At 63.8% G+C, this 57,671-nt stretch carries 42 protein-coding genes, 1 pseudogene and 1 CRISPR repeat array; of the genes and pseudogenes, 31 read left to right on the top strand and 12 right to left on the bottom strand.

The window, feature by feature from the left end; translation table 11 throughout:
- Nucleotides 1-87 precede the first annotated feature (87 nt).
- The 4 genes from KMAL_RS07205 to ihfB all read left to right on the top strand — a co-directional run bounded on the left by KMAL_RS07205 (nt 88) and on the right by ihfB (nt 2,717).
- Nucleotides 88-507, top strand: a complete 420-nt coding sequence (locus KMAL_RS07205) for an ArsR/SmtB family transcription factor (RefSeq protein ID WP_110095067.1) — start codon at nt 88-90, stop codon at nt 505-507.
- 387 nt (nt 508-894) lie between these two features.
- A complete protein-coding gene (locus KMAL_RS07200; protein ID WP_110095066.1) occupies nt 895-1,359 on the top strand; it encodes a MucR family transcriptional regulator in 465 nt (154 codons plus the stop codon).
- A 91-nt stretch (nt 1,360-1,450) separates the two neighbouring features.
- Nucleotides 1,451-2,395, top strand: a complete 945-nt coding sequence (gene sppA / locus KMAL_RS07195) for a signal peptide peptidase SppA (protein ID WP_110095065.1) — start codon at nt 1,451-1,453, stop codon at nt 2,393-2,395.
- Nucleotides 2,396-2,420: 25 nt separating this feature from the next.
- Nucleotides 2,421-2,717 (top strand): integration host factor subunit beta, encoded by a 297-nt coding sequence (gene ihfB, locus KMAL_RS07190; RefSeq protein WP_110095064.1) that lies wholly within the window; start codon nt 2,421-2,423, stop codon nt 2,715-2,717.
- A 96-nt stretch (nt 2,718-2,813) separates the two neighbouring features.
- Here the strand turns inward: ihfB and KMAL_RS07185 are convergent, their stop codons facing one another.
- Together KMAL_RS07185 and trxB are read right to left on the bottom strand one after the other, a co-directional pair.
- Complete coding sequence (locus tag KMAL_RS07185) at nt 2,814-3,698, bottom strand: LysR family transcriptional regulator (RefSeq protein WP_040510888.1); 885 nt, start codon at nt 3,696-3,698, stop codon at nt 2,814-2,816.
- A gap of 78 nt (nt 3,699-3,776) precedes the next feature.
- Nucleotides 3,777-4,754 carry a thioredoxin-disulfide reductase gene (gene trxB / locus KMAL_RS07180; RefSeq protein ID WP_110095063.1) on the bottom strand — a complete coding sequence of 326 codons (978 nt, stop codon included), beginning with the start codon at nt 4,752-4,754 and terminating at the stop codon, nt 3,777-3,779.
- A gap of 154 nt (nt 4,755-4,908) precedes the next feature.
- Here trxB and KMAL_RS07175 point away from each other — a divergent pair, with 154 nt between their 5' ends.
- From KMAL_RS07175 to KMAL_RS07165, 3 genes are read left to right on the top strand one after another with little or no spacing between them, the layout of a single operon-like run.
- On the top strand, nt 4,909-5,379 hold the full coding sequence (locus KMAL_RS07175) for an Lrp/AsnC family transcriptional regulator (protein WP_040510887.1): 471 nt from the start codon (nt 4,909-4,911) through the stop codon (nt 5,377-5,379).
- Between the two features lie 57 nt (nt 5,380-5,436).
- Nucleotides 5,437-5,709, top strand: a complete 273-nt coding sequence (locus KMAL_RS07170) for a glycosyltransferase family protein (RefSeq protein ID WP_146044172.1) — start codon at nt 5,437-5,439, stop codon at nt 5,707-5,709.
- Complete coding sequence (locus tag KMAL_RS07165; RefSeq protein WP_338043484.1) at nt 5,706-7,292, top strand: ArnT family glycosyltransferase; 1,587 nt, start codon at nt 5,706-5,708, stop codon at nt 7,290-7,292. Before KMAL_RS07170 ends, KMAL_RS07165 begins: the two co-directional genes overlap by 4 nt.
- A gap of 46 nt (nt 7,293-7,338) precedes the next feature.
- Here KMAL_RS07165 and KMAL_RS17560 read toward each other — a convergent pair.
- From KMAL_RS17560 to KMAL_RS07150, 3 genes and pseudogenes are all read right to left on the bottom strand, one after another.
- Nucleotides 7,339-7,488 (bottom strand): annotated as a pseudogene (locus KMAL_RS17560) (response regulator); the annotation flags it as partial.
- Between the two features lie 38 nt (nt 7,489-7,526).
- A complete protein-coding gene (locus KMAL_RS07155) occupies nt 7,527-8,030 on the bottom strand; it encodes an NUDIX hydrolase (RefSeq protein ID WP_110095060.1) in 504 nt (167 codons plus the stop codon).
- A gap of 87 nt (nt 8,031-8,117) precedes the next feature.
- A complete protein-coding gene (locus KMAL_RS07150) occupies nt 8,118-8,519 on the bottom strand; it encodes a hypothetical protein (protein ID WP_239020008.1) in 402 nt (133 codons plus the stop codon).
- A gap of 199 nt (nt 8,520-8,718) precedes the next feature.
- Between KMAL_RS07150 and guaA the strand changes: the two genes are divergently transcribed.
- From guaA to KMAL_RS07100, 10 genes are all read left to right on the top strand, one after another.
- Nucleotides 8,719-10,329 (top strand): glutamine-hydrolyzing GMP synthase, encoded by a 1,611-nt coding sequence (guaA, locus tag KMAL_RS07145; RefSeq protein ID WP_110095059.1) that lies wholly within the window; start codon nt 8,719-8,721, stop codon nt 10,327-10,329.
- A 372-nt stretch (nt 10,330-10,701) separates the two neighbouring features.
- Entirely contained in the window at nt 10,702-11,046 is a 345-nt protein-coding gene (locus KMAL_RS07140; RefSeq protein WP_110095058.1) for a hypothetical protein, read from the top strand.
- Between the two features lie 275 nt (nt 11,047-11,321).
- Nucleotides 11,322-12,245, top strand: a complete 924-nt coding sequence (locus KMAL_RS07135) for a hypothetical protein (protein WP_146044171.1) — start codon at nt 11,322-11,324, stop codon at nt 12,243-12,245.
- Between the two features lie 356 nt (nt 12,246-12,601).
- Complete coding sequence (gene dpdA / locus KMAL_RS07130) at nt 12,602-13,891, top strand: tRNA-guanine transglycosylase DpdA (RefSeq protein WP_110095056.1); 1,290 nt, start codon at nt 12,602-12,604, stop codon at nt 13,889-13,891.
- Between the two features lie 4 nt (nt 13,892-13,895).
- Nucleotides 13,896-14,981 (top strand): DGQHR domain-containing protein DpdB, encoded by a 1,086-nt coding sequence (dbpB, locus tag KMAL_RS17555; RefSeq protein ID WP_110095055.1) that lies wholly within the window; start codon nt 13,896-13,898, stop codon nt 14,979-14,981.
- A 107-nt stretch (nt 14,982-15,088) separates the two neighbouring features.
- On the top strand, nt 15,089-15,550 hold the full coding sequence (locus tag KMAL_RS17550) for a VUT family protein (protein WP_239020007.1): 462 nt from the start codon (nt 15,089-15,091) through the stop codon (nt 15,548-15,550).
- A 226-nt stretch (nt 15,551-15,776) separates the two neighbouring features.
- Nucleotides 15,777-18,242 carry a helicase-related protein gene (locus KMAL_RS07115; RefSeq protein ID WP_110095054.1) on the top strand — a complete coding sequence of 822 codons (2,466 nt, stop codon included), beginning with the start codon at nt 15,777-15,779 and terminating at the stop codon, nt 18,240-18,242.
- Nucleotides 18,239-19,105, top strand: coding sequence for a hypothetical protein (locus KMAL_RS07110; protein ID WP_110095053.1), 867 nt, complete (start codon nt 18,239-18,241; stop codon nt 19,103-19,105). The genes KMAL_RS07115 and KMAL_RS07110 overlap by 4 nt, the downstream gene beginning before the upstream one ends.
- Complete coding sequence (locus tag KMAL_RS07105) at nt 19,102-22,410, top strand: hypothetical protein (RefSeq protein ID WP_110095052.1); 3,309 nt, start codon at nt 19,102-19,104, stop codon at nt 22,408-22,410. Before KMAL_RS07110 ends, KMAL_RS07105 begins: the two co-directional genes overlap by 4 nt.
- The gene (locus tag KMAL_RS07100; protein ID WP_110095051.1) at nt 22,403-23,104 is read left to right on the top strand and encodes a hypothetical protein; all 702 of its coding nucleotides are present in this window, start codon (nt 22,403-22,405) and stop codon (nt 23,102-23,104) included. Before KMAL_RS07105 ends, KMAL_RS07100 begins: the two co-directional genes overlap by 8 nt.
- On the opposite strand, the gene KMAL_RS07095 is transcribed toward KMAL_RS07100, so the two are convergent.
- Both KMAL_RS07095 and KMAL_RS07090 read right to left on the bottom strand, forming a co-directional pair.
- Nucleotides 23,091-29,459 (bottom strand): AAA domain-containing protein, encoded by a 6,369-nt coding sequence (locus KMAL_RS07095; protein WP_110095050.1) that lies wholly within the window; start codon nt 29,457-29,459, stop codon nt 23,091-23,093. The genes KMAL_RS07100 and KMAL_RS07095 overlap by 14 nt on opposite strands.
- Nucleotides 29,456-31,825, bottom strand: coding sequence for a PD-(D/E)XK nuclease family protein (locus KMAL_RS07090; RefSeq protein ID WP_146044170.1), 2,370 nt, complete (start codon nt 31,823-31,825; stop codon nt 29,456-29,458). Before KMAL_RS07090 ends, KMAL_RS07095 begins: the two co-directional genes overlap by 4 nt.
- A gap of 156 nt (nt 31,826-31,981) precedes the next feature.
- On the opposite strand from KMAL_RS07090, the gene cas3 reads away from it, so the two are divergent.
- A complete protein-coding gene (cas3, locus tag KMAL_RS07085) occupies nt 31,982-34,618 on the top strand; it encodes a CRISPR-associated helicase Cas3' (protein WP_110095084.1) in 2,637 nt (878 codons plus the stop codon).
- A 202-nt stretch (nt 34,619-34,820) separates the two neighbouring features.
- Here the strand turns inward: cas3 and KMAL_RS07080 are convergent, their stop codons facing one another.
- The 5 genes from KMAL_RS07080 to KMAL_RS07065 all read right to left on the bottom strand — a co-directional run bounded on the left by KMAL_RS07080 (nt 34,821) and on the right by KMAL_RS07065 (nt 39,401).
- Entirely contained in the window at nt 34,821-36,083 is a 1,263-nt protein-coding gene (locus tag KMAL_RS07080) for an NAD(P)/FAD-dependent oxidoreductase (protein ID WP_110095048.1), read from the bottom strand.
- Nucleotides 36,084-36,136: 53 nt separating this feature from the next.
- Complete coding sequence (locus tag KMAL_RS07075; RefSeq protein WP_208624752.1) at nt 36,137-37,492, bottom strand: aspartate aminotransferase family protein; 1,356 nt, start codon at nt 37,490-37,492, stop codon at nt 36,137-36,139.
- Nucleotides 37,489-38,397, bottom strand: coding sequence for a phosphotransferase (locus tag KMAL_RS07070; RefSeq protein WP_167400029.1), 909 nt, complete (start codon nt 38,395-38,397; stop codon nt 37,489-37,491). Before KMAL_RS07070 ends, KMAL_RS07075 begins: the two co-directional genes overlap by 4 nt.
- Nucleotides 38,336-38,593: a hypothetical protein gene (locus tag KMAL_RS17225; RefSeq protein WP_167400028.1), complete on the bottom strand. Its 258-nt coding sequence runs from the start codon at nt 38,591-38,593 to the stop codon at nt 38,336-38,338. Before KMAL_RS17225 ends, KMAL_RS07070 begins: the two co-directional genes overlap by 62 nt.
- An 85-nt stretch (nt 38,594-38,678) precedes the next feature.
- Nucleotides 38,679-39,401, bottom strand: coding sequence for a GntR family transcriptional regulator (locus KMAL_RS07065; protein WP_239020006.1), 723 nt, complete (start codon nt 39,399-39,401; stop codon nt 38,679-38,681).
- A 553-nt stretch (nt 39,402-39,954) separates the two neighbouring features.
- Here KMAL_RS07065 and KMAL_RS07060 point away from each other — a divergent pair.
- The 13 genes from KMAL_RS07060 to KMAL_RS16900 all read left to right on the top strand — a co-directional run.
- Nucleotides 39,955-42,330 carry a TonB-dependent receptor gene (locus tag KMAL_RS07060; RefSeq protein WP_110095082.1) on the top strand — a complete coding sequence of 792 codons (2,376 nt, stop codon included), beginning with the start codon at nt 39,955-39,957 and terminating at the stop codon, nt 42,328-42,330.
- A 64-nt stretch (nt 42,331-42,394) separates the two neighbouring features.
- Nucleotides 42,395-43,690, top strand: coding sequence for an MFS transporter (locus tag KMAL_RS07055; RefSeq protein ID WP_110095081.1), 1,296 nt, complete (start codon nt 42,395-42,397; stop codon nt 43,688-43,690).
- Nucleotides 43,687-44,631: a 2-hydroxyacid dehydrogenase gene (locus KMAL_RS07050; RefSeq protein WP_110095045.1), complete on the top strand. Its 945-nt coding sequence runs from the start codon at nt 43,687-43,689 to the stop codon at nt 44,629-44,631. The genes KMAL_RS07055 and KMAL_RS07050 overlap by 4 nt, the downstream gene beginning before the upstream one ends.
- A 22-nt stretch (nt 44,632-44,653) precedes the next feature.
- Nucleotides 44,654-45,961: an LLM class flavin-dependent oxidoreductase gene (locus KMAL_RS07045; RefSeq protein WP_110095044.1), complete on the top strand. Its 1,308-nt coding sequence runs from the start codon at nt 44,654-44,656 to the stop codon at nt 45,959-45,961.
- A gap of 450 nt (nt 45,962-46,411) precedes the next feature.
- On the top strand, nt 46,412-48,049 hold the full coding sequence (gene casA / locus KMAL_RS07040) for a type I-E CRISPR-associated protein Cse1/CasA (RefSeq protein WP_110095043.1): 1,638 nt from the start codon (nt 46,412-46,414) through the stop codon (nt 48,047-48,049).
- Nucleotides 48,049-48,597 carry a type I-E CRISPR-associated protein Cse2/CasB gene (gene casB, locus KMAL_RS07035; RefSeq protein ID WP_239020005.1) on the top strand — a complete coding sequence of 183 codons (549 nt, stop codon included), beginning with the start codon at nt 48,049-48,051 and terminating at the stop codon, nt 48,595-48,597. Before casA ends, casB begins: the two co-directional genes overlap by 1 nt.
- Before the next feature lie 32 nt (nt 48,598-48,629).
- On the top strand, nt 48,630-49,703 hold the full coding sequence (gene cas7e / locus KMAL_RS07030) for a type I-E CRISPR-associated protein Cas7/Cse4/CasC (protein WP_110095041.1): 1,074 nt from the start codon (nt 48,630-48,632) through the stop codon (nt 49,701-49,703).
- 5 nt (nt 49,704-49,708) lie between these two features.
- Nucleotides 49,709-50,488 carry a type I-E CRISPR-associated protein Cas5/CasD gene (gene cas5e / locus KMAL_RS07025; protein ID WP_110095040.1) on the top strand — a complete coding sequence of 260 codons (780 nt, stop codon included), beginning with the start codon at nt 49,709-49,711 and terminating at the stop codon, nt 50,486-50,488.
- On the top strand, nt 50,485-51,177 hold the full coding sequence (gene cas6e / locus KMAL_RS07020; protein ID WP_110095039.1) for a type I-E CRISPR-associated protein Cas6/Cse3/CasE: 693 nt from the start codon (nt 50,485-50,487) through the stop codon (nt 51,175-51,177). The genes cas5e and cas6e overlap by 4 nt, the downstream gene beginning before the upstream one ends.
- 11 nt (nt 51,178-51,188) lie before the next feature.
- Complete coding sequence (gene cas1e / locus KMAL_RS07015; RefSeq protein ID WP_110095038.1) at nt 51,189-52,148, top strand: type I-E CRISPR-associated endonuclease Cas1e; 960 nt, start codon at nt 51,189-51,191, stop codon at nt 52,146-52,148.
- Nucleotides 52,129-52,470: a type I-E CRISPR-associated endoribonuclease Cas2e gene (cas2e, locus tag KMAL_RS07010; protein ID WP_110095037.1), complete on the top strand. Its 342-nt coding sequence runs from the start codon at nt 52,129-52,131 to the stop codon at nt 52,468-52,470. The genes cas1e and cas2e overlap by 20 nt, the downstream gene beginning before the upstream one ends.
- Before the next feature lie 73 nt (nt 52,471-52,543).
- Nucleotides 52,544-54,280: a CRISPR direct-repeat array (repeat unit 29 nt; unit sequence GTGTTCCCCGCATGCGCGGGGATGAACCG).
- A gap of 370 nt (nt 54,281-54,650) precedes the next feature.
- Complete coding sequence (locus KMAL_RS07005; protein ID WP_110095036.1) at nt 54,651-57,068, top strand: recombinase; 2,418 nt, start codon at nt 54,651-54,653, stop codon at nt 57,066-57,068.
- Between the two features lie 403 nt (nt 57,069-57,471).
- Nucleotides 57,472-57,671, top strand: a 200-nt coding sequence (locus KMAL_RS16900) for a hypothetical protein (RefSeq protein WP_180999761.1), incomplete at its 3' end; no start/stop codon positions are given.

Here is a 57,671-nt window from a genome sequence, read left to right as displayed (position 1 = left end):
TCCGTCGTGGGATTAGGAAGTGGCTTCCTTTTTATTTACGGCCGTCGGATTTCGGCAATGTTACGGTAACTGATCATGAATGCGATAATGGACAGGCTTCCCCGCACGCGTGAGGCCGCGGAACTTCTGGCCCAGCGCCTGCGCCTCTTTGCCCAGCCCCAGCGGTTGCTGGTGCTTGCGACCCTGCTGGAAGGGGAGAAGAGCGTCGGCCAGATCGAAAGCGCCACAAGTATAGGCCAGCCAACACTGAGCCAGCAGCTTGCGGAATTGCGGCGGGCGGAAATCGTCGTGACGCGGAAGGAAGCGCGCCAGGTCATCTACCGGATCATTACGGACGAAGAAGCGACACGTATTCGCCTGATGTTTTCAATAATGGACCCGGAGGTCGATATCTCTGACGCGGTTCCCGGCGTACAGGACAGTCCGGCAGTGGGAACGAACACGTCCGCCGCCCGCCCGGCGCAGGTATCGGCCGCACGTTTTGCACGCATTGCGTGCGGGGAATAGTGTCGCTGTTCCTGTCCCCATCATGTTGTGACAGGATGATGCGCACGATTTTTCCCCTGTCGCGGCGGGGTTGAATAATCATTATTTTAAGTTTTAAAAAATGTTACATCAGGTTTCAATCTGAACATGTGTTTTACAATTTTGATGCGGTCAAATCCTGCGTGAAAAGGGCCGTATATCGTGAAAACCATTGTCCAGCGCAGGTCCGGCATGATGGTTTCGTGATGGGGTCTGGGTGTTTATTGTCGGTTCTTTCCGTATTTTAATCTGAACCGTGATGACACGAGTATTGTATTTGGGTGTTTTATTGGGTAGTGCGTATTCAGGACACAGATGGCGGCTGTTTTAAGGCGGCATGCATCATGATTGAAGAAATGGAACAGAATTATGTCTGACGCTGAACAGGATTTCTCTTTTCTTGAACTGACCACGCAGATCGTGTCGGCTCATGTTTCCAATAACGCCGTCGGGGCGGATACTGTTCCTGATCTCATCAAGCAGGTGTATCAGGCCCTCACATCCCTTGATCAGCCGCAGGTCGAACCTGAAAAGCTGCAGCCCGCCGTGCCGATCAAGCGTTCCGTCTTCCCCGACTACATCGTCTGCCTTGAAGACGGCAAGAAGCTCAAGATGCTCAAGCGGCACCTGCAGAGCGCGTATGGCATGACGCCCGAACAGTACCGTGAGCGCTGGGGCCTGCCGAGCGACTATCCCATGGTCGCCCCCAACTATGCCGAACGCCGTTCCACCCTGGCGCGTGAAATCGGCCTGGGACGCAAGATCACCGCAGCGCCGAGCGAAGGCAGCGCCGAAACCCCGGCCAAGCAGCGTCGTGGACGCAAGGCATCCTGAAACAGGACATGATGATGCCCGGCCATGGGATGCCATGGCCGGGTCCTGTTCCGGTTCCCTGTCGTCGCAGTCATGAAGTCGCGTGAACCGCATGGCGTTTGATGCAGATATGACACTGGAACGCCAGTCCCTGCGGCGGCGGCTGGTGCTATGGCGTATTGCGGCGGTCGCCATATTTGCCTGCGGCCTTCTGGCCGTGGCAGGCCGGGCCGTATGGAGCGGGCATGTTCCGGCCCGCGACCATATTGTACGCCTGCGTATAGAGGGCGTGGTCGGCGCCGATACCACCAGGACGCTCGCCCTGATCCGCAAGGCCCGCACCGACCCCGCCGTCAAGGGCATGCTGCTGGATATCAACACCCCCGGTGGCGCCGTCACCGGGGGCGAGACGCTGCACGATGCCGTTGCGGAATTCGCGCGGCACAAGCCCGTCGCGGTATCGATGGGCAGCCTTGCCGCGTCGGCGGGATACATGATCGCCGTTCCCGCGCAGCGCCTGTTCGCCCATCATTCCACCCTGACCGGGTCCATCGGCGTCATCATGCAGGCCCCCGATGTGTCGGGCCTGCTCGACAGGGTGGGGGTGCATGTCGATCAGTTGGTTTCCGGCCCGATGAAGGGGCAGCCGTCCGTCGTGCAGCCCCTCTCCCCGCAGGGGCGGCAGATGCTGCAGGGCGTGGTGTCCGACCTGTATGACATGTTTGTCACCATGGTGGCGCAGGGACGGCACATCCCGCGTGAAAGGGTGCTCGAACTGGCGGACGGACGGCCCTATACTGGCGCGCAGGCCCTGTCGCTTGGCCTGGTGGACCAGATCGGGGGAGAGCAGGAGGCAAAGGAATGGTTGATCAACACCCTCCATCTGCCTGACAATGTTGATGTTGAGGATATGAAACCGCGTTCGTCATTTCGCCTTGACTGGATGCGGCATCTGCTGGGAAGTGTCTTGGGTATTGTTACGGAATCGGATCGTCTGGAGGGGCTGTTCAGGCCCGCCGGCGATCTTGACGGAGCCGTTGCGATCTGGAAACCTTAATTTACATAAGACAGAGGGAAGCAGGATGACCAAATCGGAGTTGATTGCCGAACTTGCCGCAGCCAATCCACATCTTCCCGCTCGTGACATAGAGCAGATTGTACAGACCATATTTCATGAAATCAGTGCGGCGCTGGCGCGGGGCGACCGGGTCGAATTGCGTGGTTTTGGCGCATTCACGGTAAAAAAGCGGGATTCGCGCACGGGCCGTAACCCGCGCACGGGTGAAATCGTCGCGGTGGAGGAAAAGGTCGTCCCGTTTTTCAAGGCAGGCAAGGAACTGCGTGAACGGGTGAACCATCAGGATGGGGCGGACGGCTGACGGGGATCCCGCAACATCCATGGCTGCCACATTACGAAAAAGGCCCTGCCATCATGGCAGGGCCTTTTTTCATTGGTCTGTCATGTGCGGGCGCAATTAGTGGCGGGCGTTGATTTCCGCCAGCAGGAAGTCACGGAACACGGCCACGCGCTTGGAGGTGCGCAGCTCCTCCGGATACACGAAATAGGCATCCACGGTGGGAAGCGGCACTTCGGGCAGGATCTTTACAAGGTTGGGATACTGGTTCGCGGCATAGAGCGGGATCGACCCGATTCCGATGCCGGCGGCAATGGCGCCGGCCATGGCGGCAAGGCTGTTGACCTCCAGCCGCGCCTGGCGGCGTTCGTCCGACGGCACCCCGGTTTCCGCCAGCCAGTTGATGTGCGGCACCGGCGGATGATACCCGCCGAACAGCACCAGCTTGTGGGCGTTAAGCTCCTCCAGCGTGGTGGGGGTGCCGTGTTCGTTGAGGTAGGACTGCGCGGCATAGATCGGCAGGGGGAAATCCGCCAGGTGCCGCTGGATCAGGTCGGGCTGGCGCGGCGGGTGCATGCGCACCGCGACATCCGCCTCACGCATGCCCAGATCGAGGTCGTTGTCCTCAAGGATCAGGGTGATGGAGATATCGGGGTTGGTGTCCATGAACCGGTGCAGGCGCGGCGTCAGCCAGCAGGTGCCGAACCCGGTCGTGGTCGTGACCCGCAGGCGTCCTGCCGCCTTTTCCTTGCTTTCCGTCAGCAGTGACTGCGTCATCGCCAGCTTGGAGAAGACCTCACGCACCGTCTGGTTCAGGGTCTCGCCCTGTTCGGTCAGGATCAGGCCACGTGCGTGCCGATGGAAGAGGGGAACCTGCAGCGCTTCTTCCAGAGCGGAGATCTGTCGGGAGACCGCAGACTGGCTCAGGTTAAGCACGTCGCCGGCGTGGGTGAAGGACCCAGCCTCGGCTACTGCATGAAATATCCGGAGTTTATCCCAGTCCACGCGTTGACTCCGTTCCTAATTCTAAATTTGCCATTTGTTATGACGTTCTGGCTGTGGTGAAGGAAATACCAGTGCAGGTCAAGAACTATGGCCAGTTTGTGACGGATTTTCTGCCAGGAACCGTTCGGCTTCCAGCGCCGCCATGCATCCGGTGCCCGCTGCCGTGATGGCCTGGCGGAAGATCCTGTCCTGCACGTCGCCCGCCGCGAACACGCCCGCGACCGATGTGCGGGTACTGCCGGGCGTGGTGGTGATGTAGCCTTCCGCGTCGATGTCGATCTGCCCCTTGAACAGTTCGGTGTTCGGGCTGTGGCCGATGGCGACGAACACGCCGTCGGTCTCCACCGTGGAGGGGGTGTTCGTCACGGTATCGTGAACTTCGATGCTGGTGACGACCGGCGGCGTCCCCGATGCGATGATGCGATCGACCACCGTGTTCCACATGACCGAAATGCGCGGGTTGGCGAACAGGCGGTCCTGCAGGATCTTTTCCGCGCGCAGCGTGTCGCGCCGGTGGATCAGGGTGACGTGGGTTGCGTGGTGCGTCAGGTAGAGCGCTTCCTCCACCGCCGTGTTGCCGCCACCGATGACGACCACGCGCCTGCCGCGATAGAAGAAGCCGTCGCATGTCGCGCAGGCCGATACGCCATTGCCCTGGTATTCCTTTTCGCCCGGGATCCCCAGCCAGCGCGCCTGCGCGCCGGTGGCGATGACGACGCTGCGGGCAAGGTAGATGTCTTCCGAATCCCCGACCGCACGGAACAGGCCCGTCTGCGCATCGCGCGTCAGGCTGCACGAGACGATGATGTCATCCACCAGCTTCGTGCCGACATGTTCGGCCTGCGCCGCCATCTGCATCATCAGTTCGGGTCCCTGCACGCCCTTGGCGAACCCGGGATAGTTCTCGACATCCGTCGTGATCATCAACTGTCCCCCCGGCTGCAGCCCGGCGACAAGGATGGGGGACAGGCTGGCGCGCGCGGCATAGATGGCGGCCGTGTATCCGGCGGGGCCTGCGCCGATGACAAGCAGGTCGGTGGTATATGTGTTGGGCATGGGATCAGAACCGGTTGAATCAGTGGTCGGAGGGATGATGACGGGAATGGTATGATCGTCCACTGGCGTGAAGGCAAGGGTTGCGGTAGGAGAGGCGTCATCATCGCATATCGGGACATGATGACGATCCCGGGGAATTATGATTGCAACGTGCATGGCGGAACGGATGACGGAACTCGACGCGATTGACCGGCGGATTGTTGCCGAACTTCAGGCCGATGGACGCATGACGAATGTCGAACTGGCGCGCCGGGTGGGCATCTCCGCCCCGCCATGCCTGCGTCGTGTCAGGCGGCTGGAGGAGGAGAAGGTCATCCTCGGCTATCATGCACAGACCGACGCGGCGAGCCTTGGCTGGTCGATCACGCTGTTCGCCCTCATCGGCCTCGACAGCCAGAAGGAGGCGGTCCTTTCCGCGTTCGAGGCGGAGATTTCGGCATGGCCCGAAGTGCGCGAATGCCACATGATCCGCGGCGGGGGGGATTTCCTCGTGCGTCTGGTCGCGCGTGACGCGACGCATGAAAACATGCTGACGCGCCGCCTGACCGAAGCGGCCCATGTGGTCCGGGTCCAGACGCTGCAGACCATCCGCAGCAGCCTTGAACGGCCGGGTGTCCCGGTCTGATTGCATCATGGCGTGGCCATGCACGGGCCACGGCCTGCCGGAAGGATGGGGACGCTGATGTCGGATGCTGGCATGCGGGTGGCGCGCAGGTTCATGCCCGTGGATGTCAGTGACCCGATGAGCGGCTTTTTCGCGATCCGCCGCGCCCTGTTCACCGCGACCGCGCCCCGCCTGTCGGGCACGGGGTTCAAGATCCTGCTCGACATCATCATGTCGGTCCCGATGCCCCTGCGCGTGGCGCAAATCCCGTTCATCTTCCGCAGTCGCGCGGCGATCGCCGCGGTCTGGAATTATGCCGTGTCCTCCACCCTCATATGGAAAATCCGGTGACGTCATTGCGCTCATGGTGCTGGCTGCTGGTGGTGACGCTGTGCCTGCGGCTTGTCCTTGGCTGGTACCTGCCCGTCTCCCCGGACGAGGCCTATTACTGGGTCTGGGCCCATGCGCCCGCGATGGGGTATCTGGACCATCCCCCGATGGTCGCGGTGTGGATCCGTGCCGGATGCGCGCTGTTCGGCGATGGCGGGGCGGGCATCCGCTGGATCGGGACGGTGGCCGCCATGGCCGCGATCCCGTTCCTGGCGCAGGCAGTCCGCGACTTTCATGCGCCCGCTCCCGAAGCCCCCGGCGAGGCGGCGCGTGTGGCGGGCATCCGTGGCGTGGCGCTGCTGCAGGCGACGTTGGCAATGGGGGTCAATGCGGTGGTCATGACGCCCGATACGCCGCTGCTGTTCTTCACCACGCTCATGCTATGGGCGGTCGGGCGGCTGATGGCGACGGGGCGGGCATGCTGGTGGCTGGTCTGCGGGGCGGCGCTGGGGCTGGCGTTCGACAGCAAATATACCGCCGTCCTGCCCGGTGCGGGAATTGTGGCGTGGCTGGTGCTGCACCGCACGGGACGCGCCTGGCTGCGTCGTCCCGCGCCATGGGCGGGCGCTCTGGTGGCGGTGGCCGTCATCTCGCCCGTGATCTGGTGGAACGCGACCCACCACTGGGCCAGCCTGCTGCGGCAGGGGGGGCGTGTGGGGGACTGGCATGCGGGGCGTGCGCTTGGCTTCCTTGGCGAACTGGTTGGCGGGCAGGTGGGGCTGGCGACGCCGGGCATCTTCGTGCTGTTCATGGCGGGGGCGGTGCTGGTGGCGCGCAATGCGCGGCGCGTGCCGGCGCAGGGTGTCCTGCTGTGGATGATGCTGGTGCCCACGGCCGTGTTCGTGACGCATGCGCTGGGCGACCGGGTGCAGGCGAACTGGCCGGTCATCATCTACCCGCTGCTGGCGGTCGCGGCGGCGCAGGTCGCGTGGAAAGGGTGGAAGCCCGCCGTGATGCTGGGAGGGGGCATGTGCGCTCTGGTCTTCATCCAGGCCGCGTTCGAACCCCTGTCACTGTCCGCGCACACGGATGTCATGCTGCGGCAGGTAGGGGGATGGCCCGAACTTGCGCAGGAGGTGGAGGGACGCGCCATGCCGGGCGATTTCGTCACGGCCTGCGATTACGGCACGGCATCCGAACTGGCGCTGTACCTGCCGCGTCGCGTCGTGGTCGCGATGGAGCCGCGATGGGCGCTGTTCAACCTGCCGCATGAGATCCGGGGCGAGGGACTGATGCTGTGCAATCCCCGGCGCACGTTCGACCGGCGGTATTTCGCCTCGGTCGAACCCGTGGGCAGCGTGACCCGCCATGGACGTATCCGCGATGCCGAAAGGCTGGATGTCTATCGCGTACGCATGAACGATCCGGTGCCGCCGGACCTGCGGCCGGAGGTTGCCGTCCTGTCGCGCACTCTTATGGCGGTGACGCGGGCATCCGGGCCGCAAGACAGGACTCAAGCTGCGCCATCAGCGCCTTCATGCGGAACGGCTTGCTCAGCCCCGGAAGGTCCGGATGACGGCCAAGGCGGTCAGGATCCCCACTGATGAGGATGACCGGCACGTCCTTTGCGCGCAGGGCCGCGATCACCCCATCCGGTGCGCCATCAGGCAGCGTCAGGTCCACCAGTGCCGCATCGAACGTGTCGTGTGACAGTGTCTCCATCGCGCAGGCCACGCTGGGGCATGAGGTCACCTGAAGGCCCGACGCCTCGATGACGGTCAGGAGCAGGTTCGCGATCATTTCCTCGTCTTCAATGACAAGGACGCGGCGGCTGTGTGTCATGTGTCTGTCCCTTCGGTCACTGGAACCCGGCCGTCCCCGCGATGCTGCGTCGCGTGGGGCCAGGCGATGACCCCACGTGGCGACAGCGCAAGTTCCCCCAGTTCCAGCAGTCCCTTGCTGAAGAGGGCGGGATTGTCACGCACTTGTGACAGGTCGAACCATCCGACATCGCACGCATCATCCCCCGCCCGCAGGGTATCGGCCCCCGTATCGCGGCATTTCACCGCCACGATCAGGTAATGGAAGCGCAGGACACCCCCTGCGTCACGGTCGATGAGGTCAAAGGCCGTCAGCGGCCCCTGCGCCTCTGTCACGAAGCCCGTTTCCTCGTGCAGTTCGCGCTCGGCGGCGTGCATGAAGCTTTCCCCGGCATTGATGCGGCCGCCGGGAAACCCCCACAGCCCCTGGTCCGGGGGATTGCGCCGTTGCACCAGCAGCAGGCGTTCACCACGCGTCACGACCGCAAGCACCGCACCGGAAATTGTCGAGATCCCAGACATGCCGGCATTATAGCGTCCGGCCCGCGCAAAAGGCCATGCGCGGACAGGGTATGGGTGATGCCTATTGCGTGAGGGTGTCCGCCGCCCTCAGTTCGGGCGGGTCAGCACGATATGCGCGCGGCAGCGTGGCGTGCCATAGGTGCCCACGATCGTGTCGCCCTGGGGGTGCGCCTCGAACACCATCGGGAACGGCTTGCTGCCCGGCGGGGTCAGGAGCGCCTGCAGGTGGTAGTGCAGGTGCTGTGGTTCGGGCTTGCCGCGCAGCGCGACCGACCCGTCGGCGGGGGTGAAGGTCGTGCGCGTCTGGTCCACCTGGAAGGTGGAAGGCGCGCGCGTTTCCTCGCACGTGCCCTGGTCGGCCACCAGCGTGCCGGTCCACAGCCCGAGCGGGTCGTGCTGGGCATCCGCCGCATGCGCCGATGCGGGTGAAAAAAACGCGGCGCCTGTGGCCGCCATCAGGAAAAACAGGCCGGCATGCAAGGTTTTCATGTTGTAACCATGTGATTTCACCCCGAAAAAAATCAAGATGCGAAGATGGCGCAATATCTCCGCCGGGCCACTTATTCAGCCGACATGCACAATGATGTTGTGCTACGTCATCTGGCAACGCATATCCGACATCTGCAACGTCAGGCCCGGCAGGGGCCATGCGCGTTGCATGCGTCATGCCGCGACCGAAAGAGTGAGAATGAGCGAGAGTGTGAAAGCATCCCAGATCGACAGCGCAGGAGAGGTCCTGGAAGAGACCCTGCACGAAGACCGGATCCTGATCCTTGATTTCGGCAGCCAGGTGACCCAGCTGATCGCGCGCCGCGTCCGTGAAAGCGGCGTGTACTGCGAAATCTGGCCCTTTTCCAGTGATGAGGCGAAAATACGCGCCTTTGCCCCGAAGGGGATCATCCTGTCCGGCAGCCCGGCAAGCGTGCTTGACGAGGGCGCGCCACGGATTCCGGATGTCGTCTTTGCCCTGAACGTGCCCGTGCTGGGCATCTGCTATGGCCAGCAGGCCATGTGCCTGCAGCTTGGCGGCAGCGTGGAGCATCACGAGCATCGCGAGTTCGGTCGCGCCCATATCGAGATCATCAAGGACTGCGCCCTGTTCCGTGGTACATGGGCGCGCGGCAGCCGTGAACAGGTCTGGATGAGCCATGGCGACCGCGTGACGAAGCTGCCCCCCGGTTTCCAGGCCGTCGCCGTGAGCGAGGGCGCGCCCTATGCCATCATCGCGGACGAGGGGCGGCGCCTGTATGGCGTGCAGTTCCATCCGGAGGTGGTCCATACCCCCCATGGCGCGGCGCTGCTGCGCAATTTCACCCACGATGTCGTTGGGTGCCGGGGCACGTGGACCATGGCCGGTTTCCGCGACATGGAAATCGCGCGCATCCGCGAACAGGTCGGCAAGGGCCGGGTGATCTGCGGCCTGTCGGGTGGCGTGGATTCCTCGGTCGCGGCGGTGCTGATCCATCAGGCCATCGGGGACCAGTTGACCTGCATCTTCGTCGATCCGGGCATCCTGCGCGCAGGGGAGGCGGATGAGGTCATCAAGACGTTCCGCGACCGCTTCAACATCCGCCTGATCCATCGCGATGCGTCGGACCTGTTCCTTTCCGCGCTGGAGGGGGTGAGCGATCCGGAGATCAAGCGCAAGACCATCGGCCGCCTGTTCATCGAGGTGTTCGAGGAAGAGGCCGCCAAGCTGGGTGGGGCGGAGTTCCTGGCACAGGGGACGCTGTATCCCGACGTCATCGAAAGCGTCAGCTTCACCGGCGGTCCGTCCGTCACCATCAAGTCGCACCATAATGTCGGTGGCCTGCCTGAGCGGATGAAGATGAAGCTGGTCGAACCGCTTCGTGAACTGTTCAAGGACGAGGTCCGTGCCCTTGGCCGCGAACTTGACATCCCCGAGGCGATCGTCGGACGCCACCCGTTCCCCGGACCTGGGCTGGCCATCCGTATCCCCGGTGCGATCACGCGCGAAAAGCTCGCCCTGCTGCGGCGCGTCGATACGGTCTTCCTGGAGGAGATCCGCGCGGCAGGACTGTATGACGCCATCTGGCAGGCCTTTGCCGTGCTGCTGCCGGTGCGGACCGTGGGCGTCATGGGCGATGGGCGCACATATGATTACGCCTGCGCGCTGCGTGCCGTCACCAGCACGGATGGCATGACGGCCGATGTCTATCCGTTCGACATGGGCTTCCTCAACCGTGTTGCAGGCCGCATCGTCAACGAGATCCGTGGCATCAACCGCGTGACCTATGACATCACCTCCAAACCGCCCGGCACGATCGAGTGGGAATGAAAAGTAGTTATCTGTATTGAATAGAGTGTCTATATTATAAATCTGGTTTTTTATTAGCCTTCAGGAGACATGCTTCACAAGTGTGCCTCCTGAAGGATTTTTTTATGCGAATAAATATATTTCCATGAAATAAATTAGATATTTATTTTTAAAATATTGTGAAAAAGTAGAATGATAAAATTATTTATTATAATTATTGTGGGGAATGCAGCAGCATGGTGCGCATGAAAAGCGTAATTGCGACCATGGGTCTTGATGGGGGGTATCGGCGCTGCTGGATACCGTGGAATGTATCGTTGCAGGTCTTGCAGGTCTTGCAGGGCTTTGTGGTGATGGCAATATTTGTCGCAGTGCATTGTCAGGAGAAGAAGATTGGAAAAAACAGCACGCATTCGCAACCGTCACCCGGACTGCATCGTGGGGACGCGCCTCAGGGCAGGCAATTCCTATCGCATGCGGATATGGAACGGTGAAAGTGCTCCCGCGCCAGACGATGATGGTGAGGTTATTGATTTCATCGGATATTTTACAAAAGAGGGCAAGGCCGCAGGACCGTTTAAAATGCGCGACCTGAAAGGCGGCAATATTGTCTGTCGGGTCAATTACCGCGGGCATGTGACCGACATCATCGGGGATGTGGGCGTGTGGTGGACCAATCCCGATATGTCTTCACGACGCAATCGCGTGTCCTTTCTGACAATGCCGGTTTCAGCCTGACCCCACAGCAGGTCGGAACATCGCCTGCAACCGGGTCACAGGCTGTTGATGCTGGCATGGTCGGGCTGGCCTTCTGGGCTGCCCATCATGCGCAGGCCGGATCGTTTTCGGCCCTGTGCCATGCCATGGGCAGGATTTCTTCAGGTTCTTGATCCGGCGGGAATGCCGAATTCATTGCGGGTGGGGAAAGGCGGCAAAAAAATCCATTCCGTATGGCTGGTTTCAGGCGTGAATGATAAGAAAACTGGGAGTTTGACAGAGGAAAGCGCACATTCGTGCCGTTAGTGATCACCACCTGCACAAATCGCAAGCGCAAGCCCGTTGCCGGGCACATGCGTGTATCATCCCTGCCGCCCGCTGCGACCGGTGACCTCGCAGCCGCATGGGCAGGGCGGCTGCGGGCGGAGAAGGACAGGTTTCCCGCCCTGCATATCTATGGCGGGCGACTGTTTCAGGATGCCATCGCAGCGGCCGGGACCCTTGGGGCGCGTATGCTGGTCATTTCCGCCGGGCTCGGGGTTGTCGATGCCGACGATGTCGTGCCGCCTTATGGCTGCACCGTCCTTGCAGGCGTGGCGGACAGCATTTCGGCACGGGCGACGGACGCATTCTCATCGCGGGAATGGTGGGACGCCCTGACGCGGGTTTCCCCATTTTCGCGGATGCTGGGTGATGCAGTCACCGCATCGGACGGACTGGTCTGCGCCGCACTGTCGGATGCCTATATCACGATGGTTGCAGGCGACCTCGAGGCTCTGCCGGAGGATGCCCTTGCCCGCCTTCGCCTGTTCACGCGCACGCCGTCCGAACGGGTGCCCCTGGCCCTGCGCTCCTGCGTCATGCCCTATGACGATCGCCTTGATGGTCCCGACAGCACGATGCGCGGCACACGCAGTGACTTTGCCGGGCGCGCGCTGCGGCATTTTGTCGAACGGATTGCCGTGCCCGATGACCCGCGACCGGTTGCGGCACATGCTGCGGCCGTACGGAATGCCCTGTCCGGCTGGCGCCTGCCACGGCATGTGGCGCGCGTCCGCCATGATGACGCGGAACTGCTGGCGCTGATCCGCAGGCACTGGGCACATAATGGTGGGCATACCGGGCGCCTGCTCCGTTTCTTTCGGGATGAACTGCATGTCTCCTGCGAACAGGGACGCTTCGCCGCCCTTGCCCGTCAGGTGCGGGCCGAACAGGCATGATGGCGTGTCAATTCCCCTCCATTCCTGCCGCAAGGGGCGGGGCGTGCAATGTATGCTATGCTGCCTGTTTACCGGGCGGGCGTTGAGGATACCTTTGCCAGGGCAGGGGGACGGCCGCCAACCGGGAGCAGGATGAGGCACGATGCGGCCATACGCGCAGGGGTCATACACACAGGGGATGTACTGATGGGGCCGATCATGCTAGGTGCCGGGGGCAGTCCGGGCCGGCACGGTCACAGGGCAGGGGGGCGGCCGCCCGGTCCTGCATGGCATGCCATCCGGTCAATATCGCAACATATCTTCAGGCTTGCCGGGCATTTCTTGCATCTTGGACGCGACCTGGCGCAGGGCACCTCATGAAATTCATCTTTGCTGACAGTCTCGACTACGTTGATCCGGCTTTCGACTTCATTGCGGACCGCAGTCCGGCGGAGCGCCAGCCCTACTGGGATGATGCGTATCCGCACGAAATCCTTGGTTATGCGCCCTATGATGGCGTGCTGGTATCGCGCGGGATCGTGGGGGACCATCGCGTAAAGGGCAAGTACACAGCCAGTCAGGCACGGCGCTTCGCGCTTGTGGGCGCGCGCAGGTTCCTGCGCCTCGACAAACCGGAATTCGCCAGCCTCGACATTTTCGGGGACTGCGGGGCGTTTACGTATGTGAACGAGGAGCGTCCGCCCTATTCCCCTGCGGAAATGGTCGAATTCTATGATGAATGCGGGTTCACGCATGGCTGTTCCGTCGATCATATCATCTTTGACTTCGACCCCACCGGCACCGCCATGTCGGGCGGGAGCGAGAGCGCGCGCCAGCGTTTCGAGATCACGCTGGAAAATGCCGACAGCTTCCGCCGCGAGACACTGGCCACGGGGGCCGGGTTCACGCCGCTGGGGGTGGTGCAGGGGTGGTCGCCCGGCAGCATGGCCGAAGCGGCGCGGCGGCTGGTTGCCATGGGGTATGACTACCTTGCCCTTGGTGGCATGGTCCCGCTGAAGTCACCCGACATCAAGCTGTGCCTTGCCGCGATCCGTGAGGCGGTTCCGGCTTCCACGAAGCTGCATATCCTCGGCTTTGCCAAGGCAGGGGACATCGACAGTTTCCACGGCTACGACATCGCCAGTTTCGATACGACATCGCCGCTGATCCGCGCCTTCAAGGATGCAAAACAGAACTACTACCTGCCGGGCAAGGGGCTGGACCTGCGCTATTTCACGTCGATCCGCATCCCACAGGCGATCGAAAACCCCAAATTGCAGCGCAGCGTGAAAAAGGGCATGTTCCGCGCGGAAGACCTGCTGCGCATGGAAGGCGAGGCGCTGGGCCTGCTGCGGGCCTTTGACCGTGGGGAGGCCGAGCTTGAGGAAACCCTGCGCAGCGTCATCGCCTACAGCGCCCCGCTGGTTGAGGAAAAACCATACGAGGACTGTGCCGACAGCCCGAAATTGGCCCAGCTGGCGCAGCGTTACAGCGAGACACTGGCATCACGGCCATGGCGGCAGTGCCAGTGCGCCATCTGCACGGATGCGGGTGTGGACGTCATTGTCTTTCGTGGCAGCAACCGCAATAAACGCCGGGGCATCCATAACCTTGGCGTCTATAAAAACCATATCGAGCGACTGGATCTGAAGCGTGCCGTCAGTTGAAATCATGAAATATCTTTGCGTCAGGGCCCGGCAGAGTGAGGAACATCAGGTGCTCAGCTTCGCGGCGAAGGCTGCGGACATCCTGCGTTTTGCCACCATCGAACGGATCGGTCGCGGTGCGCAGGGGGAACTGAGCGGTTTCCAGCGGCCACAGGTGGCGGGCCATATCCGTGAAATCCGTGATTACCTTGAAAAGCCGGATTCCGTCCTGCCCAATCCGATCGTGATCGCCTTTACCGACCGGGTGACGGTGGAAAACCGCAAGGACGGGCTGGCCCAACTGTCCATCGACATCAGCAAGGGGCCGCCGGGACTGGTGGTGGACGGTCAGCAGCGCCTGTCCGCCCTGGTCGAGGTGGACCGTGATTTCGAGGTCTTTGTCTCCGTCCTCGTCTGCCGGGACGAGGCGGAACTGCGCCGGCAGTTCGTCCTGATCAACAATACGAAGCCACTGCCCAAGTCGCTGGTCTATGAACTGCTGCCGACGGTCACCAACCTGCCGCCGCGCCTTGGCCGGCGCTCCATTGCGGCAGACGTGACGGCAATGCTCAATTTTGACCATGCCTCCTCGCTGCGGGGCCGTATCAAGCAGCATACCTGTCCCGAGGGGATCATTTCCGACACGGTGATGCAGAAGATCATCATGGAATCCCTGAGCAACGGGGTCATGCGCGACCTCAGCCGCGGCCCCCACGGGCAGGACCGTTGCGTGAAACTGATTTCCAACTTCTTCCAGGCCGTGAAAAACGTGTTCCCCGATGCCTGGCACGGGCACAAGCCGTCTTCCTCGCGCCTGCTGCATGGCGCGGGCATACAGGCGATGGGCGATGTGATGGAAGTGCTGGCGGAGCGGGCCAACGCGCGTGAGGTGGCGGATTTCCAGTCCGGGCTGCAATGCCTGCGGGATCGCACCGCATGGACGGCGGGCGAATGGCAGTTCGACGGGGAAGTGCGGCGCTGGAACTCGCTGCAGAACATCAACCGCGATGTCGCGCTGCTCAAGCACTACCTTGTGGGGATTGTGAAGGCGGATATCCGCAGGAACAGGAAGCCTGCGGCGGCCCCTCTGCTCGATGCGGTGGAGCGGTAAGGCATGAAACCGACCGATGCGCGCCGCCGCACGGAGGGCGCAGTTTTTTTTTAGGCTTCGCGGCCTGCGTACCGCTGGCGAACTGGCTGATCAACAATGTCGGCACGGTGTGCGCGCCGCATGCGCCCTGCCTGCTGCCGGTGGCGCCGGGACTGATGGCGCCCAGTGGCGTGCTGATGGTGGGCGTGGCGCTGATCCTGCGTGACCTGGTGCAGCGCCGGCTTGGCCTGTCATGGTCGGTCATCGCCATTGCCGTGGGCGCGGTCTTTTCCGCGCTGTTTGCCGCACCTTCGCTGGTGGTCGCCTCCACGGTGGCGTTCGCGGTGTCCGAAACGGCGGACCTTCTGATCTATACCCCGCTGCAGCGGCGCAATTTCGTGGTGGCCGCGTTCCTCAGCGGGATCGGCAGCGTGTGCGTCGACAGCATGGCGTTCCTGATGCTGGCCTTTGGCAACCTGGACCTGCTGTCCGGGCAGGTCGTCGGCAAGGCATGGATGATCATCCTCGCGCTGCCGCTGTTGCAGTGGCTTCGTAAAAGGGACCGCATGATGGGCATGGAACCGGCCTGACCCCCCCGGTTGTCATGACGATGTCGTTTCAATACCACTAAAAATTGAAATGCTGCTTTGTCATAATGTCGATGCAACCTATTTCGCTGATATGGTACGGTTGTTTCATGAAGTCATCATGCGCGTGCGTTCCATCTGTACTGTCCCGCTCCCCGGTTACCGGTCGTCATGGACCATGTATTGCATGGAAGATGCCAATCTGTGGCTGGCCTGATGGAGACTGTTCATGACTGTGGGGACGGGGGGGCAGGTTCCGGCCTGGTGCACTAACGCCATCCGGCGCTGCGAACAGGCGCTGGGAACCGCGCAGGGCAGTGCCGATCGACTGGCGCTGGTCCGTTCACTCGTGCGCCTGCATGGCGGGCGCCGCGATCTGGCGGCGCTGCCCATTTTCCTCAATGAGGCGGAGCGCTTCCTGCTGGGACGTTTCGGCCTTGCCCTGACCCACGAGGGCAGGGCGCTGCGCATCGTGACGGACGAGGACAGGTTTGGCCTCGATGGGCTGGCGCAGGCCATGATTCTCGACGAACGGCCACGGCAGGTTTTCGAACCCGCGGCGCCTGACGCCGTGCTGCTGCGCCTGACACGGCATGGCAGTTACCGCACCGCCGCGCAGAAGGCGGCCGTGCGCGCGCTGCTGACCCAACCCGGCGGCAGCGGCCTGATGGTCAGCATGCCTACGGGGGCGGGCAAAAGCCTGCTGTTCCAGGTCGCGGCCTGTTTTGAACGCGAACGCACGCCCGGTGCATGCGCCCTTGTGATCATCCCGACCATTGCCCTTGCGCTGGACCATGAACGCACCCTTTCGGCCATGAAGGGACTGGAGGGCAGCAGGGCGCTGACCGGCAGCATGTCCGCAGCGGAGACGCAAGGCATCATCAACGGTTTCCGCCGGGGCGAGGTGCCGGTCCTGCTGACATCGCCCGAAAAGGCGCTTTCCCCCCAACTGCTGCGCCATCTGGAGGAAGTGGCGGCCCCGCATGCCGTCGAATACGGGCTGGAGGGGCGCCTGACGCATGTCTTCGTGGACGAGGCCCATATCATAGAAAGCTGGGGCCGCAACTTCCGCCCGGATTTCCAGCGCCTGCCATCGGTGCTGGCCCGCCTGCGTCAGGTCAACCCGATGCTGCGCGCCGTCCTGCTGTCCGCCACGCTGACGGACGCCGCGCGCAAGGTGCTGCGTGACAGCTGGAAGCAGGAGGGGGACTGGCTGGAGGTGGACGCCCGCACCGCGCGCTATGAACATGACATCGTCGTCGGGAAATATCGTTCATCGCGGGAGCGTGAACCCGCCCTTGACCATGTGATCGACCACGCGCCCCGTCCCGTCATCGTCTATACCACCACCATCCATGCGGCTGATGAGTTGTATGACCGGTTGCGTACGGACCGTGGCTATCGCCGCGTCGCACTGTTTACCGGCAATACCGGGGATGAGGAACGCAGGCGGGTCATCAGCGGCTGGGCGGATGACGCCTATGATATCGTTGTGGCCACATCCGCCTTTGGCATGGGCATTGACAAGGCGGACGTGCGGTCGGTCATCCATGCCTGCCTGCCGGAGGGGCCAGCGCGCTGGTACCAGGAAATCGGCCGTGCCGCGCGTGATGGTGGCCAGGCGCTTGCCGCCTGCCTGTTCACGGACAACCAGCACGTGTCCGACGTGCGGGAAGCCAGGGGGATCGCAACCAAGGGGTGGCTGACACGGGAAGTGGCCCAGAGCCGCTGGCATGGGCTGCGTGAAACGGCGACCATGCTGGACTGGCGCAATGGGGCGCGCGTGATGCTGGTGAACCTGAACGCCTTTCGTAAAGGCCAGCGCCGCAAGAAAGGGGACTGGACCCGCGACTGGAACATGGCGCTGCTGATCCTGATGCAGCGCGCGCGCCTGATTGATGTGCTTTCGAGCGTGCCGGAAGATGCGCCGGATGAATTCCATTGGGAGATCGCGATCCTTGATCCCCGCCTGCTGGAAAATGACGATGATGGGATCTGGGACAGCATCTGCGCCCTGCGCGATGCCGAGCAGTCCGATGCGCGGGAGGCGCTGGACGCCTTTATCAATGCAATGCGCCATCCCCGGCAGACCTGCATCACGCAGGATGCCTTCGAACTGATCGAAACCCGCGCCCATGCCCCGGCCTGCGGGCATTGTCCCGCCTGCTGGGCGCAGGGCATCCAGCCCCCGCGCATGCTGCGGTCCGACGGGCTGGAACAGCGATGGGCATGCCAGCAGGCTCCCCATGCCGTCCTGCCACCGGGCATCGTGCTGCTGTCGCCCGACGATCCGTATTTCGAGGACGGTTTCCCCGACCTTGTCCGTAGCCTGGTACGCGCGGGCGTGGAGCAGATGGTCGTGCCGCCTGCGCTTGCGCAAGGGGCGGCCCGTCTGATGGCGGATGCGGGCGCGCGGATGGGCTTTGTCATGGATGCCGGGCAATGGCGGCACTCAGTCCGGCTGGCCGAAGTCGTCACGGCCATATTCCTGCCCCATGAGGAAGACGAGGCCGCGCGGATACTGGACAGGCTTTCGGAGGAATTCGGCCATTGCAGTCCGGTTCCGGTCCTCCTCGTGGCGCAGCCTGAACGGTTGTGGCGCGGGCGCAGGCTCGACCAGACCGTCTCGACCCATGCCCCTTATGACCAGTCGATGCTGGATATCTTGATGGAAAGTGAGATCACAGGCCGATGAGCGTACTTTCAAGCCCGCAGGGCAGTCCGGAACGTGTGTGGTCACTCCTTGTCGGGCTTCAGGCGCTGGGCGGGACAGCCAGCAGCGAGATATACAAGGCCCTGCTTAGTCCGGTTGTCGATTCTTCGCTGGTCAATGACACGCGCGGCGTGATCTCCAGCCTCGGGCTGGTCAGGACCAGCGGGCATGAGGTCTCGCTCATCGACGGGCTGGACCTTGCGGACATGGCCAGCTTCGCCGATGACGTGTATGACCGGCTCATCGCGCTGGAACTCGACAATATCGATGCCGTCCTCCTGACAACCTATGCCTGGATCTGTGCGAGGTCCGACAGGGAAGGGAATGTCAGCTGGCTGTATGTGCTGACGAGGCAGCAGTTCGCCGACCAGGCGGCGCAGGCCCAGGGCCAGGCTGGCACGGAAAGCCCGCGCATCAATGCCACCAAGCTGAATGCCTGGTACCGCTGGCTTGTCTTCATGGGGATGGGGGAGTCCCTTCCCCTGCCCAAGTCCCAGATCCTTTTTTCGCCCGCGCAGCGGCTGCGGCGCGAACTGCAACGTGCCCGCGCGCGTCTGCCTGACGAGATGACGGCGGACGCCTTTCGCGGTTTCATCGCCAGTCGCCTGCCCTATCTGGATGGGGGCCGCTTCTTTACGGAGGCCTGCGCATGGATCGGCCATGCCCCGCCCGCGCGACAGTTTTCGCCCATGCTGAGCGATGCCCTGCGGGACCTGCATGATGACGGGACGCTCCGGTTGTGCCTCAGCGGTGATGCGATGACGCATATCGGCCTGACGGAAAACCCGGCCCACGCAATCAATGCCTTCACGACGGTCAGGGTAAATGGGGGACAGGAACAATGAGCACGCCGGTTTCCGCCTGCTGGGAGGCGCAGGACGCACGCGACATGTTCAGCACGGAGGCGCTGGAAGGTGACGATGCGATCTTCCTTGCGACCCATACGCCCATCGAGGATTTCGATGTCGCGGGGGCGAACGGTGCGGAGTTCGCAGAGCAGACTGAAAGCGCGGTCCTTGAAACCCTGTCGGCCCCGGAGCGGGAACACGCATTCTGCGTGGTGCAGGGGGAACCGGGGTCAGGCAAGTCCCATCTCATCCGCTGGCTTGCGGTCAACTGGCCGCGGGGGGAGCGCGATGTCATGCTCCTGCTGCGACGTTCGGACGGAAGCCTTGAAGGGGCGCTGCACCAGTTGCGTGAGCGCCTGCCGCAGCAGTTCGGTTCCCTGTTCCAGAACCTGGGGCAGACGCACCGCGCGGGCCAGAGGGGGCGGGCCAATATCTTCCTCGGCACGCTCACCAACACGCTTGAACCCGGCCATTTCGAAGTCCCGCTGGCGGATGAAGGCTGGTGCAGGGAGTATGCGCCGGACAAGCTGCTGCGACTGGATGAGGTCCGCACCAGGTGGCAGGGACCTGCACGCATCCTCGGCCTGATGGAAGGCTCCACCCACCAGCCCCGCAATTCCGAAACCGCATCCTTCAACCTGCATGACATTGCGGAGCTTGCGAAGATATGCGCGCCGCTGGAACGCAGCAGGGTTGCCGCGCCCTGCCGGGAGTTGATCCATCAACTGGTGCGTGAGACCGACAGGATCGACAGGGAGTTTGCCGAAAACTGGTCCGCGGATGCACTGGCGAAGGATTACAAGGACCTCTTCCCCGTCAGCCTCAGGTTCATTGCGGCGCTCAACAGTCGTCGCAACGATGCGATCCAGAACGTGCTGGGCATTTCCGCGCAGGGCCTGAAGACACTGTTCCGCCGCGTGCGCGAGGCCCTGGCGCAGCAGGGGAAGCGCCTTGTGCTGCTGCTGGAGGACATCACCAGTTGGGAAGGGCTGGATGACAGCCTCATCGACGCGCTGGTATTCAATGCGGCGGCCCGTGGGGGGGAGGAGGAGGCGTCGGTCTGTCCCCTGATCTCGGTGGTTGGCATCACGCCGGCCTATTATTACGAACATCTGGCGGCAAACTACCGCCAGCGCATCACCCATGAAATCAGGCTCGGGAAGTCCACCGGCAGCGGGTTGCAGGACGTGGCGACCCTGCGTGACAGGCAGATGCGGCGGCAGTTCGTCACGCGTTATCTTGCGGCCATGCGGGCCGGGCGCGACAGGATCGATGCGTGGCTGCGCACGGTGCGTACGGACGATGCCACCTGTCCGGCCCCCAATCCATGCACGACCTGCACCCGGCGCGAAACGTGCTTCAGCGTGTTTGGCAGCAATGACGGGATCGGTTTCTTTCCCTTTACCGCCCATGCGCTGGACCGTTTTTTCGATGCCCTGAAGGATAATGACCGCGGCCAGACATGGCAGACCCCGCGTGGCATCCTGCAGGCCATCCTCAGCCCCAACCTGACGCAGCCCAACATGCTGGCCGCCGGGACCTATCCCGGTCCCCTGATCGAATCCGGGCAGGCCTTTCGCAGCGACCGCTGTTCCGGCATGGCCCTTGCATCCCGCACGAGGGAGATCGTGCGCAACAGGATAGAGGCCCCCGTGGAGCAGTCACGCATGTGCCGTGTCCTTGCCTACTGGGCGGACCCCGAACGTGCGGATACGACCGTCATGGGCGATGGCCTGGCGTTTGCAGGCATGAGCCGCCACCTGTTCGACGCCTTCGGCCTGCCGTGGATCGGGAGCGAGAGCGCAACTGCCGCGCCAACGTCCGATCCCCTGCCGATCATTGACGTGCCCGCCCCGGACGAACTTCCCGTCACTGCCCCGGCACCGGCACCGGATTCCGCCCCCGCCTCGGGGCCGGCGCCGCAGGCTCCCGCGATGCCAAGGCGTGCGCCGTCGTCCGCCCTTGCCACGGGCGAGAAGCTGCGGCCAAGGCGGACGAGTATCCCCAGGCTCGAGCAGATGCGCAAGCAGATCCGCGCATGGCAGCAGACAGGGGTCATGGAGGATATCAGCCAGTGGAACACCTTGGTATACGGGGAAATATTTTCTAAGCTGAACCTGCGCCAGCTGGGCTATCCGGTGAAGCTCGTGACCAGCATCATCACGCCCGATATGCTCAAGGTGCAAAGCCGCATGGACGGGACGCGGGACTACTTCGTCATCCGGCCCGAAGAATGGGTGGTAAAGGGGCTGGAGGCTTACATCGCCCTGCGGCAGGACAGGGACATGACGTCTGCGGACGTGTCCTACCACCTGCATAACCTTGCCGCCATGATGCGGCATATGGCGCAGGAGGCATCGCAGTACCTCGATCGCCATATCCCGCTGCCGGAAGGGGGAAAGCGCTGGCAGCCGGTTGCCACCTTTGCGCAGGTCCTGCTGCTCCGGGCCTGGCTGCGTGGAACGGTCTCGCCCACCGCGCCGGTCCTGGCCCAGATCCGGGCCGTCCTGGAGGACGAACCGGACCCGCGAACGGATATCGGCACACGTTGCGCCCCATGGCAGGAATTGCTGAACGCAAGTAATACGAGGTCTGGGTATATACGCCAGCTCCTGAACGAAATGCTTGCCCTGCCGGTGTCCGAGGAGGGGGCAAGGGAGGACCAGACACTTGTCGATGCCAGCGTACTGACCGGTGCCGTGGCGCGTTTCATGGAGAACGGCGAATTCGATCCGTTCCCGGATCCGCAGGCCATGACCCGTCGCATGCCCGACCTGTTCAGGCGTGTCTGCGAACTGGCGAAGCTGTCGGATGACAGGCTGATGCGGATCAACCGCACTGAAACGCGGCAGCTGAATGATCGGGTGCAGGCACTGTCGGACATGCTGGAGCGGGACGGGATTGTCCATCACCTTGACCGTATGAAGGCGTGCATTACCGCGATCTCGGACCTGCTTCCCGCCGTCATTCCAGTCCGGGTCGCGGAATGGATGGAGGAGTATGCGCGCCTTGCCCCCCGGATTGAAGAGGGCGCCCCCACGCAGTTGGAGGAACTGATCTGCGATGTCCTTGATGGGGAGATGCCTGCGGATTATCCCAAACCCGTCAAGCTCGGCTGGCTGGCCCGTGTCCCGTCACGCAATCTGGAGGAATTCCTGAAGGTCACGCAATCAGGCACGGATGTGCTCAGGCAGCTTTACACCCCTGCCCATGACTGCGTGGCGGAAGCGCAGGGACTGGGCTCGCTGAGTGCGGTACATGCAATCGGACACGACCTGAAGGAGGTGGCGGGCCATGGATGACGTTGGCGAAATGACCTGGAGCCTGAAGCAGGTCGAGGACCTGCTACCGCAGCTGCCTTCGGCTGTGGAGCGCCGGAAACTTGGTGAACGCCTGCGCGAGGCGGTGCAGGCCCTCCGCGCCGCACCGCAGCAGATCCAGCGGATCAGGACCCTGATGGAACTGGCCGATGTGCTGGAATGCAGCAGCGATCTTCTGGATGAAGTCCGGGACGCGGCGCTGGAGATCGGGGAGGAACTTGAAAATGTGTCGGACCCGGAGGTGCTCCATACGGCGACGGACGAATACCGGCGCACCCTGATACCTGCGGTGGGGCGTCTGGAACATGCGCTGCGCGAACGCTGCCGGGTCTTCACCGCGGAACGCTTCCAGCCCCAGGTCGGCATCGGGAAGCTGCTGACGCAGATGCACGTTCCCGACAATCTGGGGGAGCGCCTGGTCGCCTGCGCGCAGCAGGGGATGCAGCTTGCCACCCAGGGTACCGTGGCGGAGATGCTGTCGGGCCTGCGGACCCGGCTTGCCGAACTCGACGCCCTCCAGCGCGAACGCTCCACCCGCATCCCCGATGGCGAGGTCGGGGGATTCATCGCCGCCCTTGTCGAGGAGAGGGCCACCCTGGCGATGGTGACCCCCGATGTCGTGCAATGGCTGGCGGAGCATGGGGCGCTGGAGGATTTCGTGGTCAGGCCGCGCTGACGCCTGTCGCCATGAAGCGCTGCACCATGCGCCGGCTCATGCTGGCTTCCATCATGGTATCATCCATCAGGTCGCTGGCCTGATGGACGCAGCCGCGACACCCATCCACGCATAGCGGCGCGCCAAGCCGGTAGACCAGTTCCGCCAGCCGCGTTTCGGGGTTCATGGCGTCCTCCGGGTCCACGATATCCGCGGCGAACATGTCCGACGTCCGCTGCAGTGCGGGCAGGTCGGCCGTCCGCGCCCGCATGACGACAGCCGAGGCCAGTTCCCACCCGAAAACCGCGCGCCCGAAATCGGCCGTGGCCTGCTGGCGCACCGTCTCGATTTCCGTTGCGATGTCATAAACGGCCAGCTGTTCGTGGCCGATCGTCTCCTGCCCGAACAGGGTGCGGATCACGCCGGGGGACAGGTGCGTGGCCGTGGCGTCGCCGGTCAGTTCGCGCGCGATCGCAGCAAAGGTGCCGGGATCGTGCGGGTCATGCTGGCGCCAGCGTTCATGATGGGCGCGCATGTCCCAGAAACGCTGCTGCATCGCGTCCTCATCGGCATTGGGACAGGTCGCGAGATAGCCGGAGGCCACCAGTTCCTCCACCATGGCCCAGTTGTCGATCACGCCCCGGATTGTGCCATCGCCGCCCGAACCTGCCTCGGAAACCGTCAGTTCGCAGGACGCTTCCTCCCCGAACTGCAGGGGCAGGCGGGCATGGCCCAGCAACTGGCGTTCATCGCCCTGGCCCACCTGCGCCGCCAGCAGGCGCAGGCGTGCAAGCAGGCCATGCAGGATGGTGCTGCGTAGGTAGGCCTCCATGTCCGCCTTGTTGTCCAGCGCGCGCAGGCTTTCATCAAGCAGGGTGCGGAAACGCTCGTCAGACAGGGCTTCGGCTGCACCGGCAACCCGGTTGGGCGTCAGCAGCGGATGCTGGGCCAGCAGGTCGTCGCGTATGTCATCAAACAGCGATTCCAGCGCGGCGGGATTCCAGAACCGGATCAGGTGGCGCAGGCGACGGCGGAAGCCCGGGATGCTGATGCCGGTGGCAAGGAGGTCGGCCGCGATACGCAGGTGATTGATCCCGAAGCCCAGGGTGCGCCCCTTGCTGTTGATGAGGTAGCGCAGGAACTGCGTCTTGTGCCAGCACCGCTCTCCCGCATTGGTCTCGAACAGGTCCAGCATGGCCGTTGTGCAGGCCTCCAGCCGCCTTTCATCGATGCTGAAGCGCAGTCCCTCCGTCTCCACCTGATAGCCATGCAGCAGGGGGCGGCCATCGGTGGGGGCCACGAATGTCTGGGAAATGTTCACCGCATCCACCCCGCGCTTGTCAAAGCGGATTTCCGCGTCGGCCCCCCAGAACACGCGCGCGACATGCAGGCCCGAACGGGCGTGACGGGCGCTTCCCGTAAAGGCGGTGACCCGGCCCATGCCGGCAAGGGGGGATGCGCCGCCAATTCCGCGCCCCAGTGCGTCATCGGCCCGGACCATGAGGAAGCCGCGCAGGCTGCCCCGACTGTCATGCCGGATTGCCGCATCCGGTTCCTCGACATGGCGGATGGGCGGACGATGCCCAAGGTCGTATTCCAGCGTGCCGTACCACTGCGCATGCTTCATTTCCCCGACGCATTGCAGCGTCGCCACCGTGGGGCGGCACAGGCGCGGATGCACCCCCGCCAGCATGGGGCGGGCATCCACCGGCAGTTGGGCCAGCACGCCAGGCGTGTCCCCGCCAAGGTCCTGCAGTTCGGCGCGGTCGTAATCCTCCGCCGTAAGCCATGGGGCCTGTCCCTGCACGGGCGGGCGCCAGTGAACCCATGACGGGTGGTAGCGCCGTGTCGCGTTGCCCGGCGCGATGGTCAGCAGTGCAAGGCCGATATCCTCCGCCGCCGGGAAGTTGATTTCCGGCCCCTCCACCGTCATGGCCGGCAGGTTGATCGTGTCGAACAGCAGGTTGGGGGCCCAAGCCAGGTGCTGGCGCAGGTGCGACAGGTAACGTGTCAGTCCCTGTTCCTCCTGCGCCTGCATGGCCATGTCCCAGAACGTCACGGCATCGGTGGCGCCGAATGCCTGCCACACATCGGGCCCCATCACCCGTTCGACCAGCAGGCCGGCTTCGCGCAGCATGTCAGGCTGGACGCGGGCGAAATTGATGTGGCACCCGGTCCGGTAGATCCGGCGCGCAAGGCCATCGAACAGCGTGACCAGCGCCTGTCCCCGGCGGACAAAGAAATTGTCGGGGTTGAGCGGGATCTGGAACCCGGTGGGCGAGATCATTTCGCGTGGCCGCTGGAACCACCAGCTGTCGCGTGGGGAATAGAGCGACAGCGTCACGGCGGTGATGGAGCGGTCATCCATGCCACGTCCGCCACGGCCCCGGCGCTGGACGAAGCTGGCCAGGTTCCGGGGGGCGTAATGCTGGTAGACAAGGGTGATGTCGGGATCATCATACCCGACTTCCAGCACCGAGGTGGCAAAGACGATGTCCGCCTTCCTGACAAGCGTTTCCGCATTGCTCCCGACACCGGAATAGATGGGCGAACGCGCGACGGAGAGCGGCGCGCCGGGGCGGGCATGGCCATGGACGGTACACTGGTTGGGGTCGTTGGCGGCGAACCACCAGCATTCGCCATCGGCAAACCTGCGGCATGCGTCGGGGGTGCCGCAGCAGCGTGTCTGCGGGGTGCCGGCATCATCGTCGCCAAACATGGAGATCCGCAGCGCGGCCAGCCTCTTTTCCTCCTCCGCGTCGATATAGGCCCCGTGCAGGCGGCGCATCTTGTCGATGGAATCAAAGAATACGAGGCTGCGGTAACCGCCTTCCTTGCCCGTACGCCTGCGCATGCCATGGCTGAGGCACATCAGGCTCTGGATGGTGGTGGAGGCCCCGGCGATATCCGCGTTGCGGGATTCGATTTCGGGCTGCACGAAGTAGAAATATTCCCGGCTGCGCGGATTGTGCTGCACGCCCTGCGCGTCCGGCCGGATCACATTGACCTCCGCGCGTCCGATCAGGCGGCCCCACGCCTGCGCGGGCTCGGATATGGTGGCGCTCATGCCGATCATGACCATGGGCGCGCCGTCGGGAACCGCGCTCTGGGCGCGTGCCGCAAGCCTGCGCAGCGTCATGCCGACCTGCGCGCCATGGATATGGGTATAGAGGTGGATTTCATCAGCCAGCAGGGCGCGCGGCGGCGCGAAGGACGGGTCATCGCCAAACAGCGCCCCATAGCGGGGATCGTGCATCCACTGGTGCAGGCTGTCGGTTGTGGGCAGGAACAGGGTCGGGGGATGCTGGCCCAGCCCCTGTTTCGAACCGATCCATCCATCAAATCGCCAGTCGCCCTCCGGGCAGACCAGTGCATCCGCCCCGCCATGGCCCGCCTGCGCGTGCAGGTGCAGGGCATGGCCGCAGGACGGGCAGCCGAAAAAGGGAAAACGGTATGTGCCGACCGGCATGTCCGGGTCGTGCCAGGTGTCCTGGTGGCGCAGGTGCATGCCGCCAAAGCTGTTGGGGACATCGCCCACCTGCAGCCCCAGCGTCAGCACCGGCATGCCCGGCACCTGCGCCAGCGCGGCCAGGTAGGTGGCCAGGCGCTGGGCCTGGTTGGCCGCAAGGCGGACCCGTGGATAGGCAAGGATGGCGCGGGTGCCCCGGATGCCCTGCAGATGATCGGCCAGTGCGGCGGCAATGATCGGCAGTACCGCCGCCTCGGTCTTGCCCGATCCCGTATCCGCGGCGATGACATGGCTGGCCGGGCCGTCCCCACGCCATGCGGCCAGCAGGGCATGCAGCCCTTCTTCCTGGAACCGCGCCAGCATGGCGTTCTCGCCCCACATCGCCACAAGGGCCGCACGCAGCCCCTCCAGCGCCATGCGCTGCGCATCGGGCACACCACCCGCCAGCGCGCCAAACACATCCACCAGGGGCCGGTCGCGCAGGGGCCGTTTGCGGTCCTGCAGTTCGACTTTCACATTCCTGACCAGATAGGGGCGGGAGCCGGCATCATCGCTGCGGAACCTCTGCTTGACGTGACGCAGTTCGCGCGCGATTTCGCCCATGCGGCTGCGGACATGCCCGTCGTCCCCGCGCACGATATGGCTGTTGCGCTCCAGGCGGTCCAGCGCGGCGGCCACGCTTTCATCCACCACGCCATCGGCGCCGGCGAAGGCCGCAGGCGGGGTCCAGGCGTCATACACCCCGAAATTGATCCGCCCGGCATCAAGGTCCTCGATCTTGTTGAGGAGTTCGAAGTCACCGGCCTGCAGTTCAGGTTCCGCCACCGCTTCGGGCGCGATGTCCACCGGGGCCTGATCGTCCGCCATTTCCACGGCAAAGCCTGTGGGCGTCTCATGGATCCGGATCAGGCCTTCGGCCTTCAGCTGTTCGATGACAGGCAGCAGCATGTCCGTGCCATCTTCGGACATCCACGCAAACCGGCGCCGCAGCTGTTCATAGTAACAGTATTTGTGGGTGCGTTCATCCTGTATGACGGTCGCGATCCGGGCACGCACGCTTGCGGGGTCCACGTCATAGACCTGCCGGGCGTGCGCGAAGGGACGCGCGACCCAGAACGGCGTTCCCTTTTCCGAACGCGGGGTGATCCGGTCAAGGCAGATCCAGCCCATCAGGTGCAGCATCCGCGCCTGGGCGAAGGGCTCGCTGGACATGGCCAGTTCCCTGCCCACCCGGTAAAGGGGGGTGCTGCCATAACGATCCTGCGCGGCAAGGCGCCGGATGACCCTGAGGATAGCTGCCTGCTCCTCTGTCAGTTCCTGTTGTGGCGGTGTGATTTTGACCATGCTGCGATCCTCGCTTTCTATCGGGGGCGCGTTGGGGAAACGGCATGCACGGACCTGCAGCGCAATGCGCCGCCCGGACATGCCCATCGCCTCGATTTCGTCCACCGGGTCACAGCCCAGGACGAAATTGCGCAGGCGGTCCGCGTTATCCATGACCTCCTGCTCTGGCGGTACCGTCTCGAGCAGCCTGCTGCTGACGATCACGACCAGTTTCGTGCGCGCACGCGTGATCGCCACGTTCAGCCGTTCCGGCGAAAAGATGAAGTCTGCTTCGGCCAGCGCGAATTCCGGGTCTGATACGCAGTATGACAGGATGATCGCATCGCGTTCGCTGCCCTGGATGCGATCGACCGTCTCAACAAACGCATCGCGTTTCCATGTGGGGGGCAGCAGGGAACGGATGGTCGCGTTGTGGGCGCGGTGCGGACTGATGATCGCGGCCAGCCGGGACCAGAACAGGGCAGGCGTGACCGGCACCCCGGCCCCTGCGTCGATCCGTTCGGCCAGTGCCGTCGCCAGCCTTGCCGCCAGCATGCCCTCGAACGGATTGGAGACGGCTGCAGGTGGCCCGTCATGGACAAGGACGACAATCGGGGAATCCGGGTCGAGGGCGAGGCGGGCGATACGGTCAAGCCCCCTTGTCCAGTCGGGGCGCAGGGCCAGTCGCGCGGACGGCACGGCGGATACGTACTGCCCCGGATAGAAATTGCGTTCGGGAAAGCGGGTCAGCGGTTCATTGAGCCGGAACGTCTCCTTCAGCGCGCATTCCACCGTCCGGGCGGACTTGAGGAACGCGTACAGCGATCCCCCCACCTCGTGCTGGTCGACAAGGGTCGATTTCATCATGCGCACGGGCGGGAGTTGGCGGTCATCGCCACAGACCACCACCCGGCAGGCAGGCGCCATACCCGCCAGCGCCATCAGACCATGGCTCAGGACCATCTGGGAGGCTTCGTCGATACAGATCAGGTCGAACAGTTCCGCTGTCGGCCCGTTCGGGTTCATTGCGCGCGGCAGCCGGTCGGGCCTGTTGATCAGTCGGTACAGCGACCAGATCGTCCCGCCAATGACCGTGTCATTGCTGCCGATGGCCTCGATGATCCGCGTGTCCTCATCACGGGGAACCGCGACGACCCCCTCTGCCACGCCGTCATCTGGCGGCGTCCCGTAGAAAAGCGGGGCAGGGGCGCGGCGATCATGGACCTTCCTGATTTTTGCGACGTTTTTCAGGACATTTCCGACGGCATTCCTTGTAAACGCGGTCACGAAAATCCGTGCTGGCAGGCCCGCTTTCCTGCGGCTGGCGGCATAGGCCGTGATCATCCATGCCAGCAGGTGGGTTTTCCCCGTGCCCGGCGGGCCGAGAACCAGTCCCACGCGATTGTCGGCCAGGCGGCGCCATGCGTCTTCCTGCGCGGGGCGCAGGTCACGGTCGTGATGTGCCGCGATGGAAGGCCGCGCGAATTCATCCAGGGCCGCGCGCCAGATTTCGGGATCCTGTACCGAATCCGCGAATTCCTGGGGGAAACGCAGGAATTTCAGGATATCTCTGGCGGTGCTCATGGCGTGTCCTGCGCGTTGAGGAAGTTGAGGAACGCGAGTGATTTGGGGGAATTGACGTCAACGAAAACCTGGTCGAGCCACCATTGACGCGGGTCCGTCCGGTTCAGCATTTCCTGGAAATCCTCGCCGCAGAAAACGGACCGGCGCATGCGGAGCGTCACCTCTCCCGGCGCGGCGAAGCGCAGGTCGCATGCCAGTCCGGGCCAGAGCGCCTGATCCAGCAGGTGCCGTGGCGCGCCGTCACTCAGGACAAGGCCGAACGTACCGGGCGTCAGATCGGTCATGTCCATGTCGGGGACAGCGAATTTCAGCAAGACCATGTCCCTGCCGTTTGTGGCGGACGGATCGCGCTGTGCGATCTGCCGGATGCCATCGGGGTCAATCATGCGCATCGGGCCGATGGCGCGCCGTGCGTCGCGCCGCTGTTGCGCGGGATTGGCAAGGCGTACGAGGGTTTCCAGCAGCCCGCTGCGGTTTTCAAGCAGTTCAAAGGCCTGGAGGGTGTCGATTTCCCCCATGGCAAACGGATTGAAACTTTGCTGGAGGCGGAACGGTTTCTTGTTCAGTTGCAGGAAAGGCATCTGCCCGTGGGCCATGTGCCTGGCGTTTTCCTCAAGCAGCCATTCGGTGATCGCCTGCATGGCATCAAGGCGCGCACGCACGTCCGCTTCGACAGCCTGTTTCATATGCGCCCCGCCCCGGCCTTCGCGCAGGTCACGGGCGATATCGATGGACAGGAGCGACGAAAAGGGCCGTTCAAACCTTTTCTGCGGTGCGTATTCGGTCCTGATCCGGCCCTTGGCGCAAAGGGCATGTGAAACCTGCCGCAGGTCATAGGACACGGTGACCGGCAACGCGAAAAGCTGTTCCATGACGTTGCGCAGCGCGCAGGCCGGCAGGTGCTGGATGCCGCGCAGTTCGGGTTCGGGGATCAGCTCCTCCGGCGGGAACAGCCGGATCATGTTCAGCAGGCCACTGCGCACGGCGGCGTTGTCCAGATGGCGCCTTACGGCATTCTGCAGGGCTGTGGCCTCTGCCATTTCATAAATGAAGATATGGACGTAAAGATTGTCCGGCGCGGCGGGGTCATGGATCGCGGCATTATGGCGGTCGATCGCCGCTAGGTCCGCCTGCAGTTGGCCAAATACCCGGATCAGTGCGGCAGTTTCCATGTCCCGCCGCGAGGTCGACAGGACTTCGATCGTATCGGGCCTGCCTGACCTGTCGACAAGGCGGTAGCCCAGCGTGACCAGCATGTCATCGACCGGGTCGAGATCCGCGACAAGATAGACTGCGACATCCACGCGCGGGGGCATCAGGAACGTGCAGGCATCGGGCTTCTGTATGATCTCGTCGTCACGCAGGGCGCGGGCGCGTTCGATCAGCGTATCTCCACGCCGCGACAGTATCCATCCCGCGTTATCCATGCGGCGTATCACGGTGGCGCAGTCCGCAAGCTGCGCCACCGTACGGATGCCATGGGACACAAGGGTGCGTTTCGATTCCTGGCTCAGCCCTGCAACCGCGGAAATGTCACGCTGGCCGGGCGGCCGTGTGGGGGCGATGGCCGTCATGCAGTAGGAGCGCAGGTAGGCGCACTGCTCACATTTGTAATAAATATGGAAAAAAGTGTCATCCTGCGTCGGCGTCAATGTCCTGGCGGCGATGCGCGGGGCGGTCTTGCGGCAGAATTCCGCAACCGCATGCATGTAGGGGGCAAGGAGGAAAGCCTCATGCCGGGCCTGCGCGCCTTCCGCGCTGCCGTCCTCGGGAATATGCCAGATTTCGCCTTCGGGGTGCACGGACCCCACCTCGTACCCTTCTTCCGCAAGGTCGGCCAGGATCGAGCGCAGCAGCAGCGCATAGAATGCGACCTGCATCTTGTGGAAGGACGTGGCGGCGCGGGTCGCCTTGATATCGACGATCTGGAAGCGGGGAGGGCCGTCAGGGGACGGGATACGCCAGATCAGGTCGGGAATGCTGCCACCGATCAGGAGGGTGCCGTTTCCCCCGATGGCGGCATCGGACTGCTCGAACCCCAGGTTCGGCTGGGCGATCAGGGTCTGTTGTCCATTGTCTTCGGTCAGGAACTGACGCATGGCGGCCGACAGGGTCCTGACGGCCGGATTGTGATCATGGGAGGAAGGAAACTGGATGAAATGTTCCCCCATCTTTTTCTTCAGTTCCGCAATGACCTGCTTTTCATATTCCACGCCGAGCATGGCCCATCTGGCGGGGGAGGTGTTGGGGCCCCTGTGCTTCCTTTCAACGTCCGACCCCATTTCCATTTCATGGCGGGTCTTGCGTTCGCATCGATACTGGAACCAGGACTTGATCGTCGTGCCGCCCAACCGTAGAGCCATCATGTCTCCTTCCTGTGGATGTCCCTGTTCCATAAGGAGTCCACGACCTGCCAACATCAGCACAACCTATCGTATATTGTTGTAACGGGCTACGCTGGTGCCGGATGTCGCCCGGCAGGTGAAGTCATGCCGGGGAAGGCGGGCAGGATGTTTGGGGACATGGCGGGCGAGCACGAAGACGCGTTGGGATTTTTCTGGGGCAAGGCCCGGCCGGATGGCGCGGACGGTGGTGCCGGGCCTGCGTACCACCCGCTTGTCGCGCATATGCTCGATGTGGCTGCGGTCGCCATCATGCTGCCGGGCAGCGAATGTCCGGGACTGGACCGCCGGCAGCTTGGCATGCTGGTGGCGCTGCACGACATTGGCAAACTGACCCCCGCCTTCCAGCACAAGGTGCCTGCGTGCTGGCCCGTGCGCGCACTTGGCCCCTGTCCCGCGGAGGTCGTGGATGCGCGCCATGACGTGGACGGGCTGCTTCTGCTCGACCAGGTCTGCGAAGATGCGCTGGCCCCGCTATTTGGTGCGGCGGATGATGGCTCCGCATGGCTGCCTTCCGAGAAGCGGCACCTCTGGCACGCCATTGCCGCGCATCATGGCAGCCCGGTTTCGGCGGGGCAGGGAAGGGCGCGCCACCTGAAGCGGACGCCCTGTGCGGTGATGGCGCGGCACCTTGTGCGGCTGCTGTTCGACATTTTCCGCCCACCCCCCATTGCATGGATGCCATCCGGGCAACTGGTGCAACTGCAATGGAAACTGGCCGCGCTGACGATCGAGGCGGACTGGATTGGCTCACGCGCGCGCTGGTTCCCCTATGTCACGCCTGACGCGGTGCATGATGCCGCGGGGTATTTCTGGAACCGGGCGCTGCCCCGGGCACAGGCGGCGATCGCGTGTGCGGGGCTTGGGCCGGTGCAGGTCGCTCCCTTTGCGGGGATCGGGCACCTGTTTCCCCATATCGGTGCCCCGTCGCCGGTGCAGGCGATGATGGAGGGCATTTCCCTGCCTGCCGGGCCGTGCCTGCTGGTGATCGAGGACATGACCGGATCGGGCAAGACCGAGGCCGCCATGATTGCCGCGCATCGCCTGATGGCGTCGGGCCATGCGCGGGGACTGTTCGTGGCGCTGCCGACCATGGCGACGGCAAACGCCATGTTCGACCGACTGGCCGTGGCCTATCGTGGCCTATTCCAGCCTTCGTCGCATCCCTCCCTTGCGCTGGCGCACGGGCGCGCGCTGCTGGACGGGCGGTTCGCCGCCGCCGTGGCCCCCGATGACGGGCTGGACGCGCGCGCGGTATCGGCGCAACGCAGCGAGGAGGCCGAAATCTGCTGCACTGCGTGGCTGGGGAGCGAGGCGCGCCGTGCCCTGCTGGCACAGGTGGGGGTGGGCACCATCGACCAGGCGCTGATGGCGGTGCTGCCGGTCCGTTTCGCCACCGTCCGGCTGGCCGGGCTGGCGGGCAAGGTGCTGCTGGTGGATGAATGCCATGCCTATGACCCCTACATGCTGGAGGAGATGGCAGCCCTGCTGCGGTTCCATGCGGCGATGGGCGGTTCGGCCATCCTCCTTTCCGCCACACTGACCATGGCCGTGCGCCAGAAGCTTGTGGACGCGTTCCGGCAGGGGCTGGGGCTGGACGGGAGTGTCCCGCTGTCGAACACCACCTATCCGCTTGTCACCATGGCGGGGGGCGATGGGGTGCGGGAACTGCCCTGCGCGCCGCGTCCCGGCCTTGCACGCAGCATTGCCGTGCGGCGACTGGGGGATGAACGCGCCGCCATGGCGGAGGTCGCGGCGGCGGCGGCCCAGGGGGCGGCCGTGGCGTGGGTGCGCAATACGGTGGATGACGTCATTGCCGCGGCAAAGGCGCTGGCGCGCGAAGGGATCGGCGTCATGGTCTTTCACGCGCGTTTTGCCATGGTGGACCGCCTTGCCATCGAGCGTGACGTGCTGGCGCGTTTCGGAAAGGACGGTCCCGCCGCCGCGCGCGCCGGGGTGCTGGTCGCAAGCCAGGTGATCGAGCAGTCGCTGGACCTTGATTTCGATGTCCTGTGCACGGACCTTGCGCCGATGGACCTGATTATCCAGCGCGCCGGGCGCCTGCGCCGCCATGCCCGCGCCGCGCGTCCGGTGGATCGGGAGGAGGTGTGCATCCTCTCCCCCGACCCGGTCGCGGACCCCGACCCGCAATGGCTGGCACGGGTCCTGCCGGGGACGGCGGGGGTATATCGCGACCCCGCGCTGCTGTGGCGCACGGCACGGGCTTTGCTGCGTGCGGGGCGCATCGACACACCCGGCAGCATCCGCGCGCTGATCGAGGAAGCAGGGGATCCTTCCGATGTGCCGCCCGGACTGATGGCGGCAAGTGACCGGGCGGCGGGAAAGGGGTTTGCCGCAGGGGACGCGGCACGGCGCAACGTGCTGAATTACGAAATGGGCTATGTGCCCGAGGCCGCATTCTGGGACAGTGATGTCCGCACGCCCACACGGCTGGAGGAGCGTCCCCATGTCACCGTGCGCCTGGCCGTCGTGCGAGAGGGACAGGTCTGGCCATGGGCGGCGGTACGGGACGCCAGCCTTGCCGCGCCACAGGCATGGCGGCAGGCGTGGTCGCTGTCGGAAGTCTCCGTAGCGCGGCATACCCTTGCATCCTGCCCGGTCGCACAGGGCCTTGCGGAAGCCGTGGCCCATGCGCGCGCCGGTTGGTCGCGCTGGGAACGCGAGGCGGAGGACAGGTTCCTTCTGCTTGTACTGCATGAAGGTGAGGGTGCGATGAGCGGGCACGGACGCAACTAAAAGGGGGAGGACGTTGTCATCGTCTATGAGGAGCAGTATGGTCTGCAGGTTGTTCCCGCCCCGTCGGGATGAACCGTCTTGCACCATCAGGTGGCAATGTTCCCTGCCTGCGCAGGGATTGTGGAAAATGGTCCGTTTGCGCGGATGAACCCTGCGACCGGGGAAGGGATGTCCGGTTTTTCCCTTCCCCGGTCGTGCGTGCTCAGAAGCGGGAGAGGGAAAAGGCCCTGGCGCGTTCACGCCAGCCCGCGGTATCGGTCACGATGTCCGCCGCAAGCCTGCCGGCCCCCGGCGCCAGCCCGAACCCGTGCGCGGAATACCCGGTCGAGAGATAGAGGCCGGGGCAGCCTGCGACATCCGAAATGATGGGGCGTGAATCCGGCGTGACATCAATGACGCCGGCCCACATGTCCATGATCCGCGCCTGCCGGAAAACCGGCATGTCATCGCGCAGGCGCGCCATGGTGCGCAGCAGGGTTTTGCGGTCGGGCGCGGGGTCGCAGCGGCGGAAGATTTCGAACGGATTGGCTTTTCCCGCGCCAAACTGCCGGTCCAGTTGCAGATGTTCGACAAACGGTGCGCCCAGACGCACCGAAAGAAGCCTGTGCTGCTTGAGGAAAGCCGGGAAAAACAGCTTCAGGAACCTGAACGTATCCGGGGTGATGTAGGAAATCGACGAATTGCGCTGCGCCACGGTATAGCCGCCATCCATGCGCCGGCGCACCGAAAAGCTGGAGGAGGCAACCACAGGTTCCGGCCCGTCGGGCACCGGCGTTGTCCGCATGACCGAGGCGATGACGCGCAGTTGGGGAAGCGCGATGCCGATCCCCTCGCACAGCCAGCGTGACCATATTCCGGTCGCAACGACAACCTGGGGCGCGGCGATGCGCCCCGTTTCCGTAATGACGCCCTGCACCCTGCCACCGGCGACATCAATCGCCTTGACCGCGATATTGGACTCGATCACGATCTGTTCGCGCAGCGCCAGGTCCATCAGGAAGGCCATCGTGCGGTCGGGTTCCGCAACGCCATCGTGGGAACTGTAAAGCGCGCCGACCCATTTCCCCCGCGATTGCGCAAGGTGCTGGCGGATGGCCTGCGGGCCCAGCGTTTCGATGTCATCGGCAAAGGACCCGACGGAGCGTTTCCATTCCAGCAGGCTGTTCATTTCGGCCGTATTGCGCGCAAGCGAGATGAGGCCGCACTGCCGGTAGCCGAAATCCCCCTGCCGTGCCCATTCCTGCCACTGCGCGCGACTGTCGAGCGACAGTTCGATTTCATGCGGGTCCTGGCTTATGCTCCTGACCCAGCCCCAGTTGCGGCTGGACTGCTCATATCCCGGCGCGCCCTTGTCAAGGACGACGACATTCAGGCCACGACGTTTCAATTCCAGCGCGACAGTCAGGCCGGCAATTCCAGCGCCGACCACCACGACGTCACAACTGGTGACTGATGAAGTATTCATGTCAGGTTTATCCAGTCCGTACGTATTTCCGATTTTTCAGAACCCTGTCGATGTCATGTCTGCCCGCCATCCCTGATGATGGCATGGAGCGCATCGCACAGTTGCCGTGCATCCGCGCGTGAGAAGATGAGCGGCGGGCGGATCTTGAGGATGTTCGCGTCATGGCCTGTCGCGGAAATCAGGATGCGCCGCTCCCGCAGGGCATTGACGATCCGGGCGGCCGTCGCAGGGTCGGCCAGCATCGTGCCCGGATGGACGACTTCCACGCCGATATACAGTCCCGCGCCACGCACATCCCCGATACAGGGGGCATCGGCCATGATGTTCCGCAATTCCTGCCGCATGAACGCGCCAACGTCGCGCGCATTCTCCTGCAGTCCTTCGCTGCGGATGACCTCCAGTGTCGCGCCCGCGGCGGCGATGGCCACGCTGTTGCCGCCGAAGGTGTTGAAATAACGCCGGTCGCGACCGAACGCGGCGACGGCGTCATGCGTCACCGCCAGTCCCGCCACCGGGTAGCCATTGCCCATCGGCTTGCCCAGCGTCACGATGTCCGGGTCCAGCCCATGCCTCTGGTATCCCCAGAACCGCTCCCCCGTGCGGGCGAAACCGGACTGGACCTCATCGGCGATCATCAGGCCGCCTGCCGCATGCACGACCCTGGCGACCTGAGGCAGGATATCGACCGGGGTGGTGTAGATCCCGTCAGATGAAAAGACGGAATCCGCAATGAAGGCGGCGATGCCTTCGCCGCGCCGTTGCAGGTCCTCGATCTGGGCCGTGACCTCGCGCACCATGCGCGCGGCGATCTCTGCCGGGGGGATGCGGTAGGAATCCGGCGTGGACACGCGGCGCACCCACGTTCCCAGGGGCGCACCTTCACCAAGCGAGGGGGAAAAGCGCGACGTCAGGTAGGAATTGCCGTGATAGGCCTCCGACGTGATGATGATGCCCCGGTTGCCCGTGCGGTGCATGGCGATCTGCATCGCCAGGTCGTTGGCTTCCGATCCGGTGCAGGTGAACATCATGTGGCCGTCACTGGCGATACGGCCGCCAAAGGAGGGCAGGAGGCTGGCCGCATATTCCACGATCCCATCCTGGAGATAGCGCGTATGCGTGCACAGTCGCCGCGCCTGCGCCATGATGGCGTCGGTGACATGCGCGTTGGCATGCCCTACCGAGGCGACGTTGTTGTAAGCATCCAGGTATTCGTTGTTGTCGCGGTCATACAGGTGGACACCCCTGCCATGGTCCACCTGGACCGGCGTGCGGTAGAACAGGCGGTAGGCAGGGCCAAGCAGTTTCTGGCGTCTGGCGATATCCTCGCGCGTCCGTTCGTCCATGTCCGATGGTGCGGCCGGGTCGAAACCATTCACCATGCGGCCCAGGGTCGGGGGCTTTGCAGTCATGCCGTGCATCCCATGCGGTTTGAGGTAGGTATGTCCGAAACGAAAAGGTCCGGGACCGTGTCGGCGTCACGTGCGGTGAACCATGCAAGCTGCGCCCACGTCGCCTGCGAATGTCGCGTGATATAGGCGCGGTTTTCGGAAAACACCCCGGCACGCCATGTGGTGATGAGCGCGCGCGTCAGCAGGCGCGCCATGAGCAGGTGGCCCAGCATCCTGACCTCCGCATGGTGCAGGTCGGCATGTTCCAGATATCCATGCAGTACATCGCGCGGGGCAGACAGGAAGGTGGCGGCATCCGCAGTCACGTTCTGGGGCAGTTGGTTCACCATCGCCGTGGACACGTCAATGGCGATGGCGGTGCGCAGCGCATCGCCAAAATCTATGATCCCGGCAAGGGTTTCATCATCTTGCGCGCGGGCGAGGATGTTGGAGCGGTTGAAGTCATTATGCAGGATCTGGGTGCGCAGGCCCATGATCTCCGGCAGCAGGCCGATGAAGCGCGTCATCGCCGCCTGCGCGCACGCACGGTGCGCGGGGTCCTCCACAAGGGACAGCAGGGGGCGCAGGTCGGGCAGGCGGCGCACGTCCCAGATGACGGCCCGGTCGCCGCCGGGATGGCTGAAACCGGACAGCGCGTGCCGCAGTCGCGCCAGCTGGGCGCCGATCCTGCGCCGCCCGGCCGCCGATGTCGGGATATGGTCGAGCGGCACCCCTTCCAGGTAGGACAGGAGCCGTATCTGGCGCTCCTGCCCGGCGCGGTCGGTGTGCACAAGGATGGGGGCACCGTGGCGCGTGCGGATCACGCGCGGGACAGGCAGGTCGGGCGCGCGGTCCTGCAGGTCGTCAAGCAGGGCCGTCTGGAATGCCACATCCCCGCGTGGTTCGCACGGGTGTTCCACCTTCATGATGAAGCCGTGCCCGGGGGGGGGTGCGGATATGGAACGTATCGTCCTTTTCCGTTGGCAGGTGGCGGATGTCACCGCTGGCGCCATAATGTTCCTGTGCTATGGCCAGCGCTTCCTTGGGGGGCATCCTTGCGAACGGCCGGGAAAGGTTGCCGTACTGCGCGAATATCGCCGACAGGTCATCATGTGTGTTCATTGCCGCATGTACCTACTGCCGCTGGGGGAATGGCATGCCTGTCCCGCGCGTGGGCGGAAGCCTGCGGCGGGGCGCATGCCATGTCTCATGATGGGGTACCGCCCTTTTTGCCGCGTGGCAGCCGCCGGCGCGACGCGCAGGCACGCTGGCTCAACTCGATCGCGCTGCGCAGGTGGCTGTTCATTTCCGCGCGTGCGACATCCACGTCGCGGCGCTGTATTGCCGACATGATGCGCTGGTGGCTGGAGAGCGTGGCCTCCACGGAATAGTCGGGCAGGGAGACCAGGTTCCCCACGCGCGAGAACCAGATCTGGTCATAACTGATTTCCAGTTGGTGGCGCAGCAGCCTGTTGTGCGAACCATCGGCAATGGCGACATGGAACAATGTGTCCAGTCGCTCGAATTCATAGAAATGCCCCTGTTCCGCCGCGCGGAACTGGGCGTCGAGATGGTGTTCGATCGCGGTGATTTCCGCTGCCGTGGCGCGCTGGCAGCACAGGACGACGGAGGATGCCTCTATCGCCTCGCGGAACTCGTAAATTTCAAGGATCTGTTCGTGCGAAGGGGACGTGATGACATAAAAGCGCCCCTTGCGCCCGATCAGGTTGTCCTGGTGCAGTCGCTGCAGCGCTTCACGCACCGGGGTCCTGCTGACACCGTACTGTTCCGCGATTTTCTGTTCCTGAAGGACAGTGCCCCCCTTGGCCCTGCTGTCGATCATGTCACGCCGCAGGATGGCGTAAAGTTCTTCCCCGGTATGCGGAGTGACAGAGTTCAGCATGAAATTGCCCGTATCGCGCGGTTTCAAGGTAGGTCCAGCATGAGTATCATGGGGCTGATATTGCTGTCGATTGCATTTTCGGCATACGGAAAAGAATTGCCGTATTTTTCGATAGTGATAAAATAATTCATTGTTATGTAATGGTTTTTTAAAAATGTCCGGATTCCTTCCAGGAAGGCACTGATTTCACGGACGCATTTCGAAACGATTCGTTGTATACCGAGCGGAAATCCCGTGGTTGCGGAATGTAGGATGTTTTTCCATTTCTTTATAACGGATTAATTGAATAACGCGTGTAATTACGCCCATATCCGCCATTTTCCGTTGAGAATCTCCTCGACATTAAAGTTTGTTTTGAATTAGCATCCAAATGTCACTTCGGCCCCGACAGGGCTGGGAAACGGATTTCGCGTATACTGAACGAGCTTGCCGGTGCCGCGCTGACTGCTTCCGCAGCGTGGGTGGATGACCGGAAAAACGCCATAACTTCTTGCCGCAGGAGAGTTACGTGCATCGTCTTTCTGTGAATCACAGGCATCTTCTATTTCTCGGTGCGGCTGTCCTGGTGAACGGGCAGGGCATGTGCGCAGCTTTCGCGCAGGGCGCGCCCGCCACGACACGGCAGCAGGCGCGCCCTTCGCGTGTCACGGCATCGGCGCATGAACCGAACGGTACACCGCACCGGACGGAAGGGCAGGCAGGCGTGCAGGCGCATCAGGCCGCGCCGGAAAAAATAAATGTCGTCAGGCGGGTAACGCCAAACGGCGTGACCGGGACGACGCCGGGTGGCGGGTTGATGCCACGGCAGAGCGACCCGTTCTCGAAAAGTGGCGTGACGCGTGACTATATCGCTTCGCAGTCGCCCACGACCAACGCCCTCAACCTTGTGCGCAATACACCCGGCGTCATTGTCGCCACCGCCGACCCGACCGGGGCCACCGACCGGATGAGCGTTTCAATCCGCGGGATGAACCAGAACGAGCTGGGGTATGAACTGGAGGGCATGAATCCCTCCGACGTGCTGTATTACAATCCCACGTCATCTGGATGGGCGGATACGGAAAACCTGGCCTCCATCACGGTCACCCCCGGTTCCCCCGACATCATGGCCCCGACCTACAGCGCGGTGGGGGGACTGATCAGTGCGAAACTGCGCGATCCCGCGCGGCGGATGGGCGGGTATCTCGACCTGACTTATGGCGGCAATGACCTCAAGCGTGAATTCGCCCGTTTCGACACGGGTGAGATCGGGCACAGCGGCGTGCGCTCCTATGTCTCGTTTTCCGATACCACGGCCACCAACTGGCGCGGTCCCGGCGGCCTCAACCGGTGGCACCTGGATTTCAAGGCCGCCAAGGACTGGGGGGAGGGGAACCATATTTCCGCCTTCATGTCCTATAATGATGTGGCCGAAGACCTTTATACCTATCCCACCATGGAACAGTGGAACACCATGAAGTGGGATTACAATTACAGCCGGACATATACCGGGAAAAATACCAATTATTACAAGTTCCACCAGTACGAATGGCGGCATGCGCGTGCTGGCGTGAACATGAAATTCAACCTGGGCCACAACCTGACCCTGACGGCGACGCCCTATATCTTCGACGTGGACGGGGTGCTCAATGGCGGCTCCACGCTGACCCAGACGGGAGAGCACCTGGGAACGGAATCCGCCGGCACGTTGCAGTTTCCCGCCGGCACGCCCGCCAGCACGGTTGCGGAATCCGTCGACCATTTCACGGAATCCACCTTCGGCCTGAATACCGGACTGGACTGGAAGGCCGGGCATAACGACCTGCAGGTCGGGTACTGGTATTCCTACGTCAACTATACCGAAGATCCCTCCTATACAATTCCGGACGCGGCGGGGAACGTGACCAACAAATGGGGCGCGGATCCTGTCCTGACGCAGAACGGGCAGCGGTTGCTGCAATGGAACGCCCATGTGATCCAGCAGACCAATGCGCTGACGATTGCCGATACCTATTCCTTCCTGCATGATCGGCTGAAAGTCTCGGCAGGGTTCAAGGAAGTCATGCTGACACGCACCGCCACCAACCAGATCCCCGGCGCCCAGTACCAGACCGGGTTCAGTGATGCGGAACCGCTGCCCCGTGCGGCGATCAGCTTCCAGATCAACCCGCGCGACCAGGTCTATTTCAATGCAACGACGGCCTTCCGCGAGGCCGCCGCCGTCACCCCGTCGATCGACATGTTCAACACGACCACCGGCAAGATGACGAGCCAGCATACGCTGGGTGCGATCAAGCCGGAATTCTCGATCGCCGAGGAACTCGGCTACCGGCATTACGGGAAATACTTCAATCTCTCGCTTGCCCTGTTCAACTACAACTTCACGAACCGCCAGATTACCAGCAACTCGCTTGTCGGGGGGACGACCATTACGTCCTCCATCAGCGCGGGAGGGCAGACCACGCGGGGGATCAGCGGGGAAATCAGCCTGCCACGGTGGCATCATTTCGCCCCCTACCTGTCGGGGCAGTTCCTGCATGCGACCATCGACAGCAACCTGCCGGTCAGCGGCACCTACCTGCCCACCAAGGGAAAGACGGCTGTCCTCAGCCCCAAATTCTCGGGCTCGATCGGGCTGTCGTATGATGATGGCGCGGTATTTGGCAATTTCTCGTTCAACTACATCGGGTCCGAATATTCGACCTTCATGAATGACCAGAAGATCCCGTCCTATGAAACCGCCAATCTCGGGCTGGGATACCGTTTCCGCGATATCGCTTTTCTCAAGCGTCCCCAGATCCAGCTGAACCTCATCAACATGGGGAACGAAAAATACCTCTCTGGCGCATGGGGGCTGACCTCGAACGCCAAGGCGACGACGGCCATGAATGGCACGACACAGATTGCCGGGGCATCACCCACCTACATCACGGGCGGACGTTTTTCGGGAATGGTCTCCGTCTCGACCGGTTTCTGAGGGATGTGGCCGGCCATGTGACAAGGGGCAGCGCGGGAAGGGGCAGACCAATATGGAGAATGTGATGGAGAACGGTATCTTGCCAACTGTCAGGACGCAGCCGTCATGGCTGGCCATCACGGCGACCGCGCTGGGTTCCGCGCTGGAGTGGTACGACCTGATGCTATATGGCCTGTTTGCCGTCACGTTCTCCCACCTTTTCTTTCCCGTTGCCGATCGCCATTCATCCCTGTCGCTGATCGCCAGTTTCGGCAGCTTCGGGATTGCCATGGTGGCGCGGCCGCTTGGTGCCGCGTGGCTGGGGTCCTATGCGGATCGCAACGGACGCAGGCGTGGCCTCGTGCTTTCGACAATGCTGATGACGCTGGGCACGGCCCTGCTGGCCCTGATGCCATCCTATGCCACGCTGGGGCCGGTGGCGTCCGTGGGGATCGTGCTGTCGCGCCTGACGCAGGGGTTTGCCGCCGGTGGCGAATTCGGCACCGCCGCAGCCATGCTGTCGGAACGCAATCCCGCACGGCGCGGGCTGTATTCAAGCCTGCAATGGTCCGCATCGGGCATTTCCATCACGCTGGCTTCGTTCCTCGCATGGCTCCTGCACCAGGTCTATTCCGATGCGCAGATCCAGGCATGGGCGTGGCGGTTGCCGTTCCTGCTGGGCATGGCGCTTGGACCGGCCATTACATGGCTGCGCCTGCGTGCGGATGAATCCCCGGAATTCGTCAGGCATGAAAGTCATCTTCCGCTGCGTGAGATCATGTTCACGGAAAAGCGCAAAGTCGTGACGGCGGCCGTGCTGATGGGACTGGGGGCGGCCGGGTCCTATATCAATGTCTACATGCCGACGCTGGAGATGACGCTGCTGCATATGAATGCGTCACAGGCGATGGTCGGCACGATCGTCTCCAGTCTCCTGACAATCATTTTCCCGCCCCTGTGCGCCCTGCTCGGGGACCTGGTGGACAGGCGGCGACTGATGATGGCCTGCGCCGCCGCGGGAGGGGGACTTGCCGTGCCCCTGTTCATGCTGCTTGTGCATTACCCGTCGGTCATGACAGGCATCATCGTGCAGTCCGTCCTGTCGATCATCATATATTGCGGGTATTACGCAAATGTTCCGGCGCTGTTTTCCGAAATGTTCCAGTCAAGGAACAGGTCGAGCGGCATCGCGGTCAGTTATGCGCTTGGGCAGCTTGTATTTGGCGGGTTCACGCCGATGATCGTGACAATACTGATTGACAGGTTCCACAGCAACATCATGCCGGGCCTCTACCTGGCGCTCATTGCGGTGCCCAGTATTTTCTGTGTCTACCTGAGCCGGAAGTTCATGGCCCGGCCCGAACCCGAGTGCAAGAAATGACATGTCTGATCATCAAGTCCGGTTCCGCGGACGCCATGCAGGAATGGAAGTCCCTGTTTGCGCAATATGCGCCTGACCTGCGTGTGGCGGGATGGAACGATCCCGATATACATCCGCAGGAGGTGGATTTCGCCCTTGTCTGGGAACCTGATCCGGGCCGCCTTGCGCAGATGACGAACCTCAGGGCGATCATCAGTTCGGGGGCAGGGGTGGACCACATCACCGCTGATCCCTCGTGGCCGCGACATGTGCCGCTGGTGCGCATGGGAACGGATGACGCCACGGTACAGATGGGCGATTACGTGACGTGGGCGGCATTTTCCCTGCTGCGTCCCACGCGGGAATGGTTTTTGCGCCAGCAGCGGCATGAATGGCACAATGATGGCCAGTCCGCGCGCACCAGCACGCAGACATGTGTCGGGGTGATGGGGTTGGGAAACCTGGGCACGCATGTCGCGCGGCGCCTTGCGCAGGCGGGATTTGCCGTGCGGGGATGGTCGCGCGGCCCGAAGGACGTCGCGGGCGTGGAGTGTTTCCATGGCGCGGGGCAGCGGCAGGAATTCCTCGCCCGGACAGACATCCTTGTTTCGCTGCTGCCCGCGACCGATGAAACGCGCGGGATGATCAACCGCGACCTGCTGTCATGCCTGCGCGCGCCTGCGGGACTGATCAGTGTCGGGCGTGGCACGCAGGTTGTGGAGGAAGACGTGCTGTCCTGCTTGGACCGGGGCATCCTGTCCGGCGCGGTCATGGATGTCTTTGCCGTCGAACCCCTGCCGGTGACTTCCCCATTATGGGCGCATCCCCGCGTGATCGTCACATCCCATGTCGCGGCGGAGGCCTCCCGCGCGGCGCGGGCGCGCTATACGGCGGATGTCATCGCATCCGTCATGAAGGGGCATCCGCTAAAGCTGCTTTACCTGCCGGAACGTGGGTACTGAACCTTTCTCATGCAGGGGAAAAATGATGGACAAACCGGTCATCCTTGGCCTTTCCATGCGCTACCTTGGCTATCATGCGGCAGGGTGGCGGCATCCGCAGGCTGATCCCTCGGGCAGCATTTCGTTCGACCATTACCGCAATGTTGCAACCAGGGCCGAAAAGGCGGGGTTTGCCATGGTCTTCCTGGCGGATGGCGTGGCCATCCGGGCGCAGGACCATCCGCATGGCGCCCTGGCACAGTCCTCGCAACTGGCCGACCTTGAACCCCTGACCCTGCTGTCGGCGCTATCCTCCGTCACCACGGATATCGGCCTGGTGGCCACGGCATCGACGACCTATAACGAACCCTATCACATCGCGCGCAAATATGCCTCCCTTGGGCGGATCAGCGGGGGACGGGCCGGATGGAACATCGTAACGTCATGGTCGGATGCCGAGGCCCGGAATTTCGGCATGGAACAGCATCCCGATTATGAAACCCGGTATGGGCGGGCCAGGGAGTTTGTCGATGTTGTCACGAAGTTATGGGATTCGTGGGACGTCGATGCCCTGAAGTGGGACAAGCGGGATGCGATCTTCCAGGATCCTGCGAAAATCCATGCCATCAACCACAAGGGCGCGCATTTTTCCGTCAGCGGTCCGCTGGACATCCCGGTTACGCCCGCCACGCGGCCGCTGCTGGTGCAGGCCGGCGCGTCACAGGCCGGCATGGAAATCGCCGCGCGCCATGCGGACATCGTCTATGCCGTGCCGCATGATATTGAAACCGCCGTCCAGTATCGCCAGACCCTGCGGGACATGGCACGCAGGCATGGGCGCGATCCCGACAGCATCAAGGTCCTGACGGGGATCACCCCCTATGTCGGGCAGACCCATGACGATGCCCGGAAACTCTATGAGACTTACAACAGCCTGATCCCTCCCGAACTCGGGCTGTCCTACCTCTATGCGCAGATGGGGGATCTTTCGGCCTTTCCGCTTGACGGTCCGGTCCCGGAACCGACGGATGCGCGCGTGCGCAGTATTGCCAATAACCTGCTGAAACTGGCGCGGGAGAAAAACCTGACCATCCGCGAACTCTATGGCGTCATCGCCGCAGGGTTTGGCGCGCGCGTCAGCATTTCCAGTGCGCAAGGACTGGTCGATGAAATGCAGGCATGGATGGAGGCCGGCGCATGCGATGGCTTCAATATCTGTCCGCCCCTGCTTCCGCTGGAACTGGACCGGTTCATAGACCTCGTCATTCCCCACATGCACGCACGCGGCATGTTGCCGGCCTTTACCTCGGGAACGGGATTGCGCAGGCGCATGAACCTGCCTGAAGGCTGAGGGGCAGGGCGGCCTTCGGGCGGGGCGCAGGGGTGGAATCCGCACATGCTACGTGTTGCCCCTGAGTGTCTCCCGACAGGGATGGGGCACAGCCGATATGCTTGGCCATGTCGATCGGTCTGCTGGCCTTTTTTCCTGTCAGGGAGGTGGGGGCGTATCAGTCTGCGGCAGGGAAGGGAGTGCTGCACCAAAAATATATGTCTTGTACCATTTAGGAAAAATTTTTGAGCGGATGTTGACTGTTATCACAAAATGGAGCACGTCAGAGGACAGGGATATTCTGCGATTCCGGAATCCAAGTTAATGGAAGGGTAAATGATTCCGTTTTCGTGAATATAAAACGTATATCATTCATTTTTGCAGAATTAATGGAATGAATGACATTCGTATTTCACATGTCATGAAAAAATAACCAAAATAATTTTCATTTCAGTAGTGAGGATTTGTGTCGTGAACCTTGTTTCTGATGCGTGGATACCGGTCCGACGCCGGTCTGGCGCGCGCGATATGATCCGTCCGGCCCAGATCGTGGAAAGGGTAAAGGACGATCCGGTGGTCGAGGTGATGTGGCCGAGGGCGGATTTCCGTAATGCCTTTTACGAATTCCTGATCGGGCTTCTGGCGACGGCATGCCCCCCCGTGGACCAACGGGCATGGGTCGCGGCATGGCGCAGGCCGCCTGCCGTCGGGGAGTTGGACGCGGCATTCGCCCGCATTGCCCATGCGTTCTGCCTTGACGGGCCGGGGCCGCGTTTCCTGCAGGACCATGCAGAGCTCGACAGCGGGCCTGAACCGGTCGAACGCCTGCTGATCGAGGCACCGGGCGAAAGCACCATAAAGCGCAATGCGGACCTTTTCGTGCACCGTGGGCAGGTGACGGCACTGGGGCGTCCGGCGGCGGCCATGGCCCTGTTTACATTGCAGTCATGGGCGCCAAGCGGCGGGGCCGGCAACATGACGGGCCTGCGTGGTGGTGGTCCGCTGATGACGCTGGTGCTGCCTTCGGACGGGGGCAGCCTGTGGGATGTCGTATGGGCCAATGTCCCGTGTGGCGTCGCGGTCAGGGACGAAGACATGGAAACGACCTTCCCATGGCTGGCCGCCACGCATGCTTCCGGAAAAGGCGGGGTGGAGGTGCGGATGAATGTCAATGCGTCCCCGCAGCAATGCTGGTGGGGAATGCCCCGGCGCATCCGGCTGGATTTTGAAAATACCCCTGACGGTGTCTGCGACCTGACCGGAATGGCCGATACGGTGCTGGTCCGTGGCTGGCGGCAGCGTCCCTATGGCCCGAAATATGCGGGCTGGGTCGGCATGCCTTATGGCGCGGGCGGGACCGTGCATCCCCTGACGCCACGCTACCGGCAGAAGGCCGGGGCGGAATGGCTTGCCGTGCATCCGCAACCGGGGGGCGTGGGCTACCGCCACTGGGCGGGGGTGGTGGTGGACAGCGCGGACGCCAACCGCCTGCCGGCAAGCTGCGTGGCCGTCTGGCGCAACGAACGCGCGCGTGATGCGGGGCTTTCGGAAGATCCCCGCCTGCTGGCCGCCGGTTTTGACATGGACAACATGAAGGCGCGCAGCTTCGTGGAAAGCGAAATGCCGCTTCCCGGCACGCAGGATGAAGACCGGCAGGAAGTGCTGGACGAACTGGCGCGCCAGTGTGTGGCGGGCGCGAAGATGGTGGCCGACATCCTGCGCGGCAGCGTGCGAGATGCCCTGTTCGGCAAAAGCGACGTGCCCATCGACGCCACGCTGCTGTCCGATGTGCGCGAACGGTTCTGGACGGGCACGCACGACGCATTCTTCGCCCTGCTGCATCAGGCGGGATGCGGGGATGACACCGAAGCGGACCTGCGGCGGCGATGGCTGCACCGGCTTGCGCGGGTGGCCATGGACGAATTCGACGCAATGGTCACGTTTGAGCCGGATATGGACATCGGGCAGGCCCAGCGTTCCACGCTGGCGCGCAGGCGGTTGGCGGCGGCACTGGCGGGCACGAGCACGGAGGGCAGGAAGCTCATGACGGAACTCGATATTCCCGCCCCACCACAAAAGAAACGCAAAACGGCAGGAAAGGACGCCTGATGTCGGACGACAAGGAGACAACCCTGCAGCAGGTCGTGGGATGGTGGCACGGGCTGCAACCCGTGCCGGAGAAGAACCAGCCCGGCGATCGCGCGGCACTTGCGATGCTGCGGCGCTGTTCCAGCGTGATGGATGCCCTGTTCGTGCCGGAAACGCAGGTGCTCGTGCACAGGTGCGGCGCACGGGATGACGCGAAGATTGCCCGCCTGGCCCTGGTGGCGGCGGTCTGTGCACATGTGCGCCGCGACCGGCCGGACATCCTGATCGCGCGCCAGGTCGGCCCTGTCGACCTGAAGGACCGCGCAACGGCCGCGTGCAAGCCGCTGCGCTTCCGCCGCCTGATGGACGCCGCGACCTATGACGAATGCCTGCGCGCGTTCCGCCGGCTCGTGGCGCTGGCGGGGCGGGAGGTCAGCGTGAAGGACCTTGCCCGCGCCCTCATGATGTGGCCGCGCGAGGGCGCATATGGCGATGGTGGGGAGGAACGCATCCGGCGTGAATGGATGCGCCAGTACTGGGATGCCGGAAGGTCGTATCAGGAACAGTAAAAACTTCTATTTCAATTAAGGATATTCACAAAATGCGTCGTTTTCTCCAGCTTCATCTCCTGACCTTCTATCCCCCCGCGAACGTCAATCGTGACGATGCCGGCAACCCCAAGACCGCGACGGTGGGCGGGGTGACACGCCTGCGTATTTCCTCGCAGGCGCTCAAGCGTGCCTGGCGCACGTCCGACATCTTTGACGCCGCCCTTGAGGGGCATATGGGCAAGCGCACCCAGCGTCTGGGCGAGGAAGTGCTGCAACACCTCCACGCCGCCGGGGTGGCGGAAAAAAAGGCCGTTGCCATCGCGCGGGATATTGCGGGCGTCTATGGCAAGGTGAAGGGGGAGAAGGACGAACATCCCACGCGCACCGAGCAGCTTGTCTTCATTTCCCCCGCCGAACGCGAAATGGCGCTGGCGATGGCCGACCGCCTGGCGGCGGGTGAGAAGGTGGACCCGAAGAAGGAATATGGCACCCTTCTGCACCGTGCGGATTCGGCGGCGGATATCGCCCTGTTCGGCCGCATGCTGGCCAGCGCGCCTTCCTTCAACCGGGAGGCGGCGGTGCAGGTGGCGCATGCCATCACCACCCATCGTGTCACGGTCGAGGATGACTACTACACCGCGATCGACGACCTGAAGGCCGATGGGGAAGATGCGGGCGCGGGCTTCGTGGGGGAAGCCGGGTTCGGGTCGGGGGTTTTCTACCTCTACCTGTGCGTCAATCGCGACCTGCTGATGAAAAACCTTGGCGGCGAGAGCGAAATGGCCGTGGCGCAGGCGGCCCTCGGCGCCTTGGCGGAGGCCGCGATGACGGTCTCGCCTTCCGGCAAGCAGAACAGTTTCGCAGCCCTTGCCCGGGCCGGCTACGTGCTGGCGGAAAAGGGCGATGCGCAGCCCCGCACGCTGGCGGGCGCGTTTGCCCGTCCCGTCGCGGAACATGGTGCCGGGGGCTTCGACCTCATGGGACAGTCCATCCGCGCGCTGAAGGCGTTCCGGGCGGAACTGGCGCGCGTTTACGGTCCGGGCGTGGATGAGGAATGCGAACTGTCGCTGGAGGATGCAGGCAGCGCCACGATGGCCGATATCGTCGCGTTCTGCCGGGCCTGACGGGAATGCGGCAGTTCCTGACATTTGCCATGGTGGGGCCGATGGCCTCGTTCGGCACGCTTGCGGTGGGGGAACGGCGTGGCGGCGGGGACCGTCCCGCGCGGTCGGCCATCGTGGGACTGATGGGGGCGTGTCTGGGGATTACGCGCGACGACGCGGATGCGCAGGACGCCCTTGCCACCGGATACGGGATCGCGGTCCTGTGCCACGCGCCCGGACGGCTGATGACGGATTACCATACCACCCAGAGCGCGCCGTCGCGCCGGAACTGGCGGCCTGAGACCCGTGCGCGGGAACTGGCCGGGGAGGGGGACCTTGCGACGATCCTCTCCCGCCGGGATTACCGGATGGGAAGCTGGCATCTGGGCGCGGTCTGGGCACGCCATGCCACGCCCCGCTGGGGGCTGGATGCCCTGCGCCAGGCGATGGAGGCGCCGGTTTTCACGCCCTCGCTGGGGCGGAAATCCTGCCCGCCGGGACTGCCCCTGGCGCCGCAGGTGGTGGAAGGGGACAGTGCGATGGCGGTTCTTCTGGCCCGGCAGGAAACCGGGCCGGAAAGCCGGGTCCGCATGCGCCACGGCCTGTTGCGCGACCAGTTCGCCGGACATGGTGGCCGCGCGGAAACGCTTGTCGTGCTGGATGCGGCGGACGTGGCCGAACATGGCGCGGGACACAGGGTGCTGCGCCGTGAAATGCAGCGCGACCAGCCCCTGTCGCGCACATGCTGGCAGTTCGGCCTGCGTGAGGAAGCCCTCCTTGCCGGCACGGAAGGAACACGGGGATGAGCACGGCTTTCCTTTCGCGCGTGACGCTGCGGCGCGATGCCAGCGTGCGGGCCATTGCCGGGTTGCTGGTGCCGCAGGGCGAAGGGCACCAGTACGCGGCGGCGCACCAACTGCTCTGGGTCCTGTTTGCCGACACGCCGGAGCGCAGGCGCGATTTCCTGTGGCGACAGACGGAGGCCGCGCATTACATGCTGCTGTCGGCCCGCGCGCCGGTCGATACGCACGGCCTGTTCGAGGTCGAGACCCGCCCGTTCGCCCCGGTGCTTAGCCCGGGGGAGCGCCTGCATTTCCTGTTGCGCGCCAATGCGACGGTTGACCGCATGACGCCCGGACGCCCCCGCAGCCAGCGCCATGATGTCGTGATGGATGCGCTGCGCCGCGTGCCGCCGGGCAAGGAGCGTGCGGCGGCGCGCGCGCAGGTCGTGCCCCGGGCGATGGCCGCATGGCTGGCCCGGCAGGGCGCGCGGTCCGGGTTCTGCCCCGACGCTGGCGAACTGCTTGTCCGGGGCTGCGACGTGCTGCGTATCCCGCGCCAGCAGGGGCAGGGAAAGGCAAGCTTTGGCGTGGTGGATGTGGAAGGGGAACTCGACGTGCGTGACCCGGCCCTGTTCGTGCCAGCCCTGCTGCGCGGGTTCGGGCGGGCGCGTGCATTCGGGTGTGGCCTCATGCTCATCCGCCGCGCACGCTGAAGGGGGCGCGCATGTCCCGTCCCATGCCGGGCCTGCCGCCGCCGCGGCCCATTGCGCTGAAGGAGCGTGCGTCCATCCTGTTCGTGTCGATGGGACAGTTGGACGTGCTGGATGGTGCGTTCGTCCTTGTGGACAGGGGCGGGGTGCGCACGCATATCCCCATCGGCGGGCTGGCCTGCCTGATGCTTGAACCCGGCACGCGGGTCAGCCACGCGGCGGTCGCGCTTGCGGCGCGGGCGGGCACGCTGCTCATCTGGGTGGGGGAGGCGGGCGTGCGGCTGTATGCCTCTGGCCAGCCGGGTGGCGCGCGGGCCGACCGGCTGCTGTTTCAGGCGCGGCTGGCGCTTGACGAGACGGCCCGCCTGAAGGTCGTGCGCCGGATGTATGCGCTGCGCTTTGGCGAGGACGCGCCCGAAAGGCGTTCCGTGGACCAGTTGCGCGGGATCGAGGGCGCGCGCGTGCGTGAGACCTATCGCCTGCTGGCCCATGCCCACGGTGCGCAGTGGGATGGCCGCCGCTACAACCCGCATGAGTGGGAGACGGCCAATGTGGTCAATCGCTGCCTCTCTGCCGCGACGGCGGCGCTTTACGGGATTACGGAGGCCGCGATCCTCGCGGCGGGTTATGCCCCGGCGATCGGGTTCCTTCATACGGGAAAGCCGCAGAGCTTCGTTTACGATATCGCCGATATCGTGAAATTCGACCTTGTGGTGCCCGAGGCCTTCCGCGTGGCGGCGGCGGTGCAGCAGGGACGGCCGCTTGACGGGCAAGTGGTGACGGACCCGGTCAGCACCGTGCGCCACCGATGCCGCGACCAGTTCCGCAGGACGAAGATCCTGGGGCGGCTGATTCCCATGATCGAGGATGTTCTGGCGGCAGGTGGGCTGGAGGTCCCGCCCGCGCCGGAAGAAGCCGTGCCGGTTGCGTTCACGGACCGCGAGGGGATGGGTGATGCTGGTCATCGTGGTTGAAAATGCCCCGCCGCGCCTGCGCGGGCGTCTGGCGGTATGGCTGCTGGAGGTCCGTGCCGGGGTGTATGTCGGCAGCTATGCCCGCCGCGTGCGCGAGATGATATGGGGGCAGGTCTGCGCCTATATTGACGAAGGGAATGCCGTCATCGCATGGGCCGCCCCCAATGACGCGGGCTTCGAATTCGATACCTGCGGGAAGAACCGGCGGGTGCCCGTGGACCTTGATGGCCTGCGTCTGGTGTCCTTCGGGCCGGAGGCAGCCCTTCCGGCGCAGCCCGGCCTGGCCGCAAGACCCCTTTCCCCGCGTCAGGGAAAGAGGTAAAAAAACAGCAGTTCTGGTTGGTAGATTCTTTGACAGTAAAATAGTCATTTGGAATCAATGGGTTCCACGAAGAGTGTTCCCCGCATGCGCGGGGATGAACCGCGCCCCCGGTTAAAACGATCCTCGATATACCCGTGTTCCCCGCATGCGCGGGGATGAACCGGAGAAAGGTTTTCCCGGAATTATGGTTCAGGAGTGTTCCCCGCATGCGCGGGGATGAACCGCATGTATTGCGCCGCACAGTCGCGCAACTGCCGTGTTCCCCGCATGCGCGGGGATGAACCGATGAAGAAAATAACAAGGGGGGGGTTAACCCCGTGTTCCCCGCATGCGCGGGGATGAACCGGCATCCGCTGTTTGCGATGACGTGGTGGAAACGTGTTCCCCGCATGCGCGGGGATGAACCGCTAGTGACCCAGACCGCGCCGCATCGCGCCGGGTGTTCCCCGCATGCGCGGGGATGAACCGATGTCATCAGCCGATGCTTCGGACTTCGCCGCGTGTTCCCCGCATGCGCGGGGATGAACCGCTCCAGATGCGTGCCCGTGGCTTTGCGCTGCGGTGTTCCCCGCATGCGCGGGGATGAACCGCCGCGTTCCGAATGACCGGACTCTCGGCATCCGTGTTCCCCGCATGCGCGGGGATGAACCGCCAACATCCATGTCCGCCGCCGTCATGATCCGGTGTTCCCCGCATGCGCGGGGATGAACCGGCCGGGATTTTGGATTAGCGTCGTATGCCCACGTGTTCCCCGCATGCGCGGGGATGAACCGGAGCGCAGAACATGAGCGGATCCACCACGGTAGTGTTCCCCGCATGCGCGGGGATGAACCGGGCCAGAGCGCGGTCGAGGGTTTCACCCAGATGTGTTCCCCGCATGCGCGGGGATGAACCGAATGGCTATCAGGACGGTTTCCTCAGCCGTTAGTGTTCCCCGCATGCGCGGGGATGAACCGGTGAACATCAATCCGTGGGTAAATGGGAATACGTGTTCCCCGCATGCGCGGGGATGAACCGATCAGGCGACCACTTCAACTGCTGCTGTGATCGTGTTCCCCGCATGCGCGGGGATGAACCGGAACTGTCCGGCGTCAACCCGCTGGAATTGATGTGTTCCCCGCATGCGCGGGGATGAACCGCGGCCATTGCGCAGATCGCCATCTTCGCGGCGGTGTTCCCCGCATGCGCGGGGATGAACCGGCGCCCCCGCGCCTGATCCGCGATCACATCGAGTGTTCCCCGCATGCGCGGGGATGAACCGGGTGGAGACCAGATCAGGGCGCTCCCCTGTAGGTGTTCCCCGCATGCGCGGGGATGAACCGAACGCAGGGTTATTATTGACCAAGGGCACAAAGTGTTCCCCGCATGCGCGGGGATGAACCGACGCGTTCTGGACGGTTGGCCGGAATAAGGTAGTGTTCCCCGCATGCGCGGGGATGAACCGGCGGGCTGTCGGCCGCGCACTACCGGACGTAGGTGTTCCCCGCATGCGCGGGGATGAACCGATAGCGTCTGCACCACCGTCCCCCTTGCCAATGTGTTCCCCGCATGCGCGGGGATGAACCGAGACGAACTGCCGTTGGGCAACGGGACGCCTGGTGTTCCCCGCATGCGCGGGGATGAACCGGCCGAGTTCACGATCACCATCACCGAACCGGGGTGTTCCCCGCATGCGCGGGGATGAACCGGGCACGGCCGCCCGTCGCCAGTCGCTGGAAATGTGTTCCCCGCATGTGCGGGGATGAACCGCTGGCCCATACACCCAAGGACAAGGTGGAAGGGTGTTCCCCGCATGCGCGGGGATGGGTCAGAGACGCTGGCAGACGAGGACAGGGCGTCTGTGTAGTTGTTGCATATGCCGGGAGAAGGTGCTTCTCCCCCATTGCCGGAAGGATGATGGATCGCAACCGGATGTCCGGTGCCCGGCAACCGGTCGTGCCTGTCGGGGGACAGCATCGGCAGGCGGGTCTTTTGCGACTCTGTGGCCTCGCGCTGTTACAAAAAACTGTCCCCTGAGTCGGGCAAGGGAAGTCCTGCCCTGCAGCGGTCCTGCACGGCCCGTGACGGAATTTTCTCCGTGCACAACACCATATCTGGTGCCATGATGCGTCCCTGTCCACAATATGAGCGAACCGGTGCCTGTGCATGGCCCTCGTTCGCCTGAACGACGGAGCCGGTGCATGGACGGAGGTTTTTCGCTGTCTGGCGGCGTGCGCGCATCCGTGCGCACACCGTTCGAAGGGGCATTCGGCCTGTCGCCGCTGCCTGCCCGGTCGCTTGACCGGGGCATGGGGGAGGCGGTGGGCCGCCGCACCGTGTTCCGCCCCGATGATCATGGGGATTTCGGCCATGTGGCGGATCGCGTGGCACGGGGCAACACGATGCTGCTGCCTGCCGTGGGGGCGCACGAAGCCGCGCAGTTGCGTAATGCCATCGCCACCGGCGCGTTGCTGACCTCTGGCCGGCACCTGCAGCATGGCGATGCCACGCAATCCACGCGGAACATGGAAATGTTCACGAACTGTGCCACCGCAATCTGTTCGTTTGCCAAATTCTACCTGCTGCTCAATGGCTCCGGCGTGGGGCGGGCCTATGATGATGAACTGTGCGTCGTGGACTGGGCGCAGGCGCCGGAACTCTGTTTCGTCCTCTCGCCCACGCATCCGGATTACCCGCATGACCGCGCGGGTCTGCTGCGCTTCGGGCTGGATATGCAGATCGTGCCATGGGACACGACGATCGAGACCTTCGATACGGGGATGGAGGCACAGGTCCGCGCGTTTCTGGCGGCCTCCGTCGTGCCGGATGTGGCCGCATCGGGGCGGGCGGGGCGGCCCGGCACGGTTGTCCACGTGATCGAGGACAGCCGCGAGGGCTGGGGCAAGGCCGTCGAGATGATCGAGGCCATGGCGTTCCGTGGCAGCGCGGATCGTGCGCTGGTCCTTGACCTCAGCGCCATCCGCTGTGCGGGCAGCCCGATCGCGGGCATGCAGGGACGACCCGCATCCGGCCCCATTTCCCTGCTGCGCGGATTGCTCAACATCCGCGCGCATGTGATCGCGCCGGCGCGTGACACGGGCATGCCCCTGTGGGAGCAGGCGCTGCGTGTGGACCATTACCTGTCGGTCGAGGTGCAGGTCGGCGGTGCCCGCCGGGCCGCGCGCATGGCCACCAAGTCATGGCGCGATGCCGAGGTGCTGCGTTTCATCCGCGCCAAGGAGGAAGGCGGCCTGTGGACGGCCAACCATTCCGTGATGGTGGATGCCGAATTCTGGCATTTCGTGAACAGTCCTGCGGCTGTCGGCCCGCTGGCCGGGCACGCCCGCGCGGTCTTTGCGGAGGCGACGCGTTGCGCCTGGATCAATGGGGAGCCGGGATTCATCAACGGCGACCGTCTGGAAGACAGCCGGACCGGCAGTGCGCGGCTCAAGAAAATCCATGAAGATGGCCGGGATTTCCGCTCCCGGCGGTATCAGGCGACCGAGGCGGCGACCCTGCTTGCGGATCTGGCCGGACGCGCGGCGCAGGCGCACTTTCCGGTCACGACCAATCCGTGCGGCGAAATTACGCTGCATGTGACGGGCGGGTATTGCGTGATTGGCGATTTCGCGCCGCTGCTGGCCTGTCCTGTCCCGCCGGAGGACGTGACGCCCGGACACGTGCCGCACGATGTTGCGGATGTGTGGGACGCACGGGTGCGCGATTCCGTCAGGCTGGGCGTGCGCTTCCTGCTGCGCGCCAATCGCATGGACGCCCTGTATGGGGAGGAAGTGCGCCGCACCAACCGCATCGGGATTGGTCCGACGGGCCTGCATGAATGGGCGTGGGTGCGCTTTGGCCTCGATTTCCATGACCTGCTGGACGAGGCGCGTTCCGCCCCGTTCTGGTCGGCGGTGCGGGAGCTTTCGACCATCGCGAAGGACGAGGCCAATGCCTATGCCCGTGAAACCGGCACGGCGCAGCCCGTGACGGTGACGACCATCAAGCCGGCAGGCACGACATCGAAGCTGTTCGGCCTGACGGAAGGGGCGCACCTGCCCGCACGGCGGCAGTATCTGCGCTGGGTGCAGTTCAAGGGTGTGCGGCGCGCGGATGGCACGTGGGAGGCCGGGACCGACCCGCTGCTGCCGACATACGCGCGCAAGGGCTATCCGGTGCGCTCGCTGCGCAGTTTTCCGGGCATGAGCATCGTCGGCTTCCCCACCGTGCCGCTTATCCAGCGGCTGGGCATGGGGGAGCGGGTGGTCACGGCGCCAGAGGCCACGCCGGAGGAACAGTATCGCTGGCTGGAACTGCTGGAGAAATACTGGATCGGCGCCACGCAGGGCAATCAGGTGTCCTACACGCTCAAGGTCTATACGGACCGTCATGACCTTGAGGGATTCCGTGCGATGGTGGCGGCGCATCAACCGCATGTGCGCTGCTGTGCCGTGCTGCCCAGCCGTCCCGATTCCGGACTTGGCTACGAATACCTGCCGGAGGAGGAGGTTTCCGCCGGGAAGTTCGCAGCCATCACGGCCACGATCCATGATGTGGAAGTGCAGGAAGTGATCGACTGGACACACCTGCAATGCGCCAGTGGGGTCTGTCCCATCTGATGTGACGGGTGGGGGTGAAACCTGTACGGATTACCGTATGGTACACTTTTCCTGTCGTGACGTGATGTGGGTCTGTACCTTTCGGTATGTCAGGGTGGGGCGTGGCAGTTTCGGGGCTGACTTCTTCTGAAGCTTTTTGAAAAAGCTTCACCAAAAACTTCTTTGCGATTTTCATGATGTTTTGGGGCGGTCATGGCCTGTGGCTGTTGCATGAATGTGATTCGTGCAACCCCGCCATGATGGGGACATCAGGGTTCGGGACATCAAAATGTCACGAAATGTTAGAACATGTCCCTCATCATTCACGCAGGTCCCATGCAGCACTATATCTTGTGAAGTTCCCGGATCATGCGCGAACATCGTGGCGGTTCATGGCATGGGGCGCCAGCGGAGGAGAAACGTGGTGAAGCAGACAAGATACTGTGCGATGGCGTTGATGGCCATGTCACTGGCGGTTGCGCCGGTCCTGACCGTGTCGGTGGCGCATGCGCAGCATGGTCCGGGCGGGGGCGGCCACGGTGGTGGTGGCCCCGGCGGTGGACCGGGCGGCGGTGGTCCCGGCGGGGGACGTGGCGGACCCGGCGGCGGTGGCTGGCACGGGGG

It is taken from the genome of Novacetimonas maltaceti (assembly GCF_002906255.1).
GTDB lineage: Bacteria > Pseudomonadota > Alphaproteobacteria > Acetobacterales > Acetobacteraceae > Novacetimonas > Novacetimonas maltaceti.
Note: the sequence above shows the minus strand (reverse complement) of the source record. Positions and strands in the feature narration are given on the sequence as shown.

Coding starts and splice junctions, on each gene's coding strand:
- KMAL_RS17225 (WP_167400028.1), bottom strand. CDS start 38,593: ATGAACACACATGATGACCTGTCGGCGATATTCGCGCAGTACGGCAAC.
- KMAL_RS07170 (WP_146044172.1), top strand. CDS start 5,437: ATGTCGGATGCTGGCATGCGGGTGGCGCGCAGGTTCATGCCCGTGGAT.
- KMAL_RS07095 (WP_110095050.1), bottom strand. CDS start 29,459: ATGAGCACCGCCAGAGATATCCTGAAATTCCTGCGTTTCCCCCAGGAA.
- KMAL_RS07070 (WP_167400029.1), bottom strand. CDS start 38,397: ATGAAGGTGGAACACCCGTGCGAACCACGCGGGGATGTGGCATTCCAG.
- KMAL_RS07105 (WP_110095052.1), top strand. CDS start 19,102: ATGAGCACGCCGGTTTCCGCCTGCTGGGAGGCGCAGGACGCACGCGAC.
- KMAL_RS07080 (WP_110095048.1), bottom strand. CDS start 36,083: ATGAATACTTCATCAGTCACCAGTTGTGACGTCGTGGTGGTCGGCGCT.
- cas3 (WP_110095084.1), top strand. CDS start 31,982: ATGGCGGGCGAGCACGAAGACGCGTTGGGATTTTTCTGGGGCAAGGCC.
- KMAL_RS07200 (WP_110095066.1), top strand. CDS start 895: ATGTCTGACGCTGAACAGGATTTCTCTTTTCTTGAACTGACCACGCAG.
- dpdA (WP_110095056.1), top strand. CDS start 12,602: ATGAAATTCATCTTTGCTGACAGTCTCGACTACGTTGATCCGGCTTTC.
- sppA (WP_110095065.1), top strand. CDS start 1,451: ATGGCGTTTGATGCAGATATGACACTGGAACGCCAGTCCCTGCGGCGG.
- KMAL_RS07055 (WP_110095081.1), top strand. CDS start 42,395: ATGGAGAACGGTATCTTGCCAACTGTCAGGACGCAGCCGTCATGGCTG.
- KMAL_RS07050 (WP_110095045.1), top strand. CDS start 43,687: ATGACATGTCTGATCATCAAGTCCGGTTCCGCGGACGCCATGCAGGAA.
- KMAL_RS07060 (WP_110095082.1), top strand. CDS start 39,955: ATGTGCGCAGCTTTCGCGCAGGGCGCGCCCGCCACGACACGGCAGCAG.
- KMAL_RS07205 (WP_110095067.1), top strand. CDS start 88: ATGGACAGGCTTCCCCGCACGCGTGAGGCCGCGGAACTTCTGGCCCAG.
- KMAL_RS07090 (WP_146044170.1), bottom strand. CDS start 31,825: ATGATGGCTCTACGGTTGGGCGGCACGACGATCAAGTCCTGGTTCCAG.
- KMAL_RS07045 (WP_110095044.1), top strand. CDS start 44,654: ATGATGGACAAACCGGTCATCCTTGGCCTTTCCATGCGCTACCTTGGC.
- KMAL_RS07100 (WP_110095051.1), top strand. CDS start 22,403: ATGGATGACGTTGGCGAAATGACCTGGAGCCTGAAGCAGGTCGAGGAC.
- trxB (WP_110095063.1), bottom strand. CDS start 4,754: ATGCCCAACACATATACCACCGACCTGCTTGTCATCGGCGCAGGCCCC.
- KMAL_RS07155 (WP_110095060.1), bottom strand. CDS start 8,030: ATGTCTGGGATCTCGACAATTTCCGGTGCGGTGCTTGCGGTCGTGACG.
- ihfB (WP_110095064.1), top strand. CDS start 2,421: ATGACCAAATCGGAGTTGATTGCCGAACTTGCCGCAGCCAATCCACAT.
- KMAL_RS07150 (WP_239020008.1), bottom strand. CDS start 8,519: ATGAAAACCTTGCATGCCGGCCTGTTTTTCCTGATGGCGGCCACAGGC.
- KMAL_RS07175 (WP_040510887.1), top strand. CDS start 4,909: ATGGCGGAACGGATGACGGAACTCGACGCGATTGACCGGCGGATTGTT.
- cas7e (WP_110095041.1), top strand. CDS start 48,630: ATGCGTCGTTTTCTCCAGCTTCATCTCCTGACCTTCTATCCCCCCGCG.
- KMAL_RS07005 (WP_110095036.1), top strand. CDS start 54,651: ATGGACGGAGGTTTTTCGCTGTCTGGCGGCGTGCGCGCATCCGTGCGC.
- KMAL_RS07110 (WP_110095053.1), top strand. CDS start 18,239: ATGAGCGTACTTTCAAGCCCGCAGGGCAGTCCGGAACGTGTGTGGTCA.
- cas6e (WP_110095039.1), top strand. CDS start 50,485: ATGAGCACGGCTTTCCTTTCGCGCGTGACGCTGCGGCGCGATGCCAGC.
- casB (WP_239020005.1), top strand. CDS start 48,049: ATGTCGGACGACAAGGAGACAACCCTGCAGCAGGTCGTGGGATGGTGG.
- cas1e (WP_110095038.1), top strand. CDS start 51,189: ATGTCCCGTCCCATGCCGGGCCTGCCGCCGCCGCGGCCCATTGCGCTG.
- KMAL_RS07075 (WP_208624752.1), bottom strand. CDS start 37,492: ATGACTGCAAAGCCCCCGACCCTGGGCCGCATGGTGAATGGTTTCGAC.
- guaA (WP_110095059.1), top strand. CDS start 8,719: ATGAGCGAGAGTGTGAAAGCATCCCAGATCGACAGCGCAGGAGAGGTC.
- dbpB (WP_110095055.1), top strand. CDS start 13,896: ATGAAATATCTTTGCGTCAGGGCCCGGCAGAGTGAGGAACATCAGGTG.
- cas5e (WP_110095040.1), top strand. CDS start 49,709: ATGCGGCAGTTCCTGACATTTGCCATGGTGGGGCCGATGGCCTCGTTC.
- cas2e (WP_110095037.1), top strand. CDS start 52,129: ATGCTGGTCATCGTGGTTGAAAATGCCCCGCCGCGCCTGCGCGGGCGT.
- KMAL_RS07115 (WP_110095054.1), top strand. CDS start 15,777: ATGACTGTGGGGACGGGGGGGCAGGTTCCGGCCTGGTGCACTAACGCC.